Here is a 57,671-nt window from a genome sequence, read left to right on the forward strand (position 1 = left end):
CCCTTTTTAGGGGAAGAAAAAGTTCTTTTACTGGCAAGATTATGTCAGGATGAGCCGACAGGGAGTTTCAATTTTACCAGGCACTTTTTCAAAGAAGTAGCCGGTCAATTGGGAACTGATCCTGAACAGGCAGCGATCACCTGGTTTAAGAAATATATTCATCTTTTGCTTTCTCCTCTAAACAGGCTATTTAGCCAGTATGGAATGGCTCCGGAAGTTCATCAGCAGAATTTGCTTATAGGACTGGATGACCAGCTTCTCCCGGAAAACATTTTTGTAAGGGACGGACAAGGCTATCTTTTAAGAGAAAGTCTCAAAGAAAAATATCAGGAGCTTATCAGGAACTGTCCTGAGATTGAAGAACTTTTCATCAGGGATGAACGCCTGATGAAAATTATTTCCCACCATCTTTTAGTGAGTAATCTGGGAGCTCTTATCAGCTCAATGGGTAAAACAGGATGGGTGAAAGAAAGGCAGCTCATCAGCATTCTGTATCAGGAATTTGAAGATCTTCACAGGACAGAACCGTCAGATCTGACAGGTTATGCTCTGGAAGAGCAGTATTGGGCTGTAAAATCAAATCTGCAGTCGGCAGTATTTGATGTAGACGGAGGTATAAATGCCTCAGCCGTTTCTTATGCAAAAGTACCCAACCTTCTTTATGAGCATTTCTTCTCAGAACAACTGATTCAGCCAAAGGAAAAAGACATATTCTTTAAACGTTATTTTGAAAAGGAAGATGTCACGATTACCATCAGACCTATAGATCTTGAAAATGACCTTGAAATGCTTCATGAATGGTTTAATCGCGAGCATGCCGTAAAGATATGGCAGATGAACTGGCCGATTGATGAACTGGAAACCTACTATCGTGTGATGCTTCCGGGTAATGAAGCCCACAGCTACATTGTAATGAGCAACGGTGAGCCTTCCTGTAATATCGAAATTTATTGGGCCTGCAGAGATATCGTAGGAGATTATTACGAAGTATTACCTACAGATTATGGTACACATCAGTTTATAGCACCTATAGATCCCAAAAAGAAATATGTTTCCCCTTCTACACAATCTATGGTGGATTATGTCTTTGCACAGCCACAGGTAGGTAAAATGGTGGGAGAGGGTTCCGTAGATTCTCTTGCATCAATGATGAATAAGGCCCACGTCGGTTTCAAAGTAGATAAAGTAATTGAAATGCCTCATAAAAAAGCAAATCTCAATTTCTGCTACCGGGAATGGTATTGGGAAAAATTCCCTCAAAACAAAGACGTACAATTCACCACAAACACCACAGAACATGAATAATGACCCTATTTATAATGTAATTGGCATAGGAATCGGCCCTTTTAATCTTGGGCTTGCCGCTTTATCCCATCCAATTACGGAACTGAAAACACTTTTCCTGGATCAGAGAGACGGTTTCGACTGGCATCCCGGCTTAATGATTGATCATGTAACCCTGCAGACTCCATTTTTATGCGACTGTGTATCTATGGCCGACCCTACCAACCCTTTAAGTCTGCTTAATTATCTTAAAGAAACAGGAAGGCTGTATAAATTCTTTATCAGAGAAAGTTTCTTCATTCCAAGAAAGGAATACAACCGATACTGCCAATGGGTGATTGAACAGCTGCCCCAATGTCGTTTTTCAACACAGGTAATGGATATAGACTATGAAGATGGTATTTACCTGGTAACAACAGTTCACACAAAAACGAAAGAAAAAGTAGTTTTTAAAACGGAGAGACTTATTCTTGGTACCGGAACACAGCCTCATATTCCTTCTTTTATCCCTAAAGAAGATTCCCGGATTATTCATACCAGTTCTTATCTCTACAGAAAAGAAGAGCTTTTAGCTGAAGGCAAGAAAATAGCCATTATAGGATCGGGACAGAGTGCGGCTGAAGTTTTTTATGACCTCCTTCAAAGCAGAGATGAAAAGACCGAATTAGGATGGTATTCCCGCCCGGACAGATTCTTCCCGATGGAATATTCTAAACTGACTCTGGAGCTGACGTCTCCCGATTATGTAGAGTATTTTTATAACAGAACAGAGTCTGCAAGAAAAGATATTTTAAGCAAACAGCAAAGTCAGTTTAAAGGAATAAACTATGACCTCATCAATGATATTTATGATTTCATTTATGATCTGAATATTGACAACGCTGATCCTAACCTTAAAATCATTCCTAACAGCCAGCTGAACAGGGTAGACAATACCAACCAGGAGGTTATCAATCTTGAATTTACGCAGCTGGAACAGGACGTTCCGTATGAGCAGGAAGCTGATTACCTGATTCTGGGAACCGGATACCGCTATCATGAACCTTCATTTCTGAAAAATATACAGTCCAGAATTAAAAGAGATTCAGGCGGATTGTTTGATGTCAACAGAAATTATTCTATAGATCACAACGGAGGCGAAATTTATGTCCTCCATGCTGAAGTACATACCCACAGCTATATTTCTACAGACCTTGGAATGGCTGCCTACCGTAACTCCTATATCATCAACGATATTCTTGGAAGAGAGCATTATAAAATTGAGAAAAAAATAGCTTTCCAGGATTTTGATGTAGAGAAATATGCTGATTTACCAACTGCCCAAATTTAATACTAAAAAATGAACACCAATTTAAATACTATAGTAAACCACGAATACTGGTTACAGGCCAATAAAAATCTTATGGCTAAAACCATTGCAGAATTAATGCACGAAGAACTGCTAAAGCCTGTTGTTTCTTTTCAGGCTGAAACAGGCTATACCGTTTTCAAACTGGAAACAGGTTTCGACAATATTGAATACAATTTCCGCGGTCAGGAAAGAATGATGGACTATTGGCATATCGATACAGACAGTATCACCAAAACAGACCATTCTCAGGAAGTACCGGTAGATGTTGCAGCATTTTTCCTGGAGATGCAATCTGTATTTGATTTAGATCCCTATACACTGGCAAGGTATACGGAAGAGCTTTTACATACATTATACTGCGATGCGATGATTTTATCCAAAGGAGTGATGTCTTCAAAAGATCTTGCTTCATCAGATTATCAGACGGTAGAGCATCAAATGACCGGTCATCCATGGGTAATTGTTAACAAAAGCAGATTAGGATTTTCTCCCCGTGACCTGAAAGCATTTGCTCCGGAATCTGATCAAAATCTGAAACCTATCTGGCTGGCATCCCATACCAGCAGATCTGCATTTCAATCATTGAATCATATCGACAGAGAAGACTTCTACCGTTCCGAGATTGGCGATCAGCTCTATCATGATTTTCAGCAGAAACTGATAAATGAAAGAAAATCAGTGGAAGACTATCATTTTATTCCTGTTCATCCATGGCAGTGGGAAGAAAAGCTGAAGATTCATTTTGCCGGAGATATTGCATCCGGACTTCTTATTCTATTGGGAGAAGGAAACGATACTTACAGTCCACAGCAGAGTATCCGTACCTTATTCAACGTAGATCATCCTAAGAAAAGATATCTTAAAACAGCTGTTTCTATCTTGAGTACAGGAAATATCCGTGGATTGTCTCCAAAACAGATGAAAATAGCTCCTTCTATTACAGAGTGGGTAAAAAGCCTGATAAAGGATGATGCTTATCTTGATGCCAAAGGAACGATATTCCTGGGAGAAGAAGCCTCTATTGCTTACCTTCATCCACAATACGGAGCGATTACCAATGTTCCTTACCAGTATAATGAATTCCTGGGAGCCTTATGGCGTGAAAGTGCGGAAAACTATCTTAAGGAAGATGAGCAAATGGTCACCATGGCTTCCTTACTGTATGTAGACAATAACGGAGTTCCTTTGGTACAGGCTTTTGCAGAAAAGGCAGGAATGAGTATCAGAGAATGGGTGGCAAGTTATCTTGATGCCTATCTTACACCATTGCTTCATATCTATTACACCCATTCTCTATGTGTGACTCCCCATGGCGAAAACGTTATGGTCGTGCTGAAAAATGGAGTGCCTCAAAGAATTGTAATTAAGGATTTTGTAGATGATATTGTCCTTACTACAGAAGCAAGAGAAAAGCTTCCGGCTCATCTTGCAGACGGATTGATACAGTCTTCCAACAAAGAAAATATTCCTTTGTTTATTCTTTTGGGAGTTTTTGATGCTTTTTTCAGATATATGTCTAATGTACTTCATACCTATTCAAACTGTAAAGAAGATGTATTCTGGACACTTGTGCATGACTGCATAGAAAGTTATAAAGCAGATAATACCCATCTACAGGAGAGATACGAAAAATATGACCTTTATGTTCCTACGTTCAAAAGGTTTTATATCAACAGCCTGCGTCTGAAAAATAATGGCTACAGTGAAAATAAAGCTTTTGCTATTCCAAGAAAGGATGGAGCATTGCCTAACCCTCTGTATCAGATCGCCAATAAAAATTCTGTAGCTGTATGATGAGGAAATTCCTGCATATACTAAAAGAAGGGACGGTTTTTGCTTACGGAGCCTTAGCCGGGAAAAAGGCCGAGCTGACTTCCGGTAGTATCAACCGTTCCATCTTTAGCTTGGCAATTCCCATGGTGATGGAGCTGGTGATGGAATCTGTTTTTGTGAGCGTCAATCTTTTGATTATTGCCAAACTGGGCGATAAAGTCCTTGGTCTTGTTGGGATTACCGATAATTATATCAATTTCGCTTATGCTATCGCAGTAGGTCTTGGGATTGCTGCAGCAACGCTTACCGCAAGGAGAGCCGGCGAAAAAGATAAAGAAGGCATGGGTAAAACAGCTCATTATATTATTATGCTTGCCTTATTCTTTGCCTTACTGATTGGCGGGCTGTCATGCTATTTCGCTGGAGAGATTGTAGGTTTTCTTGGAATCAATGCAGGAATAGTGAATGATGGCCTTTCTTTTTCCCGACTGGTTTTTATCAGTATCGGGCTTGTCATCCTCCGTCTTTCTATTAATGGACTGTTCAGAGGAGCAGGGGATGCAGATCTTGCCATGAAATCACTTTGGCTCTGTCATATTTCAAATATTGTGTTTGCCGTAGTGCTTGTTTTCGGGGTAGGATTTATTCCTGCTTTCGGATTGCTGGGACTGGCCTATGCTACTATTTTGTCCAGGCTGTTGGCCGTTTTATACCAGTTCTTTATCCTGTTGACGGGTAAAACGAGCATTAATATCCTGATGAAATTTGACTTTGACAGGCCATTGCTCCAAAAGATTCTTAAAATAGCTTTTGGGGGCCTGGTTCAGTATATTATTCCTACATCCAGCTGGCTGATTATGGTGAAGATCATATCTACTTTTGGAACGACAGCGCTTGCGGGTTACATTATTGCACAGCGTATTGCTTCTGTTGCCACGATGCCTGCCTGGGGAATAGGAAATGCTGCCGGTGTTCTTACAGGACAGAATTTAGGAGCAGGAGATCCTGTCCGGGCAGAAAAAACAGTGTGGAGAGCAGGTACCATTAATATGAGCTACCTTATTGCAGTGGCCCTGTTCTGGCAGCTGGCCGCAGAGCATGTGGTGAAGTTTTTTACTGTAGAATCGGAGGTAGCAAGGTACGCCGTTCAGTATATCCATGTGGTATCTATGGCTTATCTCTTATTAGGTTTTACCATGGTGATCAGCCGTGCATTGAATGCAGCCGGTAACATCATGCAGGTAACCCTTCTCTATATCATCATGTTCTATATTATTCAGCTTCCTCTGGCTTATCTGCTGGGCGTAAGGCTTCAATGGGAACTAAAAGGAATATTTACAGCTATTGTTTCTTCAGAAATTGTACTGGCTGTACTTTTCCTAATGATTTTCAAAAACGGTAAATGGAAAACTATAAAAATTTAAAATGAACACAACAGAAGAGTTTTATGAAATAATTGCCTCTGCAATTGCTATAAAAAAAGAATTGGTAGATGAAAATCTTACCTATCAGGAAATTCCGGAATGGGATTCTATGTCCCACCTGCTTATTGTAGAAGCGCTGGAACAGTTTTATCAGATCAAGTTTGATTTTAATGATATCCTGGAGATGGGTAACGTCGGAAAGATCCGTGAAAAAATGAAAAAATACGATGTATTCGTAGAAAACTAAGTATATGAAAATTTTAGAAAATGTAATTGCCAACAAGAACCTGTTGTTTACAGATGCTTCCACCGGTACTACCATACCGGTTGGAACGCTGTATCGGTCTTTAGGCTTGAATCCTGTAGAAAAAGGATTGATCTTTTTGTACAATGACAATCAGCTCTCCAGTATTGAGGTTCTTCTCAATTTTTACGGAACAGCCCATACGATTGCTTTATTGGGACAGAAACTGCATTCGGAATTCAAAGACCGGATGGAGGCAGAATACCGTCCGAAATATATCTTTGATCCATCCAGAGATGAGGTCGAAGGATACAGTATCAGAGCATTCTCTGATACTGTAAAAATCTTTATGAAAGATGATTACAAAAGTGAGATTACGATCCATCCGGAAATTAAGCTTCTTTTAAGTACTTCAGGAACTACGGGAATTCCCAAACTCGTTAAGCTATCTGATGAAAACCTGTATCAGAATGCGATAAGCATTCTTCAGTACATGCCTATCCTGGAATCTGATGTGGTACCATTGAATGTACCCATCAATTTTGTATATGGCTTTTCTATTTTTACAACCAACTGTATGCGTGCCGGAAGAATGGTATGTACGGATAAAGATATTATGCAAAAGGCATTCTGGGATGAAATGGAGGAATATGGATACAGTACTTTAGGAGGAGTCCCATTTTTATACGAGAATCTTAACAGGATAGGCTTCTTCAGAAAAGACAGCCAGAGTTTACGATACCTTACGCATACGGGAGGGGTAATCAATGGTGAGCTGAGAAAAACCATCTTTGCTTACTGTCTTGAATTTGAAAAACAATTCTTTGCACAGTATGGTCAGACGGAAGCCGGTGGAAGAATGGCTTATCTTACTACAGATGGACTCTTAGAAGAAGAAACTTCTATTGGTACTCCTGTATATGGAGGGAATTTCAGCATAGATCCTGACACCGATGAATTGCTGTTCTCACATGCCAGTATTTTTGGAGGCTACGCCCATACCCTTCAGGACCTCACTTCTTATGAACAGCCCGCAGTGCTGCGGACAGGAGATACAGCCAAAAAAGGACAAAACGGAATTTATTTTATCACAGGAAGAATAAAACGTATCATGAAGCTTTTCGGAATACGCCTTAATCTGGATGAGGTAGAATTTATTCTTAAAAATGAGCTGGAAGGAAATACGTTTGTTTGTCTGAATTCCAATGATAAAAAAATCATTGTACTGTATGACAATCAGGAGATTGATCCCCAAGCCATCACTGAAATCATTAAAAATAAACTGCGCATTAACCCTCAATACGTCCACACCGAACACATAGAGTCATTTCCATTATCACAAAACGGTAAAATAAACTATCCCCTGTTACAAAACTTACAGCATGAAAACATTTAAAACCCCTATATTACTATTAGCTTTTGCCTTACTTCCTCATTTTATTGATGCTCAGCAAAATGAAAGGGTAAACGGCAAGGTCATGCTGTCTGAGAAAGTGCCGGTAAAAAATGCACTTTTAAGAATAGTCAATACTTCATATCAATCAAAAACAAACAATTTAGGAGAATATTATTTTGATAATGTGCCACCTGGGGAATATACTCTTCAGGTGGTTTTAAATGATATCGAACTGATGCGCGAGACCATCCGCATTGAGAAAGATGTCTATGAGATTCCACCTATTTATACAACAACAGAAAATAATGTCATTGAAGGAATCACCGTGTATGCTTTCGGCAGAAACAAATTCCTGGATAAAGACAGTACTTCCGTTTCTAAAATGCCTTTAAGGAATTTAGAAAATCCGCAGGCTTATACGAGTATCAACCAGCAATTACTGAAGGAGCAGATTACTTATGATATTTCAGAAGTTTTAAAAAATGTGCCGGGGATGGTAAAAATGCAGGGGAGTCCGGGAAGAGGTTCCGGGGACGGAAGTTTCTACTATAGCCTTAGAGGATTTCCTACAAAAGTATCCATGGTAGACGGTCTTCCTGCAACCACTAATGGAGAGATTGATCCCGCTGATATTGAACGTTTAGAAGTTATTAAAGGACCGGCAGGAACTTTATATGGAGGTGCTGTAACCTCCTTTGGAGGACTCATAAATGCGGTAACGAAAAAACCTAAAGATTACTTTGGTGGAGAAGTATCCTACCTTATGGGAAGCTATAACCTGAACCGTATAACGGCTGATGTATACGGTCCCATTACTGACTCCAGGAAAACATTATTCCGTCTGAATGCGGCCTACCAGTATCAGAATGGTTTCAGAGATTCTGAATTCAGAAAATCATTTTTTGTGGCCCCTACCTTAAGCTATCAGGTAAATGACAGGCTGAAGTTCAGCTTAGGAGCCCAGATTTATAATTATGAGGGAACCAATACCCCTATTATTTTTCTTCCCAGAACGAGAGCATTTTTTGCCCATACACCGGATGAACTTGGTTTCGACTGGAAAAGATCGTATTCCAACAATGATATGACCCTGAAAGCTCCGTCAATCAATGTAAAAGCTGAGGCTAATTATAAAATATCAGATAGCTGGAGCTCACAAACGTCACTTTCCCGAAACTTCAGAAAAACGGAAGGACTCTATCAGTATCAGTTTATCAGAGGAACTACCAGTGATGCCATGCTGGAGCGTAATGTACAATGGCAAAACTCAGAAGCTTCTTCCACCAGTGTTCAGCAAAACTTTAATGGAGAATTCAATATTGGAAAAATCAAAAATAAGGTATTGATCGGATTAGATTATTTCAATCAGTCTATCAATAACAACCATTCACCGATTGTTGTATTTGATTATGTTGATGGGCAAAACTTAACAAGTGGTTACGGAAATATTTCCAAAGATCTGGCTCTTCAGAAAATACAGGCTGCTACCCAAGCTGCTATTGATGCTAAAAAAGCACCGTTGGTAAGGAATACATCTTCAGCTAATCTATATGGAGCCTATGTTTCCAATGTAACCTATATTACTGACCGCTTGATTACTTTACTAAGCTTACGTCTGGATCATTATGAAAGCAAAGGACAGCTTAACCTGAACAGCAATGTGCGTGCTGGTGAGTTTAAACAAACAGCGTGGTCTCCAAAAGTAGGATTAGTCTATCAGGTGGTGAAAGACCGTTTGTCAGCTTATGCCAATTATATGAATGGTTTTAGCTATACCGCACCTGTAGTACAGCAATTACAGGACTATAGCGGAGATATGAAACCGCAGACTGCCAATCAGTGGGAAGTGGGAGTAAAAGGAAATCTTTGGAGAAACAAATTCAACTTTACCGTGGGATATTATGACATATTGGTGGATAATATACAGCGCGGAACCGGAGTTATCCGTGATGGAAAAGAATACGCTATTGTTGTTCAGGATGGACAGCAAAGAAGTAAAGGGATTGAAATAGAAACGATCATGAATCCTGTTCAGGGATTGAATATTATCGCAGGATATTCATACAACCACAGTAGAATGGAGAAAGCGGATGCTGCTGTAGAAGGACGCCGTCCGGAATCGGCAGGTCCTGCTAATGTATTTAATTCATGGATCAGTTATATCATTCCTATTAAAGGACTTCAGGGACTGGGAGTAGGTTTTGGGGTCAACCGTGTAGGTAAACAGATTACCGGAAACAAAACCACTACCGGACAGTTTGCGTTTCCTGCATATACACTGATTAATGCCTCTATTTCCCTTGAAAAAGAAAAATACAGAGTAGGATTTAAAATGAATAATTTAGGCAATGCGCAGTATTTTGCAGGGCAGGGAGTGGTAGTCGCTCAAATGCCCCGTAACTTTGTCGCTGAGGTAAGCCTTAAATTTTAATAATGAAGCTTAAATTTAGAAAAATCGCCTATCAGTTACATCTATGGCTCGGACTAATGTCCGGGCTTATAGTTGTCATAATGGCAGCTACGGGATGTATTCTCGCCTTCGAAAAAGAATTAAAACAATGGGTACATCCGGAAAGATATTTTGTTGAGGTTATAGGAAAGAAAAAACTACCTCTGTCCGAGCTTTCCTCAAAAGCTGAAAAAGCCCTTCCGGAAGGGTTGAAAATTAAAAGAGTGGTCATGTCTTCTGACCCTTCACAAACCTATGTTTTCCGTACCTTTAAAATGGATAATGATGCTTTAACGTATTGGGGAACCTATCTTTATTATTATCGGGTTTATATGGATCCTTACACTGGAAAAGTACAGGCCGTAGAAGATGCTAAAAAAGACTTTTTTGAAATTGTGCTGGACCTTCACCGAAGGCTTTTGTTGGGAGAGAAGATAGGAAAAACCATCACAGGATATTCCACTCTCATCATGACCATCATTTTATTCTCGGGATTAGTGATATGGTATCCGAGAAAGATGAGCAAGAGCATGTTGAAAGGGATGTTCTTTATTAAAACTTCCGCCAACTGGAAAAGAATCAATTATGACGTTCACAATGTATTGGGATTTTATGCTGTAATTCCTTTGTTGATCATTTCTTATTCTGCCATGATCTGGAGTTTTGAAGATGTAGATAAATGGATGAAAAAGACATTAAATGGAAGCGTACCTACGGAACAGAAGGCCAAAAGTAAAATACCGGCAGAAGAATTTTCGGATCAAAAAAACATTTTGGATAGGATTGGAAACAAAATGGAAAAAGGTCTTACCGATAAAGAATCTGCCCTTATCAATTTTCCAAGAACGGAGGAAGGAACTTATTATGCTGAGCTTACCTATGACAACAGGCTCTACCGGAATGATCAGTATAATTTTGACCAGTATTCGGGTGAGATGGTAAAACAGCAATCGTATAAAGACAAAAATATTGGATATGGAACTGCATTAAGAGAAAGAAATTACGACCTGCATACCGGAAGTATCTTTGGAATGACCAGCAGAATTATTTATTTTTTAGCAGGGATCATTGCTGCATCACTTCCTATTACAGGTTTTATCATCTATTTAAACAGGAAGAAGAAAAAACCAAAGCATAAAAAAAATAAGGTGGTATTTCCATCCCATCACTAAATTTTCAATAAAGCCTCTATATTTTAGGGGCTTTTGCTTTTTCTCTCATAGATTTTTAATCCTCTTCATCTACTCAATCCGCGAGATATTTTCATTAAAAATAACAGGATGAATCACGCGGAATCTTAACCAAATCAATTTGTTGAGTACTAAATGAACCCAATCAGAAATCATTATTTGTGTCGGAAAAATAAGAATACTATGTTTTTTTCTCTCGCAGATTAATCAGATCACGCAGATTTTTTAGTGCTCTTTTAATCTGCTCAATCCGCTTAATCTGCGAGATATTTTAATTAAAAACAACAGGATGAATTACACGAAACCTTAACCAAATCAATCTGTTGGTCACTACTTTGCTTACTTGAAACAAACCCAATCAGAAATCATTCTTTGTGTCAGAAAATAAGAATACTATGTTTCTTTCTCTCGCAGATTGAGATTTTCAATTCCTTTTAATTTGTGAGTTTCTTACATCAGATCAATAGTTTTACCGTTTTAGAAAAAATTTCAACACTTTTTTCCATTTCTTCGGCATTGAGGTCTCCAAAACCTAATCTCATCGCTGTAAGATGTTTATTCTGATATAATAACGTTTTAGGAATAAACAGATCATTCTGAGCACAATTTCTGCTAAGCTGCATAAGGTTGATAGGAATATTCCATTCCAGCCAGATAGCCAGCCCTCCCGAAGGTTTTTGGAAATGGATATATTCTTTTAAATGCTCATTCAATAAAACACTGAAATAATCCCGCCTTTCCTGATATACTTTCAAAGATTTTTTCAGATACCGGTTAATTTCCCCTTCTTCAATCATTTCTCCCAAAGCTCTTTCCATTAGAATATCACCCTGGCGGTCAATAATACCGAGGTATTTACGCATTTCTATCATCAGATTTTCCGGAGCCACAATAAATCCGGTTCTGAATCCCGGAGCTAAAGATTTTCCAAATGAACCAATATAAATAACCATTCCGTTCGTATCCGCACTAGCCAGGGGAAGGATAGGGCTTTTATCATAATGGAATTCATAATCATAGTCGTCTTCAAGAATAATGAAACCGTATTCATTGGCCAGCTCCAGGAGCTCCAGTCGACGCTGTGCACTTAATGCCACCGTGGTAGGGTAGTGGTGATGTGGAGTAAGGTAAAGCATTCTTATGTTTTGCTTCTTACAGGCTTCTCTCACACTTTCAACAATAATTCCTTCCTCGTCTATGGGGATAGAAACCATTTGAACTCCGGCTTTCATAAAAATCATATTGACGGAGAAATAGCTTAAAGCACCCACTAACACCACATCTCCGGCAGAAAGAAGGATTTCGGAAACAATATAAATACTCATTTCCGTACTGCGGGTAATCAGGAGGTTATTTTTAGAAATAGGCAATCCACGGGATAAATTGAGATATCGGGATAGATGTTCTTTAAAAAACTCACTCCCATCCTGGTTATAATGTCCCTGGATTTTCTGATTAGACTTACGTTTGAGGATAGAGCTGTAAAACCGGGAATGCTGCCCAATCTGGGTCAGTCTGATATCAGGTACTCCATCATTAAAAACATAGTCACAATCCGAATGTTCAAAGGGATTATCTAAAATATTGGATGCTTTAAAAGAAAAGCCTGTTTTTTGTGGGTAATTCTGAAGATTATTGGATTTAAAATCATTCATTTTTACCGGTTTTTCCTGATCATTTCCAATAATAAAAGTTCCTTTATTGGGTAAACTTTCCGTCCAGCCCTGAGCAGACAATTCATCATAGACGGCCACAGCTGTATTTCTATGGATTTCCAGCATTTCACTGAAAGTTCTTGTTCCCGGTAGTTTAGTTCCAAAAGGTAAAAAGCCTCTTTGAATAGCATTGATCAGCTGATTAGCAATCTGTAAATAGATAGATGTTTCTGATTTTCTATCAATTTTTATAAAACTTTCATAAGGAATTCTAACCGGACTATCCATAATATCAAAACTGGCACCATATGACCATCCGGCAATATACTACTTTTGACATCAAAATAAAAATCAATGGAATTTCAGCACTTATTACAAAGGGTGGTACAGGATCATACCACTCATGCCAAATGGCTGAACACACTTTCCTTTATGGAGAATGCAGGAGCCAGAAAAATATCAAAATGTGAACATCCGGTTTCAGTAACGCTTATTCAGCTTAAACATGCCGCTGAAGAACACCGTCACGCTTATTATCTTAAGAAACAAATCGGAAAGATTGATCCTGAATTATGCAAAACTTACGAAAATAAAGAACTTCTTGCTCCCACGGCAACCCGGCACTACCTTCATGCGTTGGATATCAAAGCCTGCAGGTATCTTCAGCAGGTTTTTCAGCTTAGCCAGGAAGAGCTCAGGTTTGCAGCCTACCTCTTTGTAACCTATGCCATTGAAGTTCGGGCCGATGAACTGTACCCGGTGTACCAGGATATCCTTACCCAGGAATCTTCCCGGATCATGGTGAAATCTATTATTCTTGAAGAAGAAGGACACCTGGAAGAAATGATCAATCAGCTCAATGAATTTTCCGTTGACTGGAAAATGCATGCTGAGAATATCCTGGCCATTGAGAAAGAATTACATAATCAATGGATTAATGCGATTACAAAAGAAGTGGAAGAGTTAAATTATGCGTAACAGTATTCATCGTTTTCAGGAATCACTCAATACAAGAAAAGAAGAAGGAAGACTAAGAAGCCTAACGCTTAAGCCTGAGGGAATTGATTTTTATTCTAATGATTATCTGGGATTGGCAAGAAATACAGAATTTCAAAAAATACTGTTGCAAAATATCAATGATAATCCTCAGCTGCTTTCAGGAAGTACCGGCTCCAGATTAATCAGTGGTAATACCAGTATAGCAACATCTGTAGAACGTTGTATTGCAGAAAGACATCATTTTCCTGCAGCACTGCTTTTCCCATCTGGGTATAATGCTAATCTTGCCTTGTTTTCAACACTCTCCAGCCGTCATGATACGGTGATTGTAGATGAGCAGATCCATCGCTCTGTTCATGATGCCTGCAGAATGTCAAATGCCCGGAAAATAAAATTCAGGCACAATGACCTGGAGGATTTGGAAAGTATATTGAAGAAGCAGAAGACACATTGTTATATCGCTATAGAAAGCCTTTATTCTATGGAAGGAGATTGTGCTCCCATCCGAGAGATTGCCGCTCTTGCTAAGCAATATCATGCAGATTTGCTGGTAGATGAAGCGCATGCTTTTGGCGTTTTTGGAAATGGATTGATTGAAAAGTATCAGTTACAAAATCAGGTGCTGGCAGCTGTGGTAACGTATGGTAAAGCATTAGGATTACACGGTGCCGCGATCCTCTGTAATGAAACAGTGAAATCTTACTTGGTCAATTTTGCATCTCCGTTTATGTATACCACTTCAGCGCAGGATTTTCAATGGATGAGTATCAAAACCGGCTATGAATTTTTAGAAAAGAAGAAAGAGCTGTCAAAAAAACTTCAGGAGAATATTACAATTTTCAGAAATCAGGGACTGAAAACACCTTCTTCTGAAGTCAGCCCTATTCAGGCTATTGTAATTCCTGATAATCAAAAACTGAAAACGGTACAGAATACTTTATCTGATGAAGGGTTCTTAACCTATGCCGTATACAGTCCAACGGTAAAAGAAGGAAGTGAGAGAATCAGAATATGTCTTCATAGCTTCAATACAGAAGCAGAAATATTACAACTTACAAGCATTATTAAAAAATTGAATTAAAAGCAAAAAGGGTAAAAAGAACAAAGTGACCTATAAAATAAAAGGAAAGTGAATTTCACCCGAACCCCGCATCACGAACCTCACATCACGTATCCCGAACCCCGAAAATTCATATGAAACTATTTATAACAGGAATAGGAACCGAAATAGGAAAAACCATCTGTTCAGCCGTTTTGGTTCAGTATTTTAAAGCAGATTACTGGAAACCCGTACAGTCCGGAGATCTCCATTATACAGACCGTCATAAAATTGAAGACTGGACAGACCATACCATCTGTTATCCGGAAACACATCGCCTGCAACTGGCTGCATCTCCTCATCAGTCTGCACGGGAAGAAAACATACAGATCCAACTCGATGATTTTCAATTGCCGGACACTGAAAACTCATTGATTGTAGAAGGTGCAGGAGGTTTGATGGTACCGCTTTCAGATCATATTTTCATGATTGATCTGATAGAAATACTGGAGCTGCCTACAGCGCTTGTTGTCAGAAACTATTTAGGATGTATCAATCACAGCTTGCTCTCCATAATGGCATTACAGCAAAGAAATATAAAGCTTGAATACCTGATCCTTAATGGAGCGTTTCCTGATGATACAGAAAGACTCATCTGCAGCTTTATTGAAAATGAGACAAAAATTATCAGGATTCCGGAGATTACCCATGCTGATAAAGAACATATTAAAATAGCTGCAAAGCAATTAACAATAACAAAATTATGATAATGGATAAGAAAACAGAAATCAGACACAACTGGACCAAAGAAGAAATTGAAGAAATTTATCATTTACCCCTGATGGAGCTTATTTATAAAGCTGCCACAGTACATAGAGAGCGACACGACCCGTCTGAGGTACAGATCTCTACTTTATTGTCGATTAAAACCGGAGGATGTCCGGAAGACTGTTCTTACTGTGGGCAGGCAGCACGCTACCACACCAATATCAAAGTACAGGCTTTATTACCTACGGAAACGGTAATAGCTCATGCACAGAAAGCTAAGGACGGTGGTTCCTCCCGTTTCTGCATGGCTGCAGCATGGCGCGAAGTTCGTAACAACCGTGATTTTGACAGAGTGATCGATATGGTGAAGGGAGTTAATGAATTAGGATTAGAAGTATGCTGTACATTAGGAATGCTTACCGAAGAACAGGCAATACGGCTTCAGGAAGCAGGTTTGTATGCCTACAACCATAATCTGGATACTTCTGAACAGTATTATGAAGAAATCATTTCCACCAGAACATTCGACAACAGGATTAATACCATCAACAATGTAAGAAAGGCTGGAATTACAGTATGTTCAGGAGGAATTATCGGCCTTGGGGAAACACACAGAGACAGGATTTCAATGATTCTAACCTTAGCAACAATGCCTAAGCATCCGGAATCTGTACCCATCAATGCATTGGCAAGGGTAGAAGGAACACCATTGGAAAATAACGAAAAAGTAGATACCTGGGAAATGGTAAGAATGATTGCGACCGCAAGGATTGTAATGCCGGCTTCTATGGTGCGACTGAGTGCTGGACGTATTGAAATGACAGAAACTGAACAGGCATGGTGTTTTATGGCAGGTGCCAATTCTATTTTCACAGGAGAAAGAGAAACCTTATTGGTAACTCCTAATCCCGGGGTATCTGAAGATATGCAGATGCTGGAAACACTGGGATTGAAACCTATGATGAAAAAAGAAACTTGTTGTTAAAAAATGACTATAGAGTTATGAGTTATGAGTTGTGAGTTGTGAATTTTGAATTACAAATAATGAGTTATGAGCTTTTGGATTTTAATTATGACTATACTAAACTTCATTGCAGCACTTCTGTCAGATTTATTAGTAAGCTATATACTACTAACCTGTAGTGGATTGTAAACTTAAAAACCTGTCGGACAATATGTTAAAATTACTAAGATATTTTTACAATTGGTACATATCCCATCATTAATATATTTTACATGAATACAATAATAAAGAAGAGTCTTCAGGAAAGAGATAAAGCAGTCAACTGGCATCCGTATACCCAGATGAAAACAGCTGCTGATGTAATACCGATTGTTAAAGGAGAAGGGGTTTACCTTTATGATCATGAAGGTAAAAAATATCTGGATGTAGTCTCTTCGTGGTGGGTAACTCTGCATGGCCATTCTCATCCTTATATTGCCCAGCGGGTATTCGAGCAGCTTACCTCCCTCGAACAGGTTATTTTTGCCGGATTTACCCATGAACCGGCTGTACAGCTTTCAGAAAATCTATTGAATATTCTTCCTCAAAACCAGGACAAGGTATTTTATTCCGACAATGGTTCCACAGCGGTAGAAGTAGCGCTGAAGATGTGTATTCAGTATGCCCACAATCAGGGAAAGGAAAAAACTAAAATTTTAGCTTTTAAAAATGCCTATCACGGAGATACATTCGGAGCAATGGCTGTAAGTGGAAAAAGCTTTTGGACCAAACCTTTTGAAAGCAGGTTATTTGAAGTTATTTTTATCGATACTCCTACAGCGGAGAATCTGGAAGATTTAAAAATACAGATTCGGCAGCTAGCAGATGAAGTGGCTTGTTTTATTTTTGAACCGCTGATACAGGGAGCCGCAGGAATGCTGATGTACAGTGCGGAAAATCTTGATGAATTGATGAAATATTGCAGGACGCAGGAAATTTTAATGATTCAGGATGAAGTGTTCACAGGTTTCGGAAGGACCGGAAAACTTTTTGCAACAGATTATCTTACAGAAAAACCGGATATCATGTGTTTTTCAAAAGGACTTACAGGCGGTACCATGCCTATGGGGATTACAACCTGCACCCATGAAATTTACAGTGCTTTTTTATCTGATGACCGCCATAAAACCTTATTTCACGGACATTCTTTTACAGCCAATCCTTTAGCGTGTACAGCCGCTCTGGCCAGTATGGAACTATTACTTAAAGAAGAAACCCAAATGAATATCAAACGTATTACCCATCAGCATTCGGAATTTATAAAAATAATTTCCTCGCATCCACAAGTTGAAAATGTACGTCAGATCGGAACTATTTTAGCTTTCGATTTTAAAACCGGGAATGGTACTTCTTATTTCAATGAAATAGGGAAGAAGCTTTATAATGAATTCTTACAGAGAGGGATGATTATGAGACCGCTGGGAAATGTAATATATCTGGTTCCGCCTTATTGTATTACCTCCGAAGAATTGGATTTTGTATATCAGAATATTATGGAAGTCCTGGATCAGTTTAAAGACTAAACGATTTCTACTTTTTTAACCTAAAGAATTCCCCGAGGCAAGCCTCGGGGAATTCTTAAAATAATGATTCTTTTTATTTTAAAAACTTCATTATAAGCTTTTAAAATATAAATTTTCTACTTCTTGATAAGTTTTTTTGTAGCAATTTTTCCGTTTTCAAAAATTGTTTTTACAAAATAAACTCCTTTAGAAAGTTCAGAAATATCAGAATTATTTTCTTTTACAGTTTTTAATAATTTTCCATCAACAGAATAGATCTCTATTTTGCCAATTCTTTCTTTTGAATGATACACTAAATCTTGTTTTACAGGGCTTTCAAAAGTAATTTCAGGATTGTTTTTTACCGTTCCTTTTGTAGCTAATGTTGCGGTACCGTTTACAAGATATTTCACAATATTTAACGTCTCTCCATCTGTGCTCACAATGATATTGTTATCAAAAACATTTATTGCATTAATGCTATGATAGAGTAAATTAGGATCATTTTCTATATATTCTCCAAATACAGGATCAACAGTTCCATTTTGATTAAGCTTAGAGAGATAATAATAAGTATATCCGTTATTATTGAGTTCAGCATAGCCTGCAATATAATAAGAACCATTTTTTTCATAGATATCCCGAAATTCCAGACCGGCAATACCATTATAATTGAATGTCGTATCTGGTGAGCCATCAGCATTAAGCCTTCCTAAGGTAGGTGGTGTCTGCCACATTAAGTCATTTTTTGCATACACAATTTTATCAGCAGAATCTACTTTTACAATACTTGCTTCTCCACTAAACAAAACTTCTCCATTATTACCAAAACCAGTCATAGGCTGTCCGTCAACAGTATATTTCTTTATGGTACCATTTCCGAAAAAAAGAAGATTAAACTGGTTATCTAAAATGATATGAGGAAGATAAGAACTCTGCAAAGGATTCTGCTGATAAGTCAATATTTCTCCGCTATTCCCAAAGCTGTTGTCTAATGTGCCATCAGAATTTAATCTCAAAGTATGAGTTTTCGAGTCAGTTTGTCCAAAAGAATCCATACTAATTCCTGAAACAAGAATTTTATTTCCCTGCTGTATAAGATTAGTTAATTCAAAAGAAACTGATAAATTGGCTAATGCCTTTATTCCTCCATTTCCAAAAGAAGGGTCTGATTGCCCATTCGAAAGTAATCGGACTACATCCAGATAATACGTATTGTTTGTAGAATCATATCGTTTGAGCAGTAAAGTTAATTTATCATCGGTATGTCTTATACATCCAACAAGAGAACCTTCATTGTAGTTCAGTACAATTTTACCATTTGTTCCAAAAGTCAAATCTAAAGGGCCGCTGTAACCTGTAGCTTTAGAAATAATTAATTGGTTGAGACTGGTGTCATAGGATTTATAAAATACTGAACTTGTTGCTGCAGTTAATTCTCCTGCATAACTGCTTCCCGTTCCTAAATATGAGTTTCCTGCCGGAAGAGTATAAATGCCGTTCGAAGCAAACGTAGGATCTTTGGAAATAATCTGCGCAAAGGATGTTTGTGTTATAAGTATAAACACAAATAATAATTTTTTTTTCATTGTTTGTTTTTTTTAATAGGAAATTTTGAGGTTATATTTTGTAACCTACATCAACATATAATTTTGGGGTTGTGTTTCCAAATATATGATAAAGTTTTAGAAACGTAAAGAAATATCCGGATTTTGCCTTACAACAGATGTTTTACTAGAAAAAAATTAACTAAAGCTAATGAAATAGTGAATGTTGCGCTGAGAAATTCCTGCGGATGATTGGCATTATGGGTTCAGTTCGTTACCCCATTCATGCAGTGCATCAAGGATAGGACCTAATTTTCTGGCTCTGTCTGAAAGTTTGTAATATACTTCCGTTATACAACCTTATAGGTTTTTGAAACCTATAAGGTTTAAATAAAGATAAATCCAGATCTTCATCGCAAAAAATGTGTTGTTGCAAAATTAATTGCATTATGATTTTAAATGATTTCCCCATTCATGGAGTTCAGAAAGAATAGGGCCCAACTTTTGTCCTTTTTCCGTTAACCTGTAATACACTTCCGTAGGAAAATTGTACACTTCAATACGTTGAATAATATTATTTTCCTCCAGCTGTTTCAGCTGTTCTGCTAACACTTTCTTGGAAACTCTCGGCATTTTTCGCCAAAGTTCCACAAAACGTACCTGCTCTTCCTCAAAAAGTGAGGATAAGATCAGGGGTTTCCATTTTCCGGACAGGATATCCAGGCTGCGACGAAGTCCACACGTTTTAAATTCTTCAAAATTCATCAATTCCTTAATATAAATATGGTTAACCTTTTGGTAACCATCGATTATTTTTTCTTATTTAGCCGTTAGCTTTGCTGTACAAATTTAAACAAAATGAAACTACAATTATGGCGTAACGCCACATTGCTACTGAATATTGAGGGTACCACCATTTTAGTTGATCCCATGCTTGGAGAAAAAGGATCTTTAGGGAAGTTTCCTATGACCGATAATGAATTATTGAATCCTTTGGTAGACCTTCCTTTCAGCAGAGAACAGTTAATTGAAAAGCTGCAGACAATAGATGCCGTGGCAGTTACCCACCTCCATCCTGATCATTGGGATGAAGAGGCAATAAAACTTCTCAACAAAAATACACCTATACTTTGCCCGGAGATCATTGCTGATCAGATCGCTGAATATGGCTTTAAGAATATTATTTCCATTAATGAACACATCCGTTGGAAAGATATTGACATTTCTCTCACGAAAGGACAACACGGAACCGGAGAAATTGGAGAAAAAATGGGCGTGGTGAACGGATTTGTTTTTAAAACAGCCGATCAGTCCGTTTATATTGTTGGAGACAGTATCTGGTATAATGATATTGCAGATGAAATAGACAAACATCAGCCACAGCATATCATTGTAGCAGGTGGAGCAGCCACTTTTTTGGTAGGAGATCCTATCATTATGACGAGTGAAGATATTATAAAAGTTTGCAGGCATGCTCCTGAAGCATCGGTATGGGTTACCCATCTGGAGGCAGTAAGCCATTGCAAAGAAGACAGGAACTTCATCAGGGAAAAAATAGCTAAGGAAGAACTTGGCGGGCAATGTTTTATCCTCAAAGATGGGGAAGAGGTAAGTTTAAGCATTAGTTTACAGTAATAATAAGAATATGGCTTATTTTTTGAATTCTTGCTGATAAATAATTTTATGCTTTCAGTTTTTCTCTTAAATCTTGATTGGAAAGAATTATTATTGGGACATGAAGAATGGTCTTTTCTTTTAGAGATCATTCTTCGTACCATGATTATGTTCATGGCTATTATTATCGGGCTGAGGATTTTAGGAAAAAGAGGAGTTAAACAGCTCTCTATCTTCGAGCTGGTGGTTATTATCGGACTGGGTTCTGCTGCCGGAGATCCCATGTTTAATAAAGATGTCGGAATTATTTCTTCCCTTATCGTTTTTATTGTCATTATTCTCCTGTATACAATTGTTACTTTTTTTATTGGAAAAAGTAAGACTTTCGAAAAGCTGGTGGAAGGAAAATCCATCTGTCTGATAGAAAATGGTGAATTTTCCATTAAGAACTTTCAAAAAGAAAATTTGGGAAGTGATGAATTCTTTGCAGAACTTAGATTAAAAGGTGTTTCGCAACTTGGGCAGGTTGAAATGGCAATTGAAGAAATCTCCGGAGAGATCAGTGTATTTTTTTATGAAGACCAATCTGTAAAATATGGACTTCCCATTATGCCAGACTCCCTGGAAAACCCATTAAAATCTATTCATAATGAAGGATATTATTCCTGCACCTTCTGTGGTCATACAGAACATAAAACAGCAGGCAGTACAGAAAACTGCCCTAGCTGTTTAAAGGATGAATGGGTAGCGTCCAGTAACAAAAAACGCATATCCTAAGGTTAATTTTGTCAACATTTTCTTTAATCTTCCACATAATTATTCTTTGCCGCTTTCAGTCCAAAATACAGCATGATCAGTACGGCAATACTCAGGAAATAAAAAGAGGTGTTCCATGAGATATCCCAATCATGAAGTTTTCCAAAAACAGGAGGCCCGAATCCGGCAATAAGATATCCTACAGATTGTGCCATTCCTGAAATTTTCACTGCATTAATACTGCTTTTGGTTCTTGTAGAGAAAAACAGGATAGACAAACTGAAAGACAACCCATTGGAGAGTCCTATAATAACTGCATTTACATAAATCCATTGGGATTTTAGCAGGACAAACATCATAGTACTCGTAAACATTAAGGCGCAGATAAAAAGAATCATAATCCTTTGATCCTTCATTTTACTGGCTATAATCGGGCAGCAAAACGTCACCGGAATCATCGTAATCTGGATTACAAAAAGAACCCAGCCGGAGCTTTCTCCCTGCATATTATAATCTGCAAGGAATGAAGGTAGCCAGGCAACCATACAATAGTAGAACAGGGACTGAAGTCCCATAAAAATACTAATATTCCATGCCTGGGAAGATTTGAACATATTAATCCCAGAAGTACTCAGCGCCACTTTAGGTTGGTCAGATTTTTTTTTGTTGAAAACAAGTTCAAAAAGTAAAACAAGAAACCCCAATCCCGCAATAATCAGCCAGATTCCTAATGAACCCCGCCATCCAAAGCCTGTCCATTCTCCAATTCTTACACTAAAGCCAGAAGCCAGGGCAGCTGTAAGATTCATAGAAACAGCAAAAATACCGGTCATAAGCCCAATCTGTTTCGGAAAATTATTTTTAACATATCCGGGGGTTACCACATTTCCAATACAAATTCCCAACCCAATGAATATCGACCCTAGAAACAACATAGATAACGATCCGGAAATACGAAGAAAAAGCCCAAGGCTTAAAATAAGTAAGGAATACATCAACAGCTTACTGATTCCCAGCTTATTGGAAAATCTACTCACCAATACAGAACAGCCTGCAAACATAAAAAGAGGAATGGAGGTCAGTAAACTCACCTGAAAATTATCCAGCTTTAAAGCCTGTCTCACCTCATTTAATACAGGAGATACTGCAACGATAGGTGAACGGAGATTACTTGAGATCAGTATCACCACCAATACATTAATGACCAGTAAAGCATAAGATGCTTTTTTTCTTATTTCACTCTTCATCATAATAAAAACTTTTGTGCAAAATTAACATAGTAATTTTGTTTAATTTTGCCAAAGTTTTAACCTGAAACGACATGAATGCAAATAACAGTATAGAAGTAGATGAGCTGCATAAACCCTATTTTGTCTGGTTTGAAGAAGACTGGATTCATGATGATGTGCTTCACCAGCATCAAAAAGGGCAGTTGGTGTATGTGAAAAGCGGGTTTCAGTATATTACTATTGAAGAAAGAATTTATCTTCTTCCGCAGAATCATGCCGTCTGGATTCCTCCCAATACCATCCATAAGACCAATTCCCATTCTGAAAAAATCAATCTGATGATCATGTTTGCGGAAGTGGATAAAAAAGACTCTTTTTATCATGAAGTCAATGTGTTTTCAGTTCCTCCGGTTTTAAAGGAAATGATAAGATATGTGGAAAAATGGTCTAAACTTCTATCAAAAGATGCTGATGAAACCATATTTTTAAAAGCATTATTCAATGAACTTCCTCATTTTGTAGAACATTCTCTGAAACTTCATATCTGCCTTCCAAAAGACAAACGCCTGACAAAAGTGATAGAACATCTGCATCATGATTATCATAAGGAAATCAGAATAGAAGATCTGGGAGAGACTGCATTATTGTCTACCCGTACTTTAGAACGTATTTTCAAAAAAGAAACTGGACTTACCCTAAGCAAATACCAGCAGATGCTAAGAATCATCAAGAGTCTTGAGCTTTTGAGTTCAGGAAATCTTACCATTTCCGAAACGGCCTATGAAGTAGGGTACAAGAGTGTGCAGGCTTACACCAGAAGCTTTCAGTCTGTCATGCAGTTCCGGCCTACCGATTTTATAAAAAACATTAAATAGCAGATAAGGTTCCAGCTTTTAGTCTTATTCCCAAGTATCATAAATGTTGAATAATATGTTTATGCTTTCGATCTTACTATAAAACAATAAAAAGGGATTTATTAATTGTTATAATTTATACGACGCCCTATAGTAAAGTGTTTTTTGTTTTCAAAATATGTAATATTTCACTATTTATTGCATTTTCATATTAGCAGTAAATAATCAATTATAAGGTTAATGGAAGCAAAAAGGTCCCCACGAATGGAGACCTTAAAAAAACACAAATGATGAAAAAAAATTATTTCGATTCACAAATATAAGTAAAATTAATATTATGCAAAACATTATATATGCATTTTTTTTAAAAATTATTGATTTTAATAGAAAATAACTATTCTCTAATTGATGTAAGATTTCTTTAGTATTGTGGAATTTTATGGATATCTAATTGTACCTCTTCAAAAATCTATTCTATTGACATCAGAAGATATATCATGAAAATCCATAATTCTGGATATTTAAAAAAAATGACGGCATACTGTTAGTATTTCTGATTGTGACTGCGCTCATAAAATAGGACACATTATTTTCATTAATTTGTTTTAAAACAGACAGTATGAAACCAAAGCAAATACAGGGAGTACCCCAACAAAAATCCGGCGGATTTCATGACACTGAAAGCAGAAAACAATTTGAACCGGCATTGATTCCATTGAAATTTGAAATAGTAAAAAAAAGATTTTTCTCCATCAACAAATGGAAAAGTTATTGTGGAGATGCTTTTGCAGCATTTAAACTTTACGATTCCAATGCCATTCCCATTGACAGAGAACCTTTAAAAGGTGATTTTATCAGAATCAATATTCCGGGGCCGGGAGAAGCCGAAGCAAAAGGTTATGATTGGGTAGAAATAACAGATATCTGTTATTATGAAGACAACTCCTCCGAAAGTATTATGGTTACCTGCAAACCATCAAAGGATCCTGAGAATAAAAAAAGCAGCCATATTGCCCACTTTTACAGCTCAAAAGCGACTTCTACATTTATGATCTATAGAGACTCAACCTATATAAAAACCGCAGTATACGGGAGAAACGAATCTCCCAATTTCAACGCAGCATTTTTTGATATCATCAGAAATATGATGGTGGCTGCCGGAGGAATGATGGGAATCGCCAAAATCCAGTGGAAGCAACTTACAGATGGTTTCCTGGATTTTGAGTAGAAATAGTATATCCCTTTTTTGATCTAAGTCAAAGTTCTTCAGCTACCGGATTTTTAATTTCGCGGCTTATACAAAGCCATGGTAGAATTGAAATAATAATCTGGATCTCAATTATTTTAATCATTATTATTTCGGTAAAGGAAAAGTTAAAACTTGCGCTTGTCAGAGCAATGAGGAAGATGTATTTCCAGATCTTGATCATAGCTTTCCTTTAAAAACCTGTATTATAAGTCCTATCCATCCTGAAATACTCCAGGAAAAAATTCTGGAACATTTTCCCAATGATACCCAAAATACCATCGTTTACCTCTTTGGTGATCCTTTAATATGCTCTTTCATTTGCAGTTATTTGAAAAACAGTCCTCTTTTTGATATCCGTACGATCAGCTTAAACGACCTCTGTTACGGATAAATTCTTAAAAAATTAATACTAATTGATTTAAAAAAAAAGATTTAAGCCTTATATTTGCAGGACAATGTTAAAATGGATTTCCATATTATGCTCGATGATGTATGTGATGGCTACCACCAATGCGGGGGAAGTACTCAAAGTACCTATGTTTGTAGAACATTATATGGAGTATCATGGTAATTTGTCAGAGTTTGTCATGGAGCACTATGACAATCATAAAAAAGATTCCGATTGGGATCTCGACCAAAAATTACCTTTTATCAATCCTCCTATTGTATTAACAGTGTATGCTCAGTTGCCTGAGCTTAGTTTTGAAATAAAAAAACCTATAGAAATTGCTATTCCACAGAAGAATAGCATTTATCAGGAAAAAGATTTCTCAAGCCTTTATCTTTCCAGAATTTTCCAGCCTCCACGGCTTTCTTAATTGATTTCAGATTAAAAATTAATGCTTTAGGTTTTTACACTTAAGGCTGCCAAGTTATTACCTATCAATTAACTCGCTGTGCATTCTAGCTGTGTTCACATCTTACCCTCAAAAACTTTTATTTAAAAGACTTCAGAACTTTAGATGAAAGTATATTTTATGGTTTAATATTGAAGTTTACCCTGCTTTCTAAAACATTGCGAGTTATCAATTAATAATTTTTTATGTTAAATAAAATTATTGAGTTTTCTGTAAAGAATAAACTCATCATTGCTCTGTTTACAGTGGGGCTCATTCTTTTTGGAGTCTATGAAACCACTAAACTTCCAATTGATGCTCAGCCTGACATCACCAATAATCAGGTTCAGATCATTACCAGTGCTCCTTCCTATGGTGCAGCAGATATAGAAAGGCTTGTCACATTTCCTATAGAACAGTCTACCAGCAATATCAGTGGAATTACTGAACTGCGTAGCCTTTCAAGATTCGGACTTTCTCTGGTGACGGTAGTTTTTGATGATAATACCGATGTATACTGGGCCCGTCAGCAGGTTCAGGAGCGTTTGCAGCTTGTTCAGGAAAATATTCCTGAGGGCATTGGAAAGCCTGAGCTGGGCCCTATTTCTACCGGACTGGGAGAGATCTTTCAGTACGTGGTAAGAGCCAAAAAAGGTTATGAAAATGTGTATGACGAAACTGAGCTCAGAACCATTCAGGACTGGGTGGTGAGACGTCAGTTACTGGGGACTAAAGGAGTGGCTGATGTCAGCAGTTTTGGAGGAAAGCTGAAACAATACGAAATTGCCATTAACCCTAATCAGCTTCAGGCATTCAACATCAATATCAATGATGTTTTCACGGCGTTGGAAAAAAATAATCAGAATACCGGAGGTGCTTATATAGAGAAGAAAGAAACGGTTCTTTTTATCAGGAGTGAAGGTCTTTTGGGAAGTACCGAAGATATCGGAAGCATTCAGGTAGCGGAAACCAAAGGAGGAATTCCTGTACATATCAAAGATGTGGCATCCGTTAAAATAGGTTATGCTACCCGATATGGAGCAATGACTTATAATGATACCGGCGAAGTATCCGGAGCTATTGTATTAATGCTTAAAGGAGAGAATGCCAATGTAGTGATTGGCAATATTAAACAAAGGCTGGAAAAGATCCAGGAATCTTTACCTGAAGGAGTGGTTATTGAACCGTTTCTTGACCGTGCCAAAATGGTAAACAATACGATCAGTACAGTAAAAACCAACCTGATGGAAGGAGCACTGATTGTTGTTTTTATTCTGGTATTATTTTTAGGAAACTTCAGAGCGGGATTATTAGTGGCTTCTGTAATTCCTTTGGCCATGCTTTTTGCCATCATTATGATGAATATCTTCGGTGTTGGAGGGAATCTGATGAGCCTTGGGGCTTTAGATTTTGGGCTTATAGTAGATGGTGCCGTTATTATAGTGGAAGCCGTTCTGCATCAGCTCGCTCACAAAAAATACTTTGGAAAAGACAATAGGCTCAGTAAAAAGGAAATGGACGAGCAGGTTTCGGATTCTGCTACAAAAATGGTAAGCAGTGCCGTTTTTGGACAAATTATTATCCTCATTGTTTATCTTCCGATTTTTACACTGCAGGGGATTGAAGGAAAGATGTTCAAGCCTATGGCACAAACGGTTGCATTTGCATTAGTAGGAGCATTTATCCTGTCCTTGACGTATATCCCTATGATGAGCTCTTTAGTATTGAGCAGAAAGAAAAAGGAGAAAGACAATATTTCAGACAGGGTCATGGCAAAAGTGGAGGCAGGTCACCAGAATCTTCTGATGAAAGCTCTTAAATACAGAAAAACAATTCTGACAAGTGTATTTATTCTTTTTGCAGGAGCTGTTTTCATTTTATCCAAGATGGGTGGAGAATTTATTCCGTCTCTGGAAGAGGGAGACTTTGCTGTTGAGATGAGAATTCTTCAGGGGAGTAATATTAATGAAACCAAGAAAGTAACCACTCAGGCAGGTCATATTCTTCTAAAGCAGTTTCCTGAGGTTCAAAAGGTAGTTGCCAAGATCGGGAGCGCAGAAATTCCTACGGAGCCTATGCCCATGGATGCAGGAGATATGATTATTGTTCTGAAGCCTAAAAAGGAATGGACTTCTGCAACGACATTTCCAGAACTTTCTGATAAAATGAGTAAAGCTTTAAGCGTTATTCCGGGACTCACCACCAGTTTTCAGTTTCCTGTGCAGATGCGCTTTAATGAGCTGATGACCGGAGCCAGACAGGATGTTGTCTGCAAAATTTATGGAGAAGACCTGGACAGTCTCACCATCTATGCCAAAAAGCTGGGAAGCATTATCAATACTGTAAAAGGAGCACAGGATCTTTATATTGAACCCGTTGTAGGTGCCCCACAGGTTGTTATTGATTATAATAGGCCAGAGCTGTCGCGTTACAACATTTCCGTTGCGGATATTAACAGAGTCATCAATATGGCATTTGCAGGACAGACCGCAGGAGCTTTATACGAAGGAGAGAAAAAGTTTGATATTGTTGTCCGAATGGATAATCAGCATAAAAAAGATATCACAAGTATTCAGAATTTATTGGTGCCAACGCCATCCGGAGAGCAGGTTCCATTATCTCAGTTTGCAAAAGTAGAACTTAAAAACAGCCCCAACCAGATCCAGAGGGAAGATACGAAAAGGAGAATCATTGTTGGCTTTAATGTAAGGGGAAGAGATGTGCAGACTATTGTAGAAGAGCTTCAGCAGAAAGCCGGGAAAAGCCTCAAATTTTCACCGGGATATACCATTTCTTATGGAGGCACTTTTGAAAATTTAAATGAAGCAAAGGCAAGATTAGGCATTGCTGTTCCCATTTCATTAGTGATGATTTTCCTGTTGCTGTTCTTTGCTTTTGGTTCTGTAAAGCATAGTTTACTCATCTATACTGCCATCCCTTTATCGGCAATTGGCGGAGTCTATTTTCTTGCTCTGAGAGGAATGCCGTTCAGCATCAGTGCAGGAGTGGGATTCATTGCTTTGTTTGGTGTAGCTGTACTTAATGGAATTGTTTTGATTTCGGAATTTAACAGGTTGAAAAACAAAGGAATGGACAGCATGAGCAGAGTGGTTTTAACAGGAACAAGGATTAGGCTTCGTCCGGTTTTAATGACTGCGTTTGTCGCTTCTTTAGGCTTTTTACCGATGGCGTTAAGCAACGGGGCAGGAGCTGAAGTACAGAGACCTCTGGCCACTGTGGTCATCGGAGGATTGATGCTTGCCACTCTATTAACCTTATTTGTACTTCCGATACTCTATGTTTTATTCGAAAATATTAATACCAATACAATGAAATTCCCTAAAAAAATAAATTCTAAAAAACTGTCCGTTTTCCTAGTAATGATATCTTTCGGAAGCTTCCGGGCTCAGGAAAATATTACTTACGATCAGGCTTTGGAAAAAGCTTTCCAACAGAACGGAACCCTCAAAAACTCAAAATTAATATCAGAATACCAGGAGAAACTAAAAGCGAGCTACCTGGATATTCCACAGCTGGAAGTTACAGGAGGTTTTGGTCAGATCCAGGGTGAAGAAACTGATAATTCGTTTGGAATATCTCAGAGATTCAGTTTTCCAACGGTTTATTCTAAAAGGAAACAGATGCTGGATGCAGAATGGGCAGCAAGTGTAATCAATCAAAACCTCACTAAAGCACAGCTTGCCAAAGAAGTTACGGACGTTTTTTACAGAGTTTTAGTTCTTCAGGAAAAGAAAAAAGTATTGCTGTACATCAGTCAGCTGTATCATAATTTTGCAGAGAAGGCAGCGCTAAGGCTGAAAAAAGGGGAGGCTAATATTTTAGAAGAATCCACCGCTGAAATTCAGAACGAGCAAATGAATGTACAGCTGAACAGTCTTGAAAATGACCTGAATATGGCAAAACTTCAGCTTCAGTTACTTCTTCAGTCTGAGAATCCTTATCAGCCTGTTGCGGACCGACCTGTAATGGATGTTAGTCTTCAGTCTTCAGAAGAGGCAGTAAAACAACATCCCGAACTTCAGGCTCTCCAACAGCAGATCAAAGTAGGGGAAGCCGAGGTACAGCTTGAAAAAAGCAAACTGCTTCCTGAGCTTCTTATTGGTTATACCAACCAAAGTATGAAAAACATCAATAGCAACCGGTTCAATTCTGTTCAGGTGGGGGTGGGAATTCCATTATTTACTAAAGGACAGAGAGCCTTGGCAAAGGCTGCACAGGCAAAAATAGAAATTTCTGAAAATCAGTTTCACAGAAAAGAAATTGAGCTTAAAAACAGGTTGAGACAACAGCTGAGCAACTATATAAATCAACAGAAAATCATTGAAAATTATGAACAGAAACAGCTTCTCAAATCTGAAATCATCCTAAAAGCAGCACAAAAACAAATGGAAGTTGGGGAAATTGATTATCTGAACTGGGTAATATTAGTTAATCAGGCCGTGAAAACAAAAGCAGATTACATCGATCAGCTGGAAAAACTTAACCAAATCGGAGCGGAACTTAATTTCTTAATCTCAAAATAACAGCGTCATGCATTTCAAAAAAATATCAATATACTACTTTGCTTCAGTACTTATTTTATCTTCTTGCTCAGGGAAAAAAGAAGAGGAAAAAACGGTTTACGAAAACACAAAATTTACTAAAGGCAATGAAAACACAGTTCATTTTACAGAAAAACAGGTTCAGTCTGTAGGAATAAGTACTACATCCATTCAGGATAGAAATATGGAAAAATTAGTAAAGCTGAACGGAAAAGCGGAGATCGCTCCTTCCCACATCAGTTCTGTTTCCAGTATTATGGGTGGACACATCAAATCCATCAATGTAATAAACGGCAGTCATTTCAGCAAAGGACAGGTACTGGCTGTGGTGGAAGATCCACAATTCATACAGCTTCAGCAGGATTATCTGGTAACAAAAGCTCAGCTGGAAGCAGCAAGACTGAACTTCAACCGCCAGAAAGACCTTAATACAAGCAAGGCCAGCAGTGATAAAACCATGCAAACTGCACAGGCAGATTATTCCACTTTACAGGCTACTTTAAAAGGTCTTGAAGAAAAACTCAGAATCATTGGAATCAGTGCCAAAGGATTACATACAGACAATATCAGCAGCAGAATTAATATTTATGCACCGTTTAGCGGTTTTGTGAGTAAAATTTCAGTAAATAACGGACAGTATATCAACCCTGCGGACACTTTATTTGAACTCGTTAATCCTGCAGGATTACTTTTAGAATTAAAGGTTTTTGAAAATGATGTGAATGATGTAAAAGCGGGACAGGAAATTCTGGTGTATAACAACCAGAAATCTGACGTGAAATACAACGCTAAAATTATAAGTCTAGTTCCCAGTATTGAAAACGGAGGTTCTGCCACTGCTGTAGCCAAACTATCTGCCGTAAACCCTGAATTTGTAAAAGGAATGTATATCAATGCAGAGGTTAATATCAGCAGCCGGAATACACAGGGACTTCCCAATGAAGCGGTAGTTTCCTATGAGAATAAAAATTATGTTTTTGAAGATCTGGGAAAATCAAACTATAAGATGATCCCTGTAGTAACAGGAATTGCAGATGATCAGTTTACAGAGATTCTAAAAGCTGACTTTTTAAAAGATAAGAAAATTGTGCAGAAAGGAGCTTACAGTTTGCTGATGCTGCTGAAGAATAAGGCAGAATAATACTTCCTGAACCTATAAAAGTTAATATTTTTAATTAAAGGTTTTGTTTACTGTAACGGTAAATGAAACCTTCTTTATTTAGCAATTAGCCTTATACCTATCATTTGCAAAAGAAATAGTAACTACCAGTCAGTCACATAGTAATGCAGGGTTTACAAGGTTTTATCTTAACTGATTTTTATTTTCTGTTCGCAATGGTACTTCGCTTAGAGGGAATGCTGAGTATACTTTATATTTCTCCTTCCCAGCTAAGGCATTCGTAGGATAAGATGATATTTGGCATCTTTCCCACATTATAAATATTATTTAATGCATAGTTAATTTTAAAATGATATATTTAGGCAGTGAATTAGTTTTTTAGAATTTTTAGTTGCATTAATGAGAGAACCTTTATTGAAATATAATGACAACTAAACCGTTACATAATTTTCATATTCCGGTAATGGGGCTGGCTTATACTATAGACAGTCCGATTCGTGTTGCCCAATATGGAATTTCTTCCGTCATTTCCATTATCGATGACGAAATTTTGGAAAAAATGAAAAACTTTTATAATCAGAAGTTTAATCTGGATTATTTAAAAATTTCATCCAAAACAGAAGATTACAGAGCAAAGAGAATTACCGCTTATCTGGATATGGTAGATGATATCGTGAATGAAAAATTTGAGTCTTTCAAACAGGAAATCAGCAAAAACAGAGAAGCCTTAAAAGATTTTATAGCGATGTTGCCTAATACATCAGAGCTGAAAGAAGGTCTTCAAAACCTTATGAGTCAAAAGGATAACTGGGGATCAGCTATTAAAAGCTTTATTGAGTCTAACTTAAAGCCGGGAAGCATTGATGTCAACATCATGACAAAAGTTGATAAAGACAACTATAAAAAAGACGAACAGCTTTCTGTAATCTACAATGATGCCCATGCGTCTTTACGTGGATTTGCAAAAAGTAAACTGTCTTCTTCGATGGTTCTTTCTGCAGGAATGAATCCTCGTTTATACAGTTATATGGAAGAATTTGAAGATTTTTTTCCGGATCAGAAAGGAATTTTAAAAAAGAAAATCATTCTTAAAGTAAGTGATTTCCGCTCTGCAATGATTCAGGGGAGTTTCCTGGCAAAAAAAGGGCTTTGGGTTTCAGAATACAGGATAGAATCCGGGTTGAACTGTGGTGGGCATGCATTTGCTACAGACGGACTGCTCCTGGGGCCTATTATGGAAGAATTTAAACAGAAAAAAAATGATCTGATTCAGTCGGCCCATGCCTTAATGATTTCCGCTTTAGAACAGAAAGGAAAACCTTGTGTTGCCGGACCTTTAGAAATGAAAATTACCGTTCAGGGCGGAGTAGGAACTTCTGAAGAACATGATTTTCTGCTTGAAAATTATGATGTAGACAGTGTAGGATGGGGATCTCCGTTTTTATTGGTTCCGGAAGCCACTTCTGTAGATATAGAAACCAGAAATTTACTGGTACAATCTAAAGAAAAGGATTTTTACCTGAGCAATCTTTCACCATTGGGAGTCCCATTTAATACGGTAAGAGGAACATCCAATGATATATTAAAACAACAGAAAGAGTCTCATGGGAAATATGGAAGTTCATGTCCGAAAAAATTACTGGCTTTAAGCAAAGAGTTTTCTTCTAAAGGAACATGTACCGCTTCCAGGAAGTATCAGGATATTAAACTGAAAGAACTGTATTCCAGCCGGGAAACATATACGGCTGAAGAATTTAACAGAAGAAAGTCGGAGATTACAGATAAAGCCTGTCTTTGTGTAGGTCTTGTAAATGCTGCTTATATGGAACATAATATGGAAATAAAGGGTGAAAAACAAGGCGTTGTCATATGCCCGGGACCGAATATCGCTTTTTTTAACAAAGAGGTTTCCCTTTCTGAAATGGTAAAGCATATCTATGGAAACACAAATATTCTTCCGGATAACCAACGTCCGAATATGTTCATCAATGAATTAAAAATGTATGTGGATTATCTGAAAAAAGAAATTACAGAATCATCGGCTCAAATCACGCATTCCCAGTCAAAAAAATGGAATACGTTCAAAAAAAACATATTGGAAGGAATTGAATATTATCATCATCTGTTTAAAGAATCACCCTTCTTTAGAAACGGATTGGAAAACATAACCCTGCAACTGCAGGAATATAAACTGATGCTTGCAGCCATTGAGGTTCCTCAGGTTGAGAAGTAACAGTCTTTTTTTTAATTGATAGAGTAAAACAGCCTTCATTCACATGAAGGCTGTTTACTTTAGGTTATATTGATGAAAAATAATTTATTGTACGATAATTTTTTTAGTTATTATCTTTTGTCCATCAGTTTGAAGTACACAGAAATATACTCCGGAAACCCAGCCGGATGTATCAAGAGATTCTTTATAGGTTCCTTTGTTTTGAGTATTCTCTTGTACTGTTTTTACTAATGCTCCGGTAGCGCTAGTAATATACACTTTGACAGGGCCGGATTTTGATAATGTATATTCTATCGTAGCATTTCCTTTTACAGGATTAGGATACACATTTAATGCCTGGGTCTCAGTAATATCAGGACGAGCCGCTTTTGTTGTTCTTGCCACTACAATATCACCGTCCTCAATATAAATCATATTTAAAGACCACAGATAATTATCAGGATATGAAGGTCCGTCTTCTACAATAGAATTCTGGGTAATATACGTATATCCTCCTGTTTCATAATTTGGAATTAATATTCTGGCACCGTATCCATTGTTTATTCTTACAAGGTATAAAGGTTTTCCATTGGGATCGTCTTTCACATAAGACAGCTGAAAGTTAGCTCTATTAGCCTCGTCCAACCATAAATAATCTTGCTCAGTAGTACTTTTTATACCTCCTTTAAGTGCCAGACTAGAATTTTTTGCCATATTGCTAAATCTAAAATCTTCATATCCATATTTATAATTGGCCTCACTAAATCTAGGCGTCAGCCTTGCCAAAGAGAATGGTTCAAAAGTAGAAGAGCTTTGATATAAGTAATAATTAGATCCACTTGAATTATAAAGTGCCATACTTTGTTTTGTGCCATAATTTATCAGTCGAACGCCCAGTTCGCTGACAGAAGAAAATTTTTCTCTGACTGCCGTGCTAAAAGCCCCCTGAATAGACCAGTTATCATCAGGCTTATTAGGATACTGCACATACAGTTCATTCCCTGAAAACCCCAGCTGATACATATCTGATCTGTATTCATTGATAAGGAATGTAAAAGTATTCTGCTTATAATCTGTCAGATTATTTGGATTTGTGATACGAAGAGCTTCAAAAAGCTGTCTTCCAGAATTATAATCACCATTTTCCTGGTAAAAATAATTTCCTGAATTGGCATTCCACCTTGCAATAGGCAGGTATGATTTAGCATTGAGAAAATTTATCAGCTTTTTTCCACCAGAAATTTCCCTGACCGGGAGCTGCCATCTTGCACCGCCATAAGTATCTTCATAAGGATTAAAAACAGATATTGCCTTTATATATCCGCTCTCATACGTATTTCCTTCAGGAGCAATAGGCTTATTCTGATAGTTTCTTACAATATAAGATCTTGATGGGTATATCGGAGACTGGACCAAAAAGTGGTTATTTGCTAATTCCGGGGTAAGCATTTCTTTATACACCATAATATCATCCACTGCGCTTAATATGGCCCCTTGTTGGTTGTTAACAGTACCAAAAGTAGCCGTATGGGTATTGGTAAGCACATCAGATAATCCAAACCAGAAATAGTTGGCATATAAACGTCCTCCCGGGCGGCTGAAATACAATCGGGTAGAATATTTATTAGAGCTCAGCATGAAATAGATATAGCCAGCTCCGTATTCATCAGGTCCCGGGTATATTTCATTTTGAGTGTTGTCACTGTAATAGCTTATTTTATATCGTGCCTGTCCCAATACCACTTTTTTTTGAGCAACTGTAGAATATTTTAATATCTGGAAATAGCCGTCTTTCATCCGTAACTGAATATCTTCTTTATTTCCATTAGCGGGGTTGGTAAAGCTTAAGATGCTGCAATCTTTTCCATTATCAGGAACTTTGATCCATGCGGAAACAGAAAATCCATTATTACTGCTTACAATATCTTTGATAGGTCCCGAAGGGATCGTAATGTTTTGATATTGATTGAAGTACAATGCCTGGGAAGGGTTTCCAAATCTATCAGCAGTCCCCGTATTAGCGTTTCCCTGTAATTTATAAGCAGTATTGGTAGAATGCTTAAAATCATTTTGCCAGGTGGATGAATTGCTGAGGGCCAGGTCATATAAATTAGCAATCTGTGTATTCGCAGAATACTCTCCCGTAGCAGTGTTGTCAAATACTTCCTGGGCAGAAAGCGGACAGATAGATGTTATAAGGGCGAGAAAGAGGAAATAAGCTGTAAAGGGTAAAGCAGGTTTTTTTTCTTTCAAAAAAAGATCTTTATATAAAGTATGGTTAGATGGTTTCATAAGAAAATATTTTTAGATTAGTAATTAGCCGGGTGTATATTGTTTTCATGGTATTACTGGATCACTCTGTTAGGAAAATATTCTAAAAAAGTTGTGACTTCATCTGTTATGATATAGCCGTTGATTCCTGCGTTTCTGTTATTGTTGGGAGCAAGGATAAAATCAAAATCTCCTCTCCGGTCATTTTCAGGGGTATTGGCACAGCATTGATTGATATTGACATTTCCGATATACCGTCCCCGATAATATTCCGGCTGTGCAGAAAAAGTACCGGTTCTTTTCCCTCCGGCTCTTATTTTCTCAGCCACCAGGAATAGGCCTGTATCCGCAGGGGTTTTAAATACCATCTCATATAATCCCGCAACTCCTGTATAGGTGGGGTTGCTTCTTCTCCAGCTTTCCCACTGTTCATAGAACTTCATAGGATCAGCAGTAGTAGTACCATCCGGTGTAGAATCTATTTTTACAAAAGGAGCAAAAATAATTTGCTTTTTCTGAGCCTCAGTCAACTGATTGAAAAAAGGAGTAAACTGATTGGGTGTTTTATTTCCTTTAAACATGACAATTGAAAATGCATTTGCAGCTTGTACAACCTTCATAGCTTCCTGAAAAGTCCTGTCATCATTGATATCAAGCTGGAGAAATACGCCTGCTCCAAGCGCAACAGTAATTGCTTCCTGCAAAAGCGGAATTTTTTCATTCGTATATGTTTTTTCTTCATTTTTTAATCTCAACCTGCTCAATTCGTCCCAAGAATATTCACTAGCCTTTCCATAATTATCTTTTCCTGTACCGTACTTATTGGGGTACAAATCCAGAAAATTGGTGGTACGCTGGAGGTAGTCATCATGCATCAGGTATACTTTTCCGTCTTTGCTCGTTTTGAGATCAATCTCAATCATGTCTACATTGCGATTATTGGCTGCTTTTGAGACTGCCAGAATCGAATTTTCAGGGGTCCCGTCAATCCATGCTGCTCTGTGAAGGGCAAGGAACACATATCCCGGATTTTTATTTCCGTTCAGTAGGGTAGCCCTTAAAAGATCCACACTGGGCCTGGCAGTCGTTGGGGGAGGTGTCGTGTTGTAGAAACCACCTTGTGCTTGAATGTGCTGGTTGGTTCCTAAATAAAGAATTAAAGCAACAGCGCTTTTTAAAATTCTTCTTCTGAAAAGTTTTAATGAATTCATATTGTTAAAAATTAGGGTTATGATTTGAATTCAAAGATAATAATTATCACTTTTAATTGAATTATTATTAATGAAAACATTTGTTAATTTTTATTAATAATAAACTGATTATCAGTGCAATATAGAAATGAAAAATACACTACTTTTTCAGAAAAAAGTAGCAAAAATAAACAACGATATAAAAATAATGATTATGATTAATAATTTAATTGACAGAAAAGTATAGATTTTTTCTTTTTAAAAATTCAATCAGCTCCTTTGGCCTGTCCGTCTGAATGATATTGATATTGTTATTGGGATACCATTCATAGACATTTGGATTTTCGAGTATCTGATCATCATTGTGACCGGCACTTAGATTAGGCCATAAAGAATTGACCCAGACTTTTACTCCTTTTTCCTGAACATCTTTAAAATTAATTAAATGGCTCTCGTCCGGCCCTAAAGTAAATTCAAAACCATACACCCTGTAATTTTTTAAATAATTATTGACCTTTGGCCAGCCCTCTCCGGAATCCAGCCTTACAATTGGCATATAATGAATCTCATTTTTTATTTTTCCATATTTTTGATTAAATTCATCATAGCCTGCTGTTCCTTTGAAAAGAACCTGATCAAACATATTTCTTTTCTTTAAAACCGGATAAACCAAATCAAAATAGTCAAATGCTTTATCCAGGTTAATGAAAATTTTACCATTCGTTACATCCAATACTTCACTAAGGGTAGGGACTCTCATCTTCGTGGGGACTCCTAATCCGTCTTTCAGATATAATTTTTTAATTTCTTCTAATGTATAATCAGAGGGTTTTCCTTTTCCGGTGGTCGTCCGGTCAATAGTTTTGTCATGCATTAAAATCAAAACATTATCTTTTGTTAAGGACAAATCTATTTCTACCATATTCACCCCTTTCTCTATAGCTTTTTTTATAGCCATAATTGAATTTTCAGGAGCTTCACGCCAATCTGCCCGATGGGCTACTACCATGATCCTGTTATCAGGGAATTTGCTTAATGATAGTTGAGAATAGGTTGTAATAGAAGTGCATAGCAAAACTAACCCAAAAGAAAATTTACTGATATTTTCTATTATTTTTTTCATACAAGTATATTTTAATATCCTGGATTTTGTTGAATAGCAGGATCTGTATTAATCTGATTTTGGGGAACAGGCATAATTAAATTATGTGATTGGATGGTAGCCGTTCCGTATCCCGGGGTGTTCTGAAAATGTGCTGTCATCACCTGAAGTGCTTTTCCTGTTCTCACCAGATCAAACCATCTGTGCCCTTCACCTACCAGTTCTTTCCTTCTCTCCAGGGCTATTTCTTCTAATAACAGAGTCTGATCAATAATATTTACAGAAGGAAGACCGGCTCTGTTTTTAATTTTATTGAGATATAAATTTCCATTCACCAGATCATTGGATTTTGCATAACACTCTGCAATAAGTAGATAAACATCTGCCAAACGAAGTATTACAACATTACTTCCTCCATCTGCAGGAGCTGTAGCCGACTTTGTTAGTTTTTTTGAATAAGGAATTCCATTATTCGTTAAACCGATGTAAGCATCTCTTCTTTTGTCTCCTGTCGTAAAAATATTATACATCTCTTTTGTAGGAAGATTATGACCTTTTGCCCCGGAAGAAAACCCTGATGGGCTGAACATCTGATATGCCTGGCTTCCTTCTGAATTTCCATTTAATCCTGAAGCAAACTGTACATCGAAAATAACCTCTGCATTATTTTTATTTGTCACATCAAATATCTTAGTAACATCAGTCAGTAAACTATATCCTAGCCCCTCAACCTGCTTCAGAAAAGGTAAAGCCTCATTATATTTATTCCTTGTCATCAAAACTTTTCCCAGGATTCCCAAAGCCGCTCCTTTTGTCACCCTTCCTTTTTGGGAAGTAGTCTCAGGAAGTAATGAAATGGCATCTTTAAGCTCGGACTCAACAAAACCATAAACGATTTCTATTGGAGTTCTTCCTTGCCCAAAATAATCATTCACATTTACACTTTCCTTGGTGACCAAAGGGACATCCCCAAAAATTCTTACAAGGTTAAAATACATCAATGCTCTTAAAAATTTTATTTCACCTATCCTGATATTTTTCTGTGAAGGATTCATAGGAACATTTCCAATTCTGTTTAAAACAATATTAGCCTGCTGAATTCCGATATAATTTTCTTTCCAGGTGCTTGCCAGCAAAGAATTATTAGGCTGAACTGTAAAAAAATCAAGCTCTCCATAGGTAAAATTATCGTTGGCAGGAACTTCATCATAAGTATTGTCTGATGGAATTTCTCCAATAGCCAGCATTGCTAACTGATATTGCCCCACATATTGAAGTGAGCCATATACTGCATTCACACCTTGCTCCAACTGAGCTTCATCTTTGTAAAAATTATCTGTTTGCTTAATACTTTCAGGAGAGGTATTTAAAAGATCAGATGAACAGGATTGCAATAAGAATAAAGAAAGTAAGGGGATATATAATTTTTTCATTTTTAAAATATTAGGTTACATTCAAATTAAAATTTCATATTCATTCCAAAAGAATAGACTCTTGCTACCGGATAATAACCGTTGTCATAGCCTTGCGTGAGAATACTTTCTGAAGTTGCATCAAGATTTTGTCCTTTATAAGAAGTTATGGTGAAAAGATTGTTTCCTACAAAATACAGTTGAATTGATTTTACCTTTAAGGCAGAAACCAGATGTTGAGGAAGATTATAAGCAAGCCTTAAGGATCTTAATCTTACATAATCTCCATTTTTAAAGAAAATACTGGAAGTTCTGGCTTCTTTTCTGTTATTTGAGAAGTTCATATTGGGCATGGCATACATTCCATTGGGATTGGTAACCGGGTTATATCTGTTGTCAAAATAGCTCTGAGTCGCCATTCCAAAACCTTCCCCTGATTCTGTACTATTTACCTGGTCTCCGTTATAGATTTTCCTGCTTAGCTCACTATATAATGTAAAGTTAAGGTCAAAATTTTTATATCGGAATGAATGCGTGAAGCCCATCACATATTTAGGAATTCCGGACCCAAAACTTTTCTTATCATTGCCGTCAATCTTCCCATCTTTATTGATATCTTCCATCATATAATCTCCTACTAATGTTCCCGGAATATGAGCCGAATTATCTATTTCCTGTTGGCTTTTATAAATCCCCAGAATAGTATAGCCATACATTTCAGCAATAGAACCACCAACTCTTGTTACTGCAAAATTATTTGCTCCGGTTACAATTTGTGACTGCCCATTCGCAAGAGCCAATACTTTATTGGTATTAGTAGAAAAGCTAAAATTACTTGAATATTCAAAGTCTTCTCCTATATGAATAGCTTTCAATGAAAGCTGTATTTCTAAACCTCTGTTTCTGATTTTTCCAATATTCTGAAGCAAAGTAGAGTATCCGGATTGCTGGGGAACCGGCACATCTAATAACAAGCCGTTTCTATTTAAAATATAATAGTCAGCAGATACATTTAAGTATTTATTAAACAACCCGAAATCAATTCCAAAATTCACAGATTTTGATTTTTCCCAGGAAAGGTCAAAGCTTGCTGCTGTGGAAGATCGATATCCGGGTACCAATATTCCTCCAAAAACATAGTTTTCTTTTTCCATCAGGGATAGTGAGCCAAAATTCGGAATCTGATTATTTCCGTTTGTTCCTAAACTAAACCTCAATTTCAAAGGATCCAACCACTTATTTTCCATAAAGAAACGTTCTTTACTTACGGTCCATCCTAATGATAAGGCATAAAAGTTTCCCCATTTGGAATGAGCCCCGAATCTTGATGATCCGTCTCTTCTATAAGATGCCATCAGGCTATATTTACTATTGTAGGTATAACTGAGTCTTGTAAAATAAGAAATAAGTGCCCATTTATACTGATTGATATCAATTTTAAATGATGTACCACCGGAAATATTTTCCAGACTGTTATCCGGAAAACCAGTAGCTAAAGTTGTAGTTTGATTTGAATTTTCATTTTGATAAGACTGTCCCAAAATGGCGTTGAAAGAATGGCTTTCAATCTTTTTATCATAAGTCAGTAAGTTTTCAATCAGATAATTCCTGGTAATATACTCTGTTCTGCTTGCTGTGGTAACGTCGGGAGCGGAAGTTCTGTAGCTTCCTACCGTTGATGGATCAAAAAAATTGTACTCATAATTTGTATAATCTCCACCTGCGGAAATTTTGTACTTAAAATCCCTTAAAAAATTCCATTCTCCAAAAATATTTCCAAATGTTTTAAATAAAGTATATTTCCTTTTTGTCATTTCTGCAATAGCAACAGGATTTTCAACCAAAGCGCCATCCGTAGGGCCATTTACTTTTATCTGTTGAGAAATAATAAGATTTCCATCGGTATCCTTTGGGGTAAAGAACGGATACATGGTAGTGGCCATTTGAAGAAGATTATAAGTTCTTCCTCCGTTTACCATATCAAAAAGACTTCCTTTTGAGAAAGAGGGAGTCATGGAAACTCCAAATTTCAGTTGATCTGTTATATTGGTAACCAGATTGATATTTCCGGAGTACTTCTCATAATCAGTTCCAATCAGAATTCCTTTTTGGTTCAGATAGCTTCCTGTAAATGAGTATTTTGTTGTTTCACTTCCTCCAAGAATATTCAGTGAAGTGTTGCTAATAGGAGCAGGTCTTAATACGACTGAATACCAGTCAGTATCTGTGAGCCCGGGTTGCTTATTCAAGTAAGGTGTTAAATAATCAGGAACAAGTTCTCTCAAGGTAGCTCCTTTAGAAATTCTTGTTGCTGTATCGTCCAAAGTACTTCTGTTGACGCCTTTTGAAAGATAATTATTATCCCTGGATTCTTTCATGAAAACGGCCATATCATAAGCATTAACGAACTTTTCATTATCACTTCTTGTCTGAATTCCATAATAGGAATCCAAAGTCACCTCAAGTTTTCCTTTTTTACCTTCTTTGGTCTGAATTAAAATCACTCCATTGGCTCCCCTTGATCCATAAATAGCCGTTGAGGCTGCATCTTTAAGAACATCTATCGAAGCAATAGAATTAGGATCTATTGAATTTAAATTGGTTCCTTCTGTAAGTGGAAAACCATCAACAACGATCAGGGGATTTGCCCCGGCTGTTAACGTCCCGATTCCCCGGATACGGATATTGGGTGAAGACCCGGGGCTTGCATTTGCTGAAGCAATCTGAATTCCGGTGGCCTTTCCGGCAATCATATCCCCAAAATTGCCTGAGGCTACACTTTTCAGGTCTTTTTCGCCAAGAGAAGCAATAGAACCTGATACATCTTTTTTATTTTGCTTTCCATAACCTACCAATACTACTTCATCGATCTTTTTTGCTTTTTCGGTAATGGTATCATTTTTAGAAATATGATTTATTTCAATATTGCTTTTCTTTTCAATCTTCCTTGATAATCTTCTTACGGTGACAATATTATTTTGAATACTAAATTCAATAGGATAATTTTTCTGTAAATAATCCAATGTAGGATGTAATAATCTGTAGTCAATATCCTGATCATCTATCAAAATATCTTCAAGGTCTGATACTGAATAAAAAAATTGTGTTTTAGTTATTTTACTCAACTTCTCCAACACTTTAGTTACAGGTGGAGCTGTCACATAAGCTGTATGCATATCAGTATAAATTTCTGAAGCGTGTAACCGCTGAGAAACATACAATATCCCAAGCATAGCAATACTAATTGCTGTTTTTTTCATAAATTTGCCATATTAATTTTTAAACTTTCTACAGGTTTTTAAGTTGATTAAATCTGCATCGATAACCCCCATTATCGATGCTTCTTTATTTTAATAGTATTTCTGTTTCATTTATTTTTTTCACTTTTAGATTAAACGGATAGCTGATTATTGAGAGAATATCATTAAGGTTTCCTGTAAATGAACCACTTACTGTTCGGCTTCTATATTGATCAGGATAAGATATTTTTACATTATAGATGTCTTCCAGTTGCTTAATTACCTCTGAATATGCTGAATCATTGAATGTGAAGTTCATTTGTTTCTCCGCTCTGTAATAATGGTAATCAGAATTCTTATTATTACTGATCCAGATTTCTTTGGACAGTAAATAAGTGATTTTCCCCAAGTGTTCTACTTTTACTTTTCCTTCAAATAATTCTACTTTCTTTTCTTTAGATTTTTGGTCTAAAAAGAAATGAGTTCCCAAAACCTGTATATGAAAATCTCCGGCATTAATTCTGAAAGGTTTTGTTTTATCTTTAGCAATGCTAAAATCTCCTTGTCCTGTAAAGATGATTTCCCTGTCTTTATCTCCAAAATTTTTACTGAGAGTCAACTTGCTGTATGGCATCAGTTTGATGATACTTCCATCAGATAATCTGAGAATTTTTGAAGCTTCAAAACTTTCATAAACATATTTTTGTTTATGCTGTATGGCGGTTTTTTGAAAATTCTCATCCATCATTAAAAAAATAAAAAAGGGGACAAGAATAGCTGCTGCCCAATACAGTTTTTTTATATTTCTTTTTTTCCTGAATTTTATATTGATACTTTCCCAGATTCTTTGGTCTGTAGTGGCATCTATTTTATTTTGTTCCTCGGAGACTGCTTTCCAGGTTTCTGCAAATTTTTTTTCTAAACTCATACAGCATGCATTATGATTTCATTCAAAGCATTTTTTAGTAAATACACAGAAATGCCAAATCGTTCACCCTAAAAATCAGGATTTAACAATTTGTTCATATTAAGTAATAATGGTAAATTAATGCAGATTGCCTCTCAGAAAGCTTAGAGCTTTATGTATTTGTTTGCTGACAGCCGTTTTTGACAGGTTGTTTTCTCTAGCCAATTGAGAATAACTGATGTTTTTAATTGTATGTTGAATAAATAATTCCCGGGTTTTCTGAGGCAGTTTTTCTAAAAGGCGCTTAACCTTTGAAATCAGTTCTTCATGGCTGTTTTCATCGAGAGTTTCCTCTTCTCCTGTAATGATTTCTTTTTCAGAAAAAGTAAATAATAATTTATTCTTGCGATAAAAATTAGAAACCTCCTGTTTACAGGTCTTAAAAATGATAGCTTCCATAGGAATCTGGGCAGCTTTATCCATATGCTTCCAAACATGCATAAAAATTTCCTGGACAATATCTTCTATATCCTCTTCTTTTTGAACATATTTCTTAACAAAGAAATAAACTCTATGTTTATATTCAGAATATATTTTTTTGAATTGTTCCATTAGTGGGACAAATTTTTTGATGCACTTATATGGCCATAAAATTATCTAAAAATATTTTTAAACTGCTTAAAGGTATATTAATTTTTAAGCATATTCGATAAAATCAGGCAATTAGGCACTTAATAAGAAAAATATACTAATCTATTTTGTAATTGAAGAAAATCACCATATTACATGGTGTGAAAAGTGAAATATTTATTAGAGACATCAATAATCTAAAGTGGATAATAATTCCTATTTATAATAACTATGGACTGTATGGTTATTTTGAATCCCTCTTTTTGCCTTTATTCCTTACCTTAGATGTCACTTAATACTTTGTAATAACAAATCATTTTATGGAAAAAAGAAAGATCAAAAATACCGATCTGGCAGTAGCACCTATCAATTTTGGTGGGAATGTTTTTGGATGGACACTGGACGAACAACAATCTTTTGATATATTAGACCGCTTTACGGAAGCAGGATTCAATTTTATAGATACGGCAGACACCTATTCCTGGTGGGTAAACGGCAGAGGAGGACAGTCTGAAGAGATCATCGGAAAGTGGATGAAAAGCCGTTCCAGCCGCAAGGATATTGTTCTGGCAACCAAAGTAGGTTCTGAAACAAAAGAACATGGTTTTGATATCAGCAAAAAACATATTTTACAATCAGTGGATGAATCTCTGCAAAGACTTCAGACTGACCACATAGACATTTATTATACGCATTTTGACGATAACATTACTCCGGTAGAAGAAACACTTTCTGCATATGACGAGATCATTAAGGCAGGAAAAGTACGTTATATTGCAGCCTCCAATCTTTCTCCGGAACGTTTAAAAGCTTCTTTTGAAGCTGCAGAAAAGCATAATCTTCCTAAATATGTTGCCTTACAGCCTCATTATAACCTGATGGAAAGGGAAGGTTTTGAAAAAAACTATGCACCTTTGGTAGAACAGTTTGATCTGAGTGTTTTTCCATACTGGTCTCTGGCCGCCGGTTTCTTAACAGGAAAATACCGTGATGAAGCTGATTTTGCAAAAAGTGCCAGAGGGGAAGGCGTACGAAAATACATGAATGCCAAAGGTCTTGAAGTTTTAAAAGCATTGGATCAGGTGGGCGAGAAGCATCATACTCCTCAAAGTACCGTGGCTCTGGCCTGGTTGCTGGCTAATCCATTGATTACAGCTCCTATTGTAAGTGCTACCAGTGCATCACAGCTTGAAACCCTGTTTAATGCTCCAAAACTTGTCTTAGATCAGGAAGATATAGACCTGCTTAACAAGGCTAGTAATTAGGTGTAATGATCATCATTCACTATAAAAAGCAATCCGTTCAGTTTTGAACGGATTGCTTTTTATAAATGGAAATTCTTTTTATAACCACTCCGTCAAATCTTTGATTTGCCACCCCTCCAGAGGAGGGGAATTCTCAGCCTTTCAATTGTAATATCAGTAGATAGTATAAGCAGCTGAAATTTGTAGTGTTAAATAGTATCTGTTAGTCAGAATATTCTTTTAATAATTGTCTGTAGCTCATCAGAATTGAAGATTTTGATATAAACCCGATAAAGTCATTATTCCCGCTGACTACCGGAAGATTCCATACTCCTGTATCATCAAAGATCTGAAGAATTTCCAGCGGTTTATTTTCACGGTGGAGTATAGCTGGCGGCGCTTTCATTACCTGGACAATCAGTTGGGAAGGATCAATTTCTTTGTTAAAAAGATAGGGTCTTATATCATCTAATGTAAGAATTCCTTTCAGTTTTCGCTGATCATCTACTACGGCAAAGATATTTTTATCTCCGTTTTTTACCAGTTCAAACAAATTTGTGATAGATGCATTCTCATTGATGGTCTGTGAGTATTTATCAATAAAATCATCTGTTTTCAATGCAAAAAGAAGGTTTTTATCATGCTTATTTGTGAATATTTTACCTTCATCGGCAAGAGATTTTAATTCCGGAGAAATAGGAGAAAACCATTTGGCAATAAGATAAGATATTACAGAAGCAATCATCAGTGGAATAAACAGATCGTATCCAAAACTGGATTCTGCAATCAGAAATATAGCAGTAAGCGGAGCATATAATACACCACTCATAGCTCCTGCCATTCCTACAAGGACAAGGTTGGTTACCGGTACATCTGTAAATCCGATATGCTGACAGACCAGGGCAAATAAATAACCTAAAGTACCCCCAGCAAAAAGGGATGGAGCAAAATTTCCACCATTTCCGCCACTGAAGATCGTAAAGGAGGTTGCAAAAGCTTTTAAAAGCAATACCAGAACCAGAAATATAATAATAGTCCACTCACCGATCTCAAAATATCTGAAAAAACTGTTTTCAATAATAGAATACGTATTTCCATTGGTAAAAGCTTTTACTGTCTCATATCCCTCTCCAAACAGAGGAGGAAACAGCACACACAACAGTGAAAGGACAGCTCCTCCAAACATGGCCTTACGCATTCTTGAAAGCTGAAGACCTTTTATAAAATGTTCTACTTTTTGAGAAATAATTACAAAATAGCGGGCATATAATCCGGTTACAATTCCCAAAATAAAGTAATAAGGTACATTTTTATAGTTGAAAGGCTCTCTGGTATAAAATCTGAAGAGAACATCTTCCTGCAGTAAAATTCTTGATAAAAGGCTTCCACAGACTGCAGCAACAACCAGAGGGATAAAGTCTGTAAAAACTACACCGGTCAGAAGAATTTCAAAGGCAAACATGATTCCTGCAATAGGAGCATTGAATGCAGAGGCAATCCCTGCCGTAGCACCGGCAGCCAGCAATAAAGTACGCTCTTTATAGCTGAGTCTGTAGGTCTGGGCATAGTTGGAACCGATGGCGGCTCCGGTAACAGCTATAGGGCTCTCCAGTCCTGCAGAACCTCCCAGCCCAACAGTAATAGCACTCTGTATTACCTGTGAATACATTTTTACAGAGGCCACAATACTGGAGTTTTGGGCAATTTCATAAAGAATAGCGCCAATTCCTTTCCGGTCCTGCCCTTTAAACAAAGTAAGAACAATCATTGTCGTCAATACAATTCCTAAAAAAGGAAAGACTATATAAAATAATATCTGATATTCGAAATGAACTTTAGTGGTGATGAAATTATGGATATCGTGTACTAAAGTTTTCAGAATGACGCCTGCAAGACCGGCAGTACATCCTACAAGGATTCCGGAAAGTACAAGAAACTGATTCCTGCTCAATCTGTTGTTCAGCCAATGCAGAATAAGCTCATAACTGCGTGCCTTTTCTAATCCGTATTTTTGGAAATCTCTTTTAAATTTAAGGAAGCTTAAGTATTTTTTTTTGTTGTGAATTTTCACCTGGGAAGAATTTTAATACTGCTATCAATTTGATACAGAAATGTAAATTTATGAAATATCTTACAAAAATCACTAAGGTCATCTTCTTTTAAGTTACATAGTGTATCTAGACATTAAGAATCAATAGAAAGCTAAGAATGTTTAGAAAATAATAACAGGCTTAGGATTTACATATTTGATTTTTCCTTCTATGTGAATTTTATTATACACTATCATTTTAAATTGACTGAAATCATATTAGGGAGGTTAAAATAAAAGCTTAAAATAAAAAAACTGATTCATCCTTGTTATTCATACGAAAATTTCAAATACATGAAGATTTAATTATTACTAGTAAAATAAACTCTTTGGGCAATTTCATTATATCCATTATCTTTAAAATAGGCTACAAAATAATTACCGGGAGTACTTAATTTAAAATTAAGTGTACCATTGGTCTGTCCATTTGTATATCCCCATTTAGTTGAGTAGTTGACACTGGGATTTTGTCCAGGAATTATTCCCTGTTTGTAAATACCAATCCAGGCCTTAGGATCTGTAGAACCATTGGTATAGGTAATATTAATATCTTCATTCAGTTTATAACTGGTGTTATTCAAGGTTATCTTAGGAAGAGCTGTATCTTTTATCTTTGCAGTAAAAACAGTCAATACTCCTTTGTGATCTGTAGGCCAGGCTCCTACAGGTTCTGAAAATTTATCTTTTGAAGTCTCCGGAATAGAAATATTTTTAACAACTGTATTTTTCGGACCTACAATATAGCTGTCTTTCACTGTTGTTCTGGAATCATCATAATAGAAAATATAATCAATTCTGTCACGTTCATCAGAACTAGGAGTCCATGATGCCTGTGCTGGCCATGTAAATCCTGGATAATCTATTTCGTTTGGATATAGTACTCTATAACTATCCTTAAAATTAGCTTTAGAAAGGGTAGCAGTTGTACTCCATGGTACAACTGCTCCTCGGTGGTCATATAAATTTTTAGCGGCATTTGTCCAATCGAGATAGGATGGCTCGTTAAAATCTCCTCCTAATATTACCGTTCTGCCACTTGCAATATCGTTTTTGGAAGTTGTTATAAAATCCTGTATTTCTCTGGGCCTATTAGATGCGTCATTTTCCTGTAAGATTGTAACAGGATCAGTAATGGGAGTAGATAATTTGGTGAAAGTATTAGGATCATATCCTCTTGGGTAGTAAGCTGCATAATTTTTATAATGTAAATGCCCGGAATAAACGGCTATTTCATTTCCAGCAATTATTTCGGTTACGATACGATCATATCTGCTAAACTTTGAATATTCCTTAATTGGGTATTTACTTAAAACAGTAGTATCATTACTATTGAATGAATAGTAGATTTTCCCTTTCTGTTTTAAAGAAGCCAGGATACGAGTATTAAAGTTAGTATTTGTACCAACTTCTGATAATGTGACAAAATCCGGTTCACGTGCAGCAATTTCATTAACAATTGCATCATAACCATTGGGTACTTTTGTTCCTTCAAGCCATATATTCAATTGCATAATGCTAAAAGAATATTCTCCAATAGATGTTTGTCTATTACCGGCATTTGAAGTATCTTCTGTATTTGAAGAAGAGGCAGAACCGAGCTCAGAATCTGTGCAGGAAGTGAAACAAAGCATCAGTATTGCATAGAATGCAGTACATAATTTATTTTTCATAATAAATGTTTTTATTTTAGCAAAAATAATACATATTCATAATAAATCTATGAATAGAATGTTAATTTATTATTGTTTTTGACATATTTGCATTGAAAATATTATTTTCTATACAAAAATCAAATAAATTAATAATTTTACATACATGATAATTAATTAAATTAATTTTTAATGTAAATTATTTATTTTGAGTAAATTACATTTGTCTATGGATAGCGTTATTATCATTTTTGCCAAAAACGCACTGGATAATAAAATTGAAGGTGGGGGCTGATGATTATCTTACCAAACCTTTACATCTTTAAGAATCAAATAAAAAAGCCCAACTATTAAAAATTTCTGAAACTCTTCGAATATTATATTTTCCTTAGTTTTCCTGAAAACAATAATCCTGCGGCAACAATAATGACCGCCCCGGCTCCCATATAGGTTATCATTTTTGGAGAAACAGAAATCTGTTTTTTGCCATCTATTCCCGTATTTCCTTTGGAAGGTTCCAGTACATTTCCGCTTCCTTTCTCATCTTTATTGGCTTTCTTCATCACCGCGCGCATTCCCGCAGAAGAAATATACCTGATGAGCCCCGGAAATATTTCATACATATTTTTAAATACAATAGCAGACCAGTCTGGATATATAGCTTCCTGGGGATTCTTAGCTGCCTTTACAATGGAATCTGCAAGCTTACGCGGATCAAATGAAGGAGGGGGCGTACTCAGTTTTATTCCTGAATAATTGGCAGCATGATCTATTCCCGATGACTTCTGAAATCCCGGATATAAGGCACAGATATGAATATTGGGATAGTCTGACACTTCCCCCTGAAGGGTCTCCACCATACCGCGAACTCCGAATTTTGAAGCAGTATATGCTGTTCCATATGGAGCAGGCATCCATCCTCCGATTGAGATATTATTCAGTAAAACACCTCTTTTCTGGCGTTTAAAGACCGGAAGCACAGCATGTGCCGAATGCATATATCCCAACAAATTTGTTTTTACAATCTGATCCGTTACTTCCACAGGGATCTTCTCAAATTTACCGAAAGCCAAAACACCTGCATTATTCACCCAGTAATCAATCTTACCGCTAAATTGAAGAGCCTGATCTACCAGATGCTGCACTTCTTCGGCTACGGAAGTATCAGTGGGTACAGCAATAACCGTGGCTCCTAACTTCCTACATACTTCTGCTGTCTTGTTAAGGCCCTCTTCACCCCTTGCAGCTAAAACAAGATCTGCTCCCTGCTGAGCAAATGCCTCTGCCACAGCCTTACCAACTCCGCTGGAGGCTCCTGTAATGACAACCGTTTCACCAAAAAATGGAGGTTTTCTAGAATTTTTCATAATGATAGATTTAATTGTGATTTGAAATATACTTTATAAGCTGTTCTGCTATCCGTTTCCTGTATTTCTTTTAGGAAAAAGTATAAGTCTGATAGACGGATTATTGGTAATAAATAAACGGAACCAGTCTAAGGCCAGCTGTATTTTACTTCTGAACCCTACAAGAGGGATGATATGGATAAAAAGCCAGGTAAGCCATGCTAAAAATCCGTTGAAGGAATTCTTCGGAAGATCCACTACAGCGTTATATTTTGAGATGATAGCCATACTGCCTTTATCATTGTAATAAAAAGGTTCAAGAACTTTACCATCTTCTATCCGTTTAAAATTAGCTGCCAGATTTTTCCCCTGCTGGATGGCAACCTGCGCAAGCTGAGGATGTCCTTTTGGAAATTTTTCTTCAGAAAGCATAAGACAAATATCTCCTATAGCATATATATTTTCTGTTTGTTCTACTTTATTGTAGGCATCTACCAGCAGGCGTCTGCCTTTTCCTACACTGGCTTCAGGCAGTCCGTCAATTTCCCGGCCTATCACCCCGGATGTCCAGATAAGGGTTTCCGTTGCAATGGATTTTCCATCACTTAAAATAACCTGGGAATCTACATAATCTTTTACAGAAACGTTCAGAAGAATCTTCACGCCCAGTTCTGTCAGCTTTTCATAAGCTGTTTTTTGAGCCAGCTGGCTCATAGGAGAAAGAAGGGTAGGTAAAGCGTCAATCAGATAGATACTGGAAAGACTTATCTTGATTTCAGGGTATTCTTTTTGAGCAATATACCGGCCCATTTCTGCCAGCATTCCAGCGAGTTCTACCCCGGTAGGGCCTCCTCCTGCAATAACAATATTCTGCAGCTTTTCAGCCTGTTTTATATCCTTATTTCGGGCAGCCTCTTCCAGTGTCAGCAATATATGATTCCTAAGATACAGCGCCTCTTCAATACTTTTCATCGGCAGTGCACATTTCTGTACATTTTCCATTCCGAAAAAATTAGATTCTGTTCCCAATGCCAGTACCAGATAATCATAGCTGAGATTTCCTGTTTCCGTTTCTATTGTTTTATTTTCAGGGTCTACTTTAATCAGGCTTCCCATGTGAAATTTTACATGCTTATTCTCTGAAAATAATTTTCTGAAAGGGTAGCTGATATTGGATGCTTCTATAAATGAAGTAGCTACCTGATAGATCAATGGCGGAAAAAAATGATAATTATTCTTGTCTACCAGTGTAATTCTGAATCTTTTGTCATTTTTAAGAGATTTGATAAGATTGATGCCGGCAAATCCTCCTCCGACGATTAGAATATGCTTTTTCATAGTAAATGATATTGAAATGATGTTCTTTATTTCATTCAATAACAGGACCAAAGGAGCTTAGATAACAAACATTTAACATATAAAAAAAACAAAATCAACTTGATTTTTATCTTCTTCTTAAGGTCTGCACGATGTTTGTTGGTTATATAGCCAACACCCCAAATATTGTAATATGAAAACAAATATTTTAACCGGAAAACACCGTCTGGGCTTAGGCGGGGTTGCCATAGGTACAGCTTTTGAAAATATCACGGATGAACAGGCTTACGAAATACTTCAGACTGCATGGGACACCGGGATCAGATATTATGATACTTCTCCATGGTATGGGCTCACCAAGAGCGAAAGACGGTTTGGAAACTTTCTTAAGGATAAGGAAAGAAGTGATTTTATATTTTCAACAAAAGTGGGAAGGCTTTTTAATGAAGTTCCGGAATCGGAAGTTCCTCCAACCATGTGGAAGAATCCCCTGAACTATGATTTCAGACATGATTATACAGCTGATGCTATAAAAAGGTCTATTGCAGACAGTTTACAAAGAACAGGACTCAATCACATTGATATTGTTTATGTTCATGATTTGTCTGAAGACCAGGTAGGGGACCGTTATCCCTATTTTTTGGAACAGGCAAGAAAAGGGGCCTTTAAAGTTCTTTCTGAACTCCGGGACCAGGGAGTCATCAAAGCCTGGGGAATGGGGGTCAATACAATTGAACCAATCTTAGACTGTCTGGAATCTGCAGATCCCGATGTCTGCCTTTCCGCAACACAATATTCGATTTTAGAACATGAAGATGCGGTGGACAGACTTCTTCCTGCTGTTAGAAAATCCGGGGTAAAACTGGTTTCAGGAGCCGGCTATAACTCCGGTTATATTGCAGGAAGAAAACGGTATAATTATAAGGATCTGATTCCAAAAGGGATGCATGAAAAACGGGACCGAATGGAAGCTATAGCATCACAGTACAATATAAGTCTTATAGATGCTGCCCTTCACTTTGTACTTGCTTCTGATGAATTTTCATCTATTATTCCCGGAGCCAGCAAATCTGAACAGGTAAAAGATAATGTGGAAGCGCTGCACGCCCATATTCCTTTTGATTTCTGGCAAGAGCTAAAAAATGAAGCCTTAATTTATGAAAATGCACAGATTCCCGAACATGGATAAGGTTGGGCAGGACTTTATGCCGTTATGGTCATCCTGTGATTTTCATTAGCTCCTATATTATTGACAAAGCACCACTCAATATAAATGGCGCTTTGTTTTTGTTATAAATTCTCCTGATAAAGGGATCAATCGATCCAAGCTATTTTTACAGGTATTCACAGGAAGCTAGGGATAGGTTTTTAATGAAAAATAACCTATACTACCTTGGCATTACGCACGAACTTTGCCAGTAATGCAGGGAAAAACCTTTTCAGATAAACACCCAATACTTCTTTGCCTCCAATAGCTTTCTGATTTTTCTTTTTTTCTATAGCAGAGAGCATTTTTCTGGCAAAAATATCAGCAGACATTCCTTTCTCAGTAGCATCATCCATGGTTCCCTGCAGGGAGCCGTCACCGGTAACCGCGTGAATGGAAATATTGGTTTGTATAAATCCGGGACAGATGATGGTAACAAGTATTTTTTGAGCATATAACTCTGCACGCAGGGCATCAAAAAAGCCATGAAGAGCATGTTTGGCAGCAGCATAGCCACTTCGCATCGGAGCTCCGAATACTCCCATGAGACTGGAAACTACAGCAATCTGGCCTCCACCGTTTTTAATCATATAAGGAACAACCGCTTTGGTAAGGGCAACGGTTCCTAGATAGTCAACTTCCATTAAGTGTTTATCAATCTCGATATCAGTTTCCATGGCCAATGAGCGCTGAGACAGCCCGGCATTGTTAATGAGAATATCAATCTTTCCAAATTTTTCTATTGCTTTTCCTGCAATATCAGGCATATCTTTATAATTGGCTAGATCCAGAGGAAGCACTGCATATCTGGAGTGGGGAAGCCCTGCATTTTCTGCTACAGCATATAATTGTTCCTCCTTCCTGGAAGAAAGAATAATCTTTGCATTCGTATTCACGGTAAGCTCCTTAGTCAATGCTTCTCCAATTCCTGATGATGCTCCCGTGATCCAAATAACCTTATTGTCAAAATAAGTACTCATAATAGTTCTGTATTCAAATGATTTTATTGTAATCCGGCGATATATTTCCCGGCTTTCATTCCCGAAAAAATACATCCCCCAAGGAATGTCCCTTCCAAAGCACGATAACCGTGCATTCCACCACCGCCAAAACCTGCTACTTCTCCGGCAGCATACAGTCCTTCAATAATGCTTTCATCCTGTCTTAAAACCTGTCCGTTAAGATTTGTTTTAATGCCACCCAATGTTTTACGGGTAAGAATATGAAGACGTACCGCAATTAAAGGTCCATTTTCAGGAGACAATATTTTATGTGGGGCTGCCACACGGCCAAGCTTATCACCCAGATAGTTACGGGTATTTCGGATATAATTGACCTGTGTATCTTTTGAAAATTTATTATCAAGCTCCCTGTCCCGGGCTTCAATCTGTGCTTTTATTTTTTCATACTTTAAAAGATGATTTCCGGCCAGCTGATTCATTTTAGAAACAAGGTCTTCCAGATTATCTGATACAATAAAGTCTTTTCCGTGTTCTTTGAATGCTTCAACAGGTCCAGGTGCCTTTTTGCCAAAAATTCTGCTCAAAAAGAGAGAGTAGTCTTTATTGGTAATATCCGGGTTCTGTTCCGAGCCGGAAAGCGCAAATTCTTTCTTTATAATTTTTTGAGTAAGAATAAACCATGAATAAGAAAACCCTGTATCCTGGATATATTTTAAAGTTCCCAATGTATCAAATCCGGGCAGGAAAGGAGCGAGAAGGCGCTTTCCCTGTGCATCAAACCACAATGAGGAAGGTCCGGGTAATATTCTTATTCCGTGATTTGGCCAGATGGGATTCCAGTTTTGTATTCCTTCTGTATAATGCCACATTCTATCCTTATTGATAACATCAGCTCCTACATTTTCTGCAATACCAATCATTTTTCCGTCTACATAAGCAGGAACTCCGCACACCATATTTTCCGGAGCGGGACCCAATCTTTCGGGCCAGTTCTTTCTTACCAGCTCATGATTGGCTCCAATACCTCCCGAAGCAATAATAATATGAGGAGAAGTATATTCAAATTGTGAGATGATATTTCTATTGGTGGCAATTCCTCTTTCCTGAGTATCGTTTTCCAGCATGTCACCTTTAAGTCCTTTTATTTTTCCATTTTCCAGGATCAATTCAGTGACTCTGTGTCTGAATTTCATTTGTAACAAACCTTTCTCTTTCGCCTGATATGCTTTTTCTACAAAAGGCTTTATTACCCCTGTGCCTGTTCCCCAACTGACATGGAAACGGGGTACAGAATTTCCGTGTCCTGCAGCAGATCCGTCACCACGCTCAGCCCAACCCACCATAAACATCAATTTGATTCCCAACCTGGAAATATATTTATATTTTTCACCTGCCGCAAATTTCAGATAGGCTTCTGCCCACTGACGGGGCCAGTAATCTTCTTTACGGTCAAAACCTGCTGTCCCTTTCCAATCCTGTAAAGCCAGCTCATAAGAATCTTTAATTCCCATTCTGCGCTGTTGGGGGGAATTGATCAGGAAAAGGCCTCCAAAAGACCAGAATGCCTGTCCTCCTATATTCTCTTCAGTTTCCTGGTCCAATAAAAGGACTTTTTTTCCTGCATTGGTTATTTCCATAGCGGCAGTTAATCCCGCTAATCCGGTTCCTACAATAATAGCATCAGGCTGGAATATCTCTGTCATTTTACTGGGGTATTTTTATTGAACAATACTTTATATAAATGTATAAAATATTACTCTTAGACTGATAAAATTATTTCAAGAGATGATTTTCAATTTTCGAATGTTTAATTTTTCAAGAAGGGGATTTTATAATTCCTATTAGCGGGAAAAAATAATTAAATTTTCTAAAGTTCCGAAAACCTCACCATATATAAGTTATTCATTTATATAACTTTGTTTAAGGAAAAACAAACAAAACACTTCAATAATCTAAAAAAATAATATGAATGAACATGACCATATAATCAGAAGACAGCCAAAACACATATATCCTAAAAAAAGAATTCTGTGCTTAGTTTCTAATGCCACTCATCTTCATGGTATTAGCGTCGGTTTTTTTGCAGAAGAAATGACACGTCCTTTTTTTGATTTTATACAGGCAGGGTATGATGTGGACCTATGCTCACCAAAAGGAGGGGAAGTGAAATTTGATGCCCACTCAGACCCTGAAAATCCGGATGGCGCTTATCCTAACGACTTGATTAGCATTGGTTTTCGTCATCATCCTATTTTTGGAAAATTATTACAAAATTCAAAAGCTGTAGAGGAAATAGATATTAATAATTATGATGCCGTTTGTGTTGCGGGAGGAGGAGCACCCTTACTCACTTTTAAAGATGATAAAAAACTACACAAACTTATTGCAGACTTTTATGAGGCAGGAAAAATTACCTGTCTTATCTGCCATGGAACTTCTTTACTGTTGTGGACCACACTCAGTAACGGAAAACTTTTGGCAGATGGTAAAACATGGACAGGATTTGCAGACAGTGAAGAGGATATTATCAATACAATGTTCGGAATGACTGTCAATGATTATACGATTGAAACAGAAGCCAGAAAAAACCCAAATACCAAATTTGAAGTTGCCGGGCCTCTGGAACCATTTGCAGTGAGAGATGGAAGATTAATTACTGCACAACAGCAGCACAGCAGTTTTCTTGCATCACAATTGGTCATTGAAGCTTTATCAGAATAGCCTGTTAATTATAATAAAAAACACACAATACATATGAACAAATACCAAAACATTTTTGATACTCAAAAAGAATTTTTCTTCAATGATCAGAGTAAAACATACGAATGGCGTATGGATCAGCTTAACAGGATGGAAAAATTTCTTACAGACAACCAGGACGTTTTTTGCAAAGCCCTGGAGCAGGACTTCGGTAAACCTCCTTTTGAGCAATTGTTTGAAATTACGGTACCACTGGGCGTGATAAAATATTACAAGGAAAACCTTAAACAATTGATGACACCTCAGAAGACTGAAATCCCTAAAGGTCTTGAAGAAACCGGAAACAGTGG

The 57,671-nt window shown here is 37.2% G+C and carries 42 protein-coding genes (2 of these 42 running past the window's edge); 25 read left to right on the forward strand and 17 right to left on the reverse strand.

All coding sequences use genetic code 11. The annotated features are described in order from the left end of the window. The 8 genes in view from MP478_RS09770 to MP478_RS09805 are tightly spaced (at most 9 nt apart) and all read left to right on the forward strand, a layout consistent with a single transcriptional unit that may run on beyond the window. On the forward strand, positions 1–1,305 hold the 3' portion of the coding sequence (locus tag MP478_RS09770; RefSeq protein ID WP_257200342.1) for a GNAT family N-acetyltransferase. 1,104 nt of this gene lie to the left of the window's left edge; 1,305 of the gene's 2,409 nt are visible here — the last part of the coding sequence; its start codon lies off the left edge, out of view; the stop codon is at positions 1,303–1,305. After that, complete coding sequence (locus MP478_RS09775) at positions 1,298–2,614, forward strand: lysine N(6)-hydroxylase/L-ornithine N(5)-oxygenase family protein (RefSeq protein WP_257200343.1); 1,317 nt, start codon at positions 1,298–1,300, stop codon at positions 2,612–2,614. The genes MP478_RS09770 and MP478_RS09775 overlap by 8 nt, the downstream gene beginning before the upstream one ends. Positions 2,615–2,623: 9 nt before the next feature. Beyond that, a complete protein-coding gene (locus MP478_RS09780; RefSeq protein WP_257200344.1) occupies positions 2,624–4,429 on the forward strand; it encodes an IucA/IucC family siderophore biosynthesis protein in 1,806 nt (601 codons plus the stop codon). Continuing rightward, a complete protein-coding gene (locus MP478_RS09785; RefSeq protein WP_230036278.1) occupies positions 4,426–5,832 on the forward strand; it encodes an MATE family efflux transporter in 1,407 nt (468 codons plus the stop codon). Before MP478_RS09780 ends, MP478_RS09785 begins: the two co-directional genes overlap by 4 nt. A gap of 1 nt (position 5,833) precedes the next feature. Continuing rightward, positions 5,834–6,079, forward strand: a complete 246-nt coding sequence (locus tag MP478_RS09790; protein WP_084084248.1) for an acyl carrier protein — start codon at positions 5,834–5,836, stop codon at positions 6,077–6,079. A 4-nt stretch (positions 6,080–6,083) separates the two neighbouring features. After that, positions 6,084–7,472: an AMP-binding protein gene (locus tag MP478_RS09795; protein ID WP_257200345.1), complete on the forward strand. Its 1,389-nt coding sequence runs from the start codon at positions 6,084–6,086 to the stop codon at positions 7,470–7,472. Further along, positions 7,459–9,903 carry a TonB-dependent receptor gene (locus MP478_RS09800; protein WP_257200346.1) on the forward strand — a complete coding sequence of 815 codons (2,445 nt, stop codon included), beginning with the start codon at positions 7,459–7,461 and terminating at the stop codon, positions 9,901–9,903. Before MP478_RS09795 ends, MP478_RS09800 begins: the two co-directional genes overlap by 14 nt. Positions 9,904–9,905: 2 nt before the next feature. Next, entirely contained in the window at positions 9,906–11,093 is a 1,188-nt protein-coding gene (locus MP478_RS09805) for a PepSY domain-containing protein (RefSeq protein WP_257200347.1), read from the forward strand. Positions 11,094–11,566: 473 nt separating this feature from the next. Here MP478_RS09805 and MP478_RS09810 read toward each other — a convergent pair whose 3' ends face one another. Then, positions 11,567–13,054, reverse strand: coding sequence for a PLP-dependent aminotransferase family protein (locus tag MP478_RS09810; protein ID WP_257200348.1), 1,488 nt, complete (start codon positions 13,052–13,054; stop codon positions 11,567–11,569). 66 nt (positions 13,055–13,120) lie between these two features. On the opposite strand from MP478_RS09810, the gene MP478_RS09815 reads away from it, so the two are divergent. From MP478_RS09815 to bioA, 5 genes are all read left to right on the forward strand, one after another. Further along, a complete protein-coding gene (locus MP478_RS09815; RefSeq protein WP_257188728.1) occupies positions 13,121–13,744 on the forward strand; it encodes a hypothetical protein in 624 nt (207 codons plus the stop codon). After that, complete coding sequence (locus tag MP478_RS09820) at positions 13,737–14,846, forward strand: aminotransferase class I/II-fold pyridoxal phosphate-dependent enzyme (protein WP_257200349.1); 1,110 nt, start codon at positions 13,737–13,739, stop codon at positions 14,844–14,846. The genes MP478_RS09815 and MP478_RS09820 overlap by 8 nt, the downstream gene beginning before the upstream one ends. Positions 14,847–14,959: 113 nt before the next feature. Next, entirely contained in the window at positions 14,960–15,571 is a 612-nt protein-coding gene (gene bioD, locus MP478_RS09825) for a dethiobiotin synthase (RefSeq protein WP_257200350.1), read from the forward strand. A gap of 2 nt (positions 15,572–15,573) precedes the next feature. Continuing rightward, on the forward strand, positions 15,574–16,557 hold the full coding sequence (bioB, locus tag MP478_RS09830) for a biotin synthase BioB (RefSeq protein WP_230041331.1): 984 nt from the start codon (positions 15,574–15,576) through the stop codon (positions 16,555–16,557). Positions 16,558–16,808: 251 nt separating this feature from the next. Beyond that, positions 16,809–18,098, forward strand: coding sequence for an adenosylmethionine--8-amino-7-oxononanoate transaminase (gene bioA, locus MP478_RS09835; protein ID WP_257200351.1), 1,290 nt, complete (start codon positions 16,809–16,811; stop codon positions 18,096–18,098). 116 nt (positions 18,099–18,214) lie between these two features. On the opposite strand, the gene MP478_RS09840 is transcribed toward bioA, so the two are convergent. Beyond that, positions 18,215–19,666, reverse strand: coding sequence for a T9SS type A sorting domain-containing protein (locus MP478_RS09840; protein WP_257200352.1), 1,452 nt, complete (start codon positions 19,664–19,666; stop codon positions 18,215–18,217). Between the two features lie 405 nt (positions 19,667–20,071). Beyond that, on the reverse strand, positions 20,072–20,389 hold the full coding sequence (locus MP478_RS09845; RefSeq protein WP_257200353.1) for a helix-turn-helix domain-containing protein: 318 nt from the start codon (positions 20,387–20,389) through the stop codon (positions 20,072–20,074). 93 nt (positions 20,390–20,482) lie between these two features. On the opposite strand from MP478_RS09845, the gene MP478_RS09850 reads away from it, so the two are divergent. Then, positions 20,483–21,259: an MBL fold metallo-hydrolase gene (locus tag MP478_RS09850; protein WP_257200354.1), complete on the forward strand. Its 777-nt coding sequence runs from the start codon at positions 20,483–20,485 to the stop codon at positions 21,257–21,259. Positions 21,260–21,307: 48 nt separating this feature from the next. Beyond that, complete coding sequence (locus MP478_RS09855) at positions 21,308–22,015, forward strand: DUF421 domain-containing protein (protein ID WP_257188736.1); 708 nt, start codon at positions 21,308–21,310, stop codon at positions 22,013–22,015. Between the two features lie 23 nt (positions 22,016–22,038). On the opposite strand, the gene MP478_RS09860 is transcribed toward MP478_RS09855, so the two are convergent. After that, positions 22,039–23,244: an MFS transporter gene (locus MP478_RS09860; protein WP_257200355.1), complete on the reverse strand. Its 1,206-nt coding sequence runs from the start codon at positions 23,242–23,244 to the stop codon at positions 22,039–22,041. Between the two features lie 71 nt (positions 23,245–23,315). Here MP478_RS09860 and MP478_RS09865 point away from each other — a divergent pair, with 71 nt between their 5' ends. The 6 genes from MP478_RS09865 (at position 23,316) to MP478_RS09890 (ending at position 34,077) form a co-directional block, all read left to right on the forward strand. Then, positions 23,316–24,098: an AraC family transcriptional regulator gene (locus MP478_RS09865; protein WP_257200356.1), complete on the forward strand. Its 783-nt coding sequence runs from the start codon at positions 23,316–23,318 to the stop codon at positions 24,096–24,098. Positions 24,099–24,696: 598 nt separating this feature from the next. Next, positions 24,697–25,305 (forward strand): hypothetical protein, encoded by a 609-nt coding sequence (locus MP478_RS09870; protein WP_257200357.1) that lies wholly within the window; start codon positions 24,697–24,699, stop codon positions 25,303–25,305. Between the two features lie 476 nt (positions 25,306–25,781). Continuing rightward, entirely contained in the window at positions 25,782–26,144 is a 363-nt protein-coding gene (locus MP478_RS09875; protein ID WP_257188739.1) for a hypothetical protein, read from the forward strand. A 224-nt stretch (positions 26,145–26,368) separates the two neighbouring features. Further along, the gene (locus MP478_RS09880; RefSeq protein ID WP_257200358.1) at positions 26,369–30,706 is read left to right on the forward strand and encodes a CusA/CzcA family heavy metal efflux RND transporter; all 4,338 of its coding nucleotides are present in this window, start codon (positions 26,369–26,371) and stop codon (positions 30,704–30,706) included. A gap of 7 nt (positions 30,707–30,713) precedes the next feature. Continuing rightward, positions 30,714–31,865, forward strand: coding sequence for an efflux RND transporter periplasmic adaptor subunit (locus MP478_RS09885; RefSeq protein WP_257200359.1), 1,152 nt, complete (start codon positions 30,714–30,716; stop codon positions 31,863–31,865). A 403-nt stretch (positions 31,866–32,268) separates the two neighbouring features. Continuing rightward, positions 32,269–34,077: a hypothetical protein gene (locus MP478_RS09890; RefSeq protein ID WP_257200360.1), complete on the forward strand. Its 1,809-nt coding sequence runs from the start codon at positions 32,269–32,271 to the stop codon at positions 34,075–34,077. Between the two features lie 84 nt (positions 34,078–34,161). On the opposite strand, the gene MP478_RS09895 is transcribed toward MP478_RS09890, so the two are convergent. From MP478_RS09895 to MP478_RS09925, 7 genes are all read right to left on the reverse strand, one after another. Continuing rightward, positions 34,162–36,348 carry a T9SS type A sorting domain-containing protein gene (locus MP478_RS09895; RefSeq protein ID WP_257200361.1) on the reverse strand — a complete coding sequence of 729 codons (2,187 nt, stop codon included), beginning with the start codon at positions 36,346–36,348 and terminating at the stop codon, positions 34,162–34,164. 53 nt (positions 36,349–36,401) lie between these two features. Then, the gene (locus tag MP478_RS09900) at positions 36,402–37,538 is read right to left on the reverse strand and encodes a glycerophosphodiester phosphodiesterase family protein (protein ID WP_257188744.1); all 1,137 of its coding nucleotides are present in this window, start codon (positions 37,536–37,538) and stop codon (positions 36,402–36,404) included. Positions 37,539–37,743: 205 nt separating this feature from the next. Then, positions 37,744–38,640: a glycerophosphodiester phosphodiesterase family protein gene (locus tag MP478_RS09905; RefSeq protein ID WP_257200362.1), complete on the reverse strand. Its 897-nt coding sequence runs from the start codon at positions 38,638–38,640 to the stop codon at positions 37,744–37,746. Positions 38,641–38,651: 11 nt separating this feature from the next. Continuing rightward, the gene (locus MP478_RS09910; RefSeq protein ID WP_257188746.1) at positions 38,652–40,052 is read right to left on the reverse strand and encodes a RagB/SusD family nutrient uptake outer membrane protein; all 1,401 of its coding nucleotides are present in this window, start codon (positions 40,050–40,052) and stop codon (positions 38,652–38,654) included. A 26-nt stretch (positions 40,053–40,078) separates the two neighbouring features. Further along, entirely contained in the window at positions 40,079–43,291 is a 3,213-nt protein-coding gene (locus tag MP478_RS09915) for a TonB-dependent receptor (protein ID WP_257200363.1), read from the reverse strand. Between the two features lie 85 nt (positions 43,292–43,376). Next, a complete protein-coding gene (locus tag MP478_RS09920) occupies positions 43,377–44,198 on the reverse strand; it encodes a FecR family protein (RefSeq protein WP_257200364.1) in 822 nt (273 codons plus the stop codon). A gap of 117 nt (positions 44,199–44,315) precedes the next feature. Then, complete coding sequence (locus MP478_RS09925) at positions 44,316–44,789, reverse strand: RNA polymerase sigma factor (protein ID WP_257200365.1); 474 nt, start codon at positions 44,787–44,789, stop codon at positions 44,316–44,318. A gap of 338 nt (positions 44,790–45,127) precedes the next feature. On the opposite strand from MP478_RS09925, the gene MP478_RS09930 reads away from it, so the two are divergent. Continuing rightward, positions 45,128–46,072: an aldo/keto reductase gene (locus MP478_RS09930; protein ID WP_257200366.1), complete on the forward strand. Its 945-nt coding sequence runs from the start codon at positions 45,128–45,130 to the stop codon at positions 46,070–46,072. 202 nt (positions 46,073–46,274) lie between these two features. Here MP478_RS09930 and MP478_RS09935 read toward each other — a convergent pair whose 3' ends face one another. The 4 genes from MP478_RS09935 to MP478_RS09950 all read right to left on the reverse strand — a co-directional run bounded on the left by MP478_RS09935 (position 46,275) and on the right by MP478_RS09950 (position 52,473). Then, complete coding sequence (locus tag MP478_RS09935) at positions 46,275–48,122, reverse strand: chloride channel protein (protein WP_230039227.1); 1,848 nt, start codon at positions 48,120–48,122, stop codon at positions 46,275–46,277. A 320-nt stretch (positions 48,123–48,442) separates the two neighbouring features. Continuing rightward, complete coding sequence (locus MP478_RS09940) at positions 48,443–49,810, reverse strand: endonuclease/exonuclease/phosphatase family protein (RefSeq protein ID WP_257200367.1); 1,368 nt, start codon at positions 49,808–49,810, stop codon at positions 48,443–48,445. Positions 49,811–50,166: 356 nt separating this feature from the next. Next, entirely contained in the window at positions 50,167–51,156 is a 990-nt protein-coding gene (locus tag MP478_RS09945; protein WP_257200368.1) for an SDR family oxidoreductase, read from the reverse strand. A 48-nt stretch (positions 51,157–51,204) separates the two neighbouring features. Further along, positions 51,205–52,473, reverse strand: a complete 1,269-nt coding sequence (locus tag MP478_RS09950; protein ID WP_230039221.1) for an NAD(P)/FAD-dependent oxidoreductase — start codon at positions 52,471–52,473, stop codon at positions 51,205–51,207. A 172-nt stretch (positions 52,474–52,645) separates the two neighbouring features. Here MP478_RS09950 and MP478_RS09955 point away from each other — a divergent pair, with 172 nt between their 5' ends. Next, positions 52,646–53,641, forward strand: coding sequence for an aldo/keto reductase (locus MP478_RS09955; RefSeq protein ID WP_257200369.1), 996 nt, complete (start codon positions 52,646–52,648; stop codon positions 53,639–53,641). A 194-nt stretch (positions 53,642–53,835) separates the two neighbouring features. On the opposite strand, the gene MP478_RS09960 is transcribed toward MP478_RS09955, so the two are convergent. Then, entirely contained in the window at positions 53,836–54,639 is an 804-nt protein-coding gene (locus MP478_RS09960; RefSeq protein ID WP_257200370.1) for an SDR family oxidoreductase, read from the reverse strand. A 23-nt stretch (positions 54,640–54,662) separates the two neighbouring features. Continuing rightward, positions 54,663–56,324, reverse strand: coding sequence for an FAD-binding dehydrogenase (locus MP478_RS09965; RefSeq protein WP_257200371.1), 1,662 nt, complete (start codon positions 56,322–56,324; stop codon positions 54,663–54,665). Between the two features lie 262 nt (positions 56,325–56,586). Here MP478_RS09965 and MP478_RS09970 point away from each other — a divergent pair, with 262 nt between their 5' ends. Further along, positions 56,587–57,342 (forward strand): type 1 glutamine amidotransferase domain-containing protein, encoded by a 756-nt coding sequence (locus tag MP478_RS09970; RefSeq protein ID WP_230039207.1) that lies wholly within the window; start codon positions 56,587–56,589, stop codon positions 57,340–57,342. 33 nt (positions 57,343–57,375) lie between these two features. Then, positions 57,376–57,671, forward strand: partial view of an aldehyde dehydrogenase family protein gene (locus MP478_RS09975; RefSeq protein WP_257200372.1) — the 5' portion only. The gene runs 1,078 nt beyond the window's last position; the window shows 296 of its 1,374 coding nt (coding positions 1–296); it begins with the start codon at positions 57,376–57,378; the stop codon falls past the right edge of the window.

Origin of the sequence: Chryseobacterium sp. WG14, assembly GCF_024586945.1 — a bacterium.
GTDB lineage: Bacteria > Bacteroidota > Bacteroidia > Flavobacteriales > Weeksellaceae > Chryseobacterium.

What these genes read in the sequence shown, in the direction of transcription:
- MP478_RS09945 (WP_257200368.1), bottom strand. Translation starts at nt 51,156, where the DNA reads ATGAAAAATTCTAGAAAACCTCCATTTTTTGGTGAAACGGTTGTCATT.
- MP478_RS09940 (WP_257200367.1), bottom strand. Translation starts at nt 49,810, where the DNA reads ATGAAAAATAAATTATGTACTGCATTCTATGCAATACTGATGCTTTGT.
- MP478_RS09910 (WP_257188746.1), bottom strand. Translation starts at nt 40,052, where the DNA reads ATGAAAAAATTATATATCCCCTTACTTTCTTTATTCTTATTGCAATCC.
- MP478_RS09860 (WP_257200355.1), bottom strand. Translation starts at nt 23,244, where the DNA reads ATGATGAAGAGTGAAATAAGAAAAAAAGCATCTTATGCTTTACTGGTC.
- MP478_RS09840 (WP_257200352.1), bottom strand. Translation starts at nt 19,666, where the DNA reads ATGAAAAAAAAATTATTATTTGTGTTTATACTTATAACACAAACATCC.
- bioB (WP_230041331.1), top strand. Translation starts at nt 15,574, where the DNA reads ATGGATAAGAAAACAGAAATCAGACACAACTGGACCAAAGAAGAAATT.
- MP478_RS09970 (WP_230039207.1), top strand. Translation starts at nt 56,587, where the DNA reads ATGAATGAACATGACCATATAATCAGAAGACAGCCAAAACACATATAT.
- MP478_RS09865 (WP_257200356.1), top strand. Translation starts at nt 23,316, where the DNA reads ATGAATGCAAATAACAGTATAGAAGTAGATGAGCTGCATAAACCCTAT.
- MP478_RS09845 (WP_257200353.1), bottom strand. Translation starts at nt 20,389, where the DNA reads ATGAATTTTGAAGAATTTAAAACGTGTGGACTTCGTCGCAGCCTGGAT.
- MP478_RS09930 (WP_257200366.1), top strand. Translation starts at nt 45,128, where the DNA reads ATGGAAAAAAGAAAGATCAAAAATACCGATCTGGCAGTAGCACCTATC.
- MP478_RS09815 (WP_257188728.1), top strand. Translation starts at nt 13,121, where the DNA reads ATGGAATTTCAGCACTTATTACAAAGGGTGGTACAGGATCATACCACT.
- MP478_RS09855 (WP_257188736.1), top strand. Translation starts at nt 21,308, where the DNA reads ATGCTTTCAGTTTTTCTCTTAAATCTTGATTGGAAAGAATTATTATTG.
- MP478_RS09800 (WP_257200346.1), top strand. Translation starts at nt 7,459, where the DNA reads ATGAAAACATTTAAAACCCCTATATTACTATTAGCTTTTGCCTTACTT.
- MP478_RS09965 (WP_257200371.1), bottom strand. Translation starts at nt 56,324, where the DNA reads ATGACAGAGATATTCCAGCCTGATGCTATTATTGTAGGAACCGGATTA.
- MP478_RS09875 (WP_257188739.1), top strand. Translation starts at nt 25,782, where the DNA reads ATGTTAAAATGGATTTCCATATTATGCTCGATGATGTATGTGATGGCT.
- MP478_RS09950 (WP_230039221.1), bottom strand. Translation starts at nt 52,473, where the DNA reads ATGAAAAAGCATATTCTAATCGTCGGAGGAGGATTTGCCGGCATCAAT.
- MP478_RS09795 (WP_257200345.1), top strand. Translation starts at nt 6,084, where the DNA reads ATGAAAATTTTAGAAAATGTAATTGCCAACAAGAACCTGTTGTTTACA.
- bioA (WP_257200351.1), top strand. Translation starts at nt 16,809, where the DNA reads ATGAATACAATAATAAAGAAGAGTCTTCAGGAAAGAGATAAAGCAGTC.
- MP478_RS09805 (WP_257200347.1), top strand. Translation starts at nt 9,906, where the DNA reads ATGAAGCTTAAATTTAGAAAAATCGCCTATCAGTTACATCTATGGCTC.
- MP478_RS09920 (WP_257200364.1), bottom strand. Translation starts at nt 44,198, where the DNA reads ATGAGTTTAGAAAAAAAATTTGCAGAAACCTGGAAAGCAGTCTCCGAG.
- MP478_RS09895 (WP_257200361.1), bottom strand. Translation starts at nt 36,348, where the DNA reads ATGAAACCATCTAACCATACTTTATATAAAGATCTTTTTTTGAAAGAA.
- MP478_RS09905 (WP_257200362.1), bottom strand. Translation starts at nt 38,640, where the DNA reads ATGAAAAAAATAATAGAAAATATCAGTAAATTTTCTTTTGGGTTAGTT.
- MP478_RS09820 (WP_257200349.1), top strand. Translation starts at nt 13,737, where the DNA reads ATGCGTAACAGTATTCATCGTTTTCAGGAATCACTCAATACAAGAAAA.
- MP478_RS09955 (WP_257200369.1), top strand. Translation starts at nt 52,646, where the DNA reads ATGAAAACAAATATTTTAACCGGAAAACACCGTCTGGGCTTAGGCGGG.
- MP478_RS09885 (WP_257200359.1), top strand. Translation starts at nt 30,714, where the DNA reads ATGCATTTCAAAAAAATATCAATATACTACTTTGCTTCAGTACTTATT.
- MP478_RS09880 (WP_257200358.1), top strand. Translation starts at nt 26,369, where the DNA reads ATGTTAAATAAAATTATTGAGTTTTCTGTAAAGAATAAACTCATCATT.
- MP478_RS09810 (WP_257200348.1), bottom strand. Translation starts at nt 13,054, where the DNA reads ATGGATAGTCCGGTTAGAATTCCTTATGAAAGTTTTATAAAAATTGAT.
- MP478_RS09890 (WP_257200360.1), top strand. Translation starts at nt 32,269, where the DNA reads ATGACAACTAAACCGTTACATAATTTTCATATTCCGGTAATGGGGCTG.
- MP478_RS09785 (WP_230036278.1), top strand. Translation starts at nt 4,426, where the DNA reads ATGATGAGGAAATTCCTGCATATACTAAAAGAAGGGACGGTTTTTGCT.
- MP478_RS09900 (WP_257188744.1), bottom strand. Translation starts at nt 37,538, where the DNA reads ATGAATTCATTAAAACTTTTCAGAAGAAGAATTTTAAAAAGCGCTGTT.
- MP478_RS09780 (WP_257200344.1), top strand. Translation starts at nt 2,624, where the DNA reads ATGAACACCAATTTAAATACTATAGTAAACCACGAATACTGGTTACAG.
- MP478_RS09925 (WP_257200365.1), bottom strand. Translation starts at nt 44,789, where the DNA reads ATGGAACAATTCAAAAAAATATATTCTGAATATAAACATAGAGTTTAT.
- MP478_RS09775 (WP_257200343.1), top strand. Translation starts at nt 1,298, where the DNA reads ATGAATAATGACCCTATTTATAATGTAATTGGCATAGGAATCGGCCCT.
- MP478_RS09870 (WP_257200357.1), top strand. Translation starts at nt 24,697, where the DNA reads ATGAAACCAAAGCAAATACAGGGAGTACCCCAACAAAAATCCGGCGGA.
- MP478_RS09960 (WP_257200370.1), bottom strand. Translation starts at nt 54,639, where the DNA reads ATGAGTACTTATTTTGACAATAAGGTTATTTGGATCACGGGAGCATCA.
- MP478_RS09915 (WP_257200363.1), bottom strand. Translation starts at nt 43,291, where the DNA reads ATGAAAAAAACAGCAATTAGTATTGCTATGCTTGGGATATTGTATGTT.
- MP478_RS09850 (WP_257200354.1), top strand. Translation starts at nt 20,483, where the DNA reads ATGAAACTACAATTATGGCGTAACGCCACATTGCTACTGAATATTGAG.
- MP478_RS09790 (WP_084084248.1), top strand. Translation starts at nt 5,834, where the DNA reads ATGAACACAACAGAAGAGTTTTATGAAATAATTGCCTCTGCAATTGCT.
- bioD (WP_257200350.1), top strand. Translation starts at nt 14,960, where the DNA reads ATGAAACTATTTATAACAGGAATAGGAACCGAAATAGGAAAAACCATC.